This window comes from Streptomyces sp. iso_384, assembly GCF_056172905.1.
Genome location: NZ_JBWBTT010000001.1, coordinates 1,019,948 through 1,075,859, shown reverse-complemented (window position 1 = coordinate 1,075,859; position 55,912 = coordinate 1,019,948). Strand labels below are relative to the sequence as shown.

General features: G+C 70.8%; 50 protein-coding genes and 3 pseudogenes (2 of these 53 cut by a window edge). 21 read left to right on the top strand and 32 right to left on the bottom strand.

All coding sequences use genetic code 11. From position 1 onward, the window contains the following. Positions 1-702, top strand: the 3' portion of a protein-coding gene (locus tag AC0VY3_RS04890; RefSeq protein ID WP_103510697.1) for a coenzyme F420-0:L-glutamate ligase. The gene continues 612 nt to the left of window position 1, outside the view; the window shows 702 of its 1,314 coding nt (coding positions 613-1,314); its start codon lies off the left edge, out of view; the stop codon is at positions 700-702. A 294-nt stretch (positions 703-996) separates the two neighbouring features. Here AC0VY3_RS04890 and AC0VY3_RS04885 read toward each other — a convergent pair whose 3' ends face one another. The 3 genes from AC0VY3_RS04885 to AC0VY3_RS04875 all read right to left on the bottom strand — a co-directional run bounded on the left by AC0VY3_RS04885 (position 997) and on the right by AC0VY3_RS04875 (position 4,887). After that, positions 997-2,004, bottom strand: a complete 1,008-nt coding sequence (locus AC0VY3_RS04885; RefSeq protein WP_103510698.1) for a DNA-3-methyladenine glycosylase family protein — start codon at positions 2,002-2,004, stop codon at positions 997-999. A gap of 143 nt (positions 2,005-2,147) precedes the next feature. Further along, the gene (gene manB / locus AC0VY3_RS04880; protein ID WP_475549027.1) at positions 2,148-3,239 is read right to left on the bottom strand and encodes a mannose-1-phosphate guanylyltransferase; all 1,092 of its coding nucleotides are present in this window, start codon (positions 3,237-3,239) and stop codon (positions 2,148-2,150) included. Positions 3,240-3,318: 79 nt separating this feature from the next. Beyond that, positions 3,319-4,887, bottom strand: a complete 1,569-nt coding sequence (locus tag AC0VY3_RS04875; RefSeq protein ID WP_475549026.1) for a peptidoglycan recognition protein family protein — start codon at positions 4,885-4,887, stop codon at positions 3,319-3,321. Between the two features lie 138 nt (positions 4,888-5,025). On the opposite strand from AC0VY3_RS04875, the gene AC0VY3_RS04870 reads away from it, so the two are divergent. From AC0VY3_RS04870 to AC0VY3_RS04855, 4 genes are all read left to right on the top strand, one after another. After that, positions 5,026-5,778: a TIGR03089 family protein gene (locus AC0VY3_RS04870; protein WP_475549025.1), complete on the top strand. Its 753-nt coding sequence runs from the start codon at positions 5,026-5,028 to the stop codon at positions 5,776-5,778. Positions 5,779-5,955: 177 nt separating this feature from the next. Beyond that, positions 5,956-7,476, top strand: a complete 1,521-nt coding sequence (locus AC0VY3_RS04865) for an LCP family protein (protein ID WP_475549024.1) — start codon at positions 5,956-5,958, stop codon at positions 7,474-7,476. A 224-nt stretch (positions 7,477-7,700) separates the two neighbouring features. Beyond that, the gene (locus AC0VY3_RS04860; RefSeq protein WP_475549023.1) at positions 7,701-9,473 is read left to right on the top strand and encodes an LCP family protein; all 1,773 of its coding nucleotides are present in this window, start codon (positions 7,701-7,703) and stop codon (positions 9,471-9,473) included. 37 nt (positions 9,474-9,510) lie between these two features. After that, positions 9,511-11,232 (top strand): LCP family protein, encoded by a 1,722-nt coding sequence (locus AC0VY3_RS04855; protein WP_475549022.1) that lies wholly within the window; start codon positions 9,511-9,513, stop codon positions 11,230-11,232. 70 nt (positions 11,233-11,302) lie between these two features. Here the strand turns inward: AC0VY3_RS04855 and AC0VY3_RS04850 are convergent, their stop codons facing one another. Beyond that, positions 11,303-12,337 carry a glycosyltransferase family 2 protein gene (locus tag AC0VY3_RS04850; RefSeq protein WP_242742299.1) on the bottom strand — a complete coding sequence of 345 codons (1,035 nt, stop codon included), beginning with the start codon at positions 12,335-12,337 and terminating at the stop codon, positions 11,303-11,305. Positions 12,338-12,599: 262 nt separating this feature from the next. Here AC0VY3_RS04850 and AC0VY3_RS04845 point away from each other — a divergent pair, with 262 nt between their 5' ends. After that, a complete protein-coding gene (locus tag AC0VY3_RS04845; protein ID WP_475549021.1) occupies positions 12,600-14,108 on the top strand; it encodes an LCP family protein in 1,509 nt (502 codons plus the stop codon). Positions 14,109-14,197: 89 nt separating this feature from the next. On the opposite strand, the gene AC0VY3_RS04840 is transcribed toward AC0VY3_RS04845, so the two are convergent. Then, on the bottom strand, positions 14,198-14,767 hold the full coding sequence (locus AC0VY3_RS04840) for an acyl-CoA thioesterase (protein WP_030086035.1): 570 nt from the start codon (positions 14,765-14,767) through the stop codon (positions 14,198-14,200). A 117-nt stretch (positions 14,768-14,884) separates the two neighbouring features. Here AC0VY3_RS04840 and AC0VY3_RS04835 point away from each other — a divergent pair, with 117 nt between their 5' ends. Beyond that, positions 14,885-16,210 carry an LCP family protein gene (locus tag AC0VY3_RS04835; RefSeq protein WP_475549020.1) on the top strand — a complete coding sequence of 442 codons (1,326 nt, stop codon included), beginning with the start codon at positions 14,885-14,887 and terminating at the stop codon, positions 16,208-16,210. A gap of 153 nt (positions 16,211-16,363) precedes the next feature. Here the strand turns inward: AC0VY3_RS04835 and AC0VY3_RS04830 are convergent, their stop codons facing one another. Together AC0VY3_RS04830 and AC0VY3_RS04825 are read right to left on the bottom strand one after the other, a co-directional pair. Beyond that, positions 16,364-16,570: a DUF397 domain-containing protein gene (locus AC0VY3_RS04830; protein ID WP_181010974.1), complete on the bottom strand. Its 207-nt coding sequence runs from the start codon at positions 16,568-16,570 to the stop codon at positions 16,364-16,366. Next, on the bottom strand, positions 16,567-17,454 hold the full coding sequence (locus tag AC0VY3_RS04825) for a helix-turn-helix domain-containing protein (protein ID WP_475549019.1): 888 nt from the start codon (positions 17,452-17,454) through the stop codon (positions 16,567-16,569). The genes AC0VY3_RS04830 and AC0VY3_RS04825 overlap by 4 nt, the downstream gene beginning before the upstream one ends. A gap of 382 nt (positions 17,455-17,836) precedes the next feature. On the opposite strand from AC0VY3_RS04825, the gene AC0VY3_RS04820 reads away from it, so the two are divergent. Beyond that, entirely contained in the window at positions 17,837-18,856 is a 1,020-nt protein-coding gene (locus tag AC0VY3_RS04820; RefSeq protein ID WP_475549018.1) for a hypothetical protein, read from the top strand. 61 nt (positions 18,857-18,917) lie between these two features. Beyond that, positions 18,918-19,016: pseudogene (locus tag AC0VY3_RS04815) on the top strand (Uma2 family endonuclease); the annotation flags it as partial. A 52-nt stretch (positions 19,017-19,068) separates the two neighbouring features. Here the strand turns inward: AC0VY3_RS04815 and AC0VY3_RS04810 are convergent. From AC0VY3_RS04810 to AC0VY3_RS04790, 5 genes are all read right to left on the bottom strand, one after another. After that, positions 19,069-19,671 (bottom strand): hypothetical protein, encoded by a 603-nt coding sequence (locus AC0VY3_RS04810; RefSeq protein WP_475549017.1) that lies wholly within the window; start codon positions 19,669-19,671, stop codon positions 19,069-19,071. 7 nt (positions 19,672-19,678) lie between these two features. After that, positions 19,679-21,925: a DUF6571 family protein gene (locus AC0VY3_RS04805; RefSeq protein ID WP_475549016.1), complete on the bottom strand. Its 2,247-nt coding sequence runs from the start codon at positions 21,923-21,925 to the stop codon at positions 19,679-19,681. Positions 21,926-21,937: 12 nt separating this feature from the next. Then, positions 21,938-22,396 (bottom strand): hypothetical protein, encoded by a 459-nt coding sequence (locus AC0VY3_RS04800; RefSeq protein WP_475549015.1) that lies wholly within the window; start codon positions 22,394-22,396, stop codon positions 21,938-21,940. A 103-nt stretch (positions 22,397-22,499) separates the two neighbouring features. After that, a complete protein-coding gene (locus AC0VY3_RS04795; protein WP_475551640.1) occupies positions 22,500-23,345 on the bottom strand; it encodes a class I SAM-dependent methyltransferase in 846 nt (281 codons plus the stop codon). A gap of 41 nt (positions 23,346-23,386) precedes the next feature. After that, positions 23,387-23,857 carry a hypothetical protein gene (locus tag AC0VY3_RS04790; protein ID WP_103510713.1) on the bottom strand — a complete coding sequence of 157 codons (471 nt, stop codon included), beginning with the start codon at positions 23,855-23,857 and terminating at the stop codon, positions 23,387-23,389. Positions 23,858-24,008: 151 nt separating this feature from the next. Here AC0VY3_RS04790 and AC0VY3_RS04785 point away from each other — a divergent pair, with 151 nt between their 5' ends. After that, the gene (locus AC0VY3_RS04785; protein ID WP_103510714.1) at positions 24,009-24,581 is read left to right on the top strand and encodes a dihydrofolate reductase family protein; all 573 of its coding nucleotides are present in this window, start codon (positions 24,009-24,011) and stop codon (positions 24,579-24,581) included. Positions 24,582-24,594: 13 nt separating this feature from the next. On the opposite strand, the gene AC0VY3_RS04780 is transcribed toward AC0VY3_RS04785, so the two are convergent. Together AC0VY3_RS04780 and AC0VY3_RS04775 are read right to left on the bottom strand one after the other, a co-directional pair. Further along, on the bottom strand, positions 24,595-25,119 hold the full coding sequence (locus AC0VY3_RS04780) for an AAA family ATPase (RefSeq protein ID WP_103510715.1): 525 nt from the start codon (positions 25,117-25,119) through the stop codon (positions 24,595-24,597). Between the two features lie 79 nt (positions 25,120-25,198). After that, the gene (locus AC0VY3_RS04775) at positions 25,199-26,356 is read right to left on the bottom strand and encodes an acyl-CoA dehydrogenase (RefSeq protein ID WP_103510716.1); all 1,158 of its coding nucleotides are present in this window, start codon (positions 26,354-26,356) and stop codon (positions 25,199-25,201) included. A 207-nt stretch (positions 26,357-26,563) separates the two neighbouring features. Here AC0VY3_RS04775 and AC0VY3_RS04770 point away from each other — a divergent pair, with 207 nt between their 5' ends. Both AC0VY3_RS04770 and AC0VY3_RS04765 read left to right on the top strand, forming a co-directional pair. Then, on the top strand, positions 26,564-27,907 hold the full coding sequence (locus tag AC0VY3_RS04770) for a UDP-glucose dehydrogenase family protein (RefSeq protein ID WP_103510717.1): 1,344 nt from the start codon (positions 26,564-26,566) through the stop codon (positions 27,905-27,907). A 47-nt stretch (positions 27,908-27,954) separates the two neighbouring features. Continuing rightward, a complete protein-coding gene (locus tag AC0VY3_RS04765; protein WP_475549014.1) occupies positions 27,955-29,151 on the top strand; it encodes a GDSL-type esterase/lipase family protein in 1,197 nt (398 codons plus the stop codon). Here the strand turns inward: AC0VY3_RS04765 and AC0VY3_RS04760 are convergent, their stop codons facing one another. From AC0VY3_RS04760 to AC0VY3_RS04750, 3 genes are read right to left on the bottom strand one after another with little or no spacing between them, the layout of a single operon-like run. Next, a complete protein-coding gene (locus AC0VY3_RS04760; protein WP_103510719.1) occupies positions 29,152-30,336 on the bottom strand; it encodes a dipeptidase in 1,185 nt (394 codons plus the stop codon). Positions 30,337-30,346: 10 nt separating this feature from the next. Further along, positions 30,347-30,892, bottom strand: a complete 546-nt coding sequence (gene purE, locus AC0VY3_RS04755) for a 5-(carboxyamino)imidazole ribonucleotide mutase (RefSeq protein WP_103510720.1) — start codon at positions 30,890-30,892, stop codon at positions 30,347-30,349. Further along, complete coding sequence (locus AC0VY3_RS04750) at positions 30,889-32,028, bottom strand: 5-(carboxyamino)imidazole ribonucleotide synthase (protein ID WP_103510721.1); 1,140 nt, start codon at positions 32,026-32,028, stop codon at positions 30,889-30,891. The genes purE and AC0VY3_RS04750 overlap by 4 nt, the downstream gene beginning before the upstream one ends. A 178-nt stretch (positions 32,029-32,206) precedes the next feature. Between AC0VY3_RS04750 and AC0VY3_RS04745 the strand changes: the two genes are divergently transcribed. Further along, on the top strand, positions 32,207-32,728 hold the full coding sequence (locus tag AC0VY3_RS04745; protein WP_103510722.1) for a GtrA family protein: 522 nt from the start codon (positions 32,207-32,209) through the stop codon (positions 32,726-32,728). Between the two features lie 74 nt (positions 32,729-32,802). Here the strand turns inward: AC0VY3_RS04745 and AC0VY3_RS04740 are convergent, their stop codons facing one another. Both AC0VY3_RS04740 and AC0VY3_RS04735 read right to left on the bottom strand, forming a co-directional pair. After that, entirely contained in the window at positions 32,803-34,068 is a 1,266-nt protein-coding gene (locus AC0VY3_RS04740; protein ID WP_475549013.1) for an ATP-binding protein, read from the bottom strand. 58 nt (positions 34,069-34,126) lie between these two features. Next, a complete protein-coding gene (locus tag AC0VY3_RS04735) occupies positions 34,127-34,804 on the bottom strand; it encodes a response regulator transcription factor (RefSeq protein WP_012380631.1) in 678 nt (225 codons plus the stop codon). Positions 34,805-35,293: 489 nt separating this feature from the next. On the opposite strand from AC0VY3_RS04735, the gene AC0VY3_RS04730 reads away from it, so the two are divergent. Beyond that, complete coding sequence (locus AC0VY3_RS04730; protein WP_103510724.1) at positions 35,294-36,793, top strand: peptide MFS transporter; 1,500 nt, start codon at positions 35,294-35,296, stop codon at positions 36,791-36,793. A gap of 93 nt (positions 36,794-36,886) precedes the next feature. Here the strand turns inward: AC0VY3_RS04730 and AC0VY3_RS04725 are convergent, their stop codons facing one another. From AC0VY3_RS04725 to AC0VY3_RS04695, 7 genes are all read right to left on the bottom strand, one after another. Further along, complete coding sequence (locus AC0VY3_RS04725) at positions 36,887-37,252, bottom strand: hypothetical protein (protein ID WP_475549012.1); 366 nt, start codon at positions 37,250-37,252, stop codon at positions 36,887-36,889. A gap of 254 nt (positions 37,253-37,506) precedes the next feature. Beyond that, the gene (locus tag AC0VY3_RS04720; protein WP_475551639.1) at positions 37,507-38,889 is read right to left on the bottom strand and encodes a hypothetical protein; all 1,383 of its coding nucleotides are present in this window, start codon (positions 38,887-38,889) and stop codon (positions 37,507-37,509) included. Positions 38,890-38,903: 14 nt separating this feature from the next. Further along, a complete protein-coding gene (locus AC0VY3_RS04715) occupies positions 38,904-39,968 on the bottom strand; it encodes a hypothetical protein (RefSeq protein ID WP_242742316.1) in 1,065 nt (354 codons plus the stop codon). Continuing rightward, positions 39,965-40,924, bottom strand: coding sequence for a COG1470 family protein (locus AC0VY3_RS04710; RefSeq protein WP_475549011.1), 960 nt, complete (start codon positions 40,922-40,924; stop codon positions 39,965-39,967). Before AC0VY3_RS04710 ends, AC0VY3_RS04715 begins: the two co-directional genes overlap by 4 nt. A 105-nt stretch (positions 40,925-41,029) precedes the next feature. Beyond that, complete coding sequence (locus tag AC0VY3_RS04705; RefSeq protein ID WP_475549010.1) at positions 41,030-41,734, bottom strand: peptidase; 705 nt, start codon at positions 41,732-41,734, stop codon at positions 41,030-41,032. A gap of 220 nt (positions 41,735-41,954) precedes the next feature. Further along, positions 41,955-42,446 carry an ATP-binding protein gene (locus AC0VY3_RS04700; RefSeq protein ID WP_030086094.1) on the bottom strand — a complete coding sequence of 164 codons (492 nt, stop codon included), beginning with the start codon at positions 42,444-42,446 and terminating at the stop codon, positions 41,955-41,957. 202 nt (positions 42,447-42,648) lie between these two features. Next, entirely contained in the window at positions 42,649-43,017 is a 369-nt protein-coding gene (locus tag AC0VY3_RS04695; RefSeq protein WP_103510730.1) for an STAS domain-containing protein, read from the bottom strand. Positions 43,018-43,302: 285 nt separating this feature from the next. Between AC0VY3_RS04695 and AC0VY3_RS04690 the strand changes: the two genes are divergently transcribed. After that, complete coding sequence (locus AC0VY3_RS04690; protein ID WP_103510731.1) at positions 43,303-44,283, top strand: RNA polymerase sigma factor SigF; 981 nt, start codon at positions 43,303-43,305, stop codon at positions 44,281-44,283. Between the two features lie 138 nt (positions 44,284-44,421). Here AC0VY3_RS04690 and hutI read toward each other — a convergent pair whose 3' ends face one another. From hutI to hutU, 4 genes are all read right to left on the bottom strand, one after another. Continuing rightward, on the bottom strand, positions 44,422-45,594 hold the full coding sequence (hutI, locus tag AC0VY3_RS04685) for an imidazolonepropionase (RefSeq protein ID WP_103510732.1): 1,173 nt from the start codon (positions 45,592-45,594) through the stop codon (positions 44,422-44,424). 101 nt (positions 45,595-45,695) lie between these two features. After that, positions 45,696-47,063, bottom strand: coding sequence for a formimidoylglutamate deiminase (locus tag AC0VY3_RS04680; RefSeq protein ID WP_103510733.1), 1,368 nt, complete (start codon positions 47,061-47,063; stop codon positions 45,696-45,698). Further along, positions 47,054-48,346 carry an allantoate amidohydrolase gene (locus AC0VY3_RS04675; RefSeq protein WP_181010975.1) on the bottom strand — a complete coding sequence of 431 codons (1,293 nt, stop codon included), beginning with the start codon at positions 48,344-48,346 and terminating at the stop codon, positions 47,054-47,056. The genes AC0VY3_RS04680 and AC0VY3_RS04675 overlap by 10 nt, the downstream gene beginning before the upstream one ends. After that, entirely contained in the window at positions 48,346-50,004 is a 1,659-nt protein-coding gene (gene hutU / locus AC0VY3_RS04670) for a urocanate hydratase (RefSeq protein ID WP_475549009.1), read from the bottom strand. Before hutU ends, AC0VY3_RS04675 begins: the two co-directional genes overlap by 1 nt. 135 nt (positions 50,005-50,139) lie before the next feature. On the opposite strand from hutU, the pseudogene AC0VY3_RS04665 reads away from it, so the two are divergent. After that, positions 50,140-50,776, top strand: a pseudogene (locus tag AC0VY3_RS04665) (APC family permease); the annotation flags it as partial. A gap of 277 nt (positions 50,777-51,053) precedes the next feature. On the opposite strand, the gene AC0VY3_RS04660 reads toward AC0VY3_RS04665, so the two are convergent. Beyond that, the gene (locus tag AC0VY3_RS04660) at positions 51,054-52,262 is read right to left on the bottom strand and encodes an IS701 family transposase (protein ID WP_475549008.1); all 1,209 of its coding nucleotides are present in this window, start codon (positions 52,260-52,262) and stop codon (positions 51,054-51,056) included. A 59-nt stretch (positions 52,263-52,321) separates the two neighbouring features. Here AC0VY3_RS04660 and AC0VY3_RS04655 point away from each other — a divergent pair. The 5 genes and pseudogenes from AC0VY3_RS04655 to AC0VY3_RS04635 form a co-directional block, all read left to right on the top strand. Beyond that, positions 52,322-53,065 (top strand): annotated as a pseudogene (locus AC0VY3_RS04655) (APC family permease); the annotation flags it as partial. A gap of 158 nt (positions 53,066-53,223) precedes the next feature. Then, complete coding sequence (locus AC0VY3_RS04650; protein ID WP_103510904.1) at positions 53,224-53,637, top strand: hypothetical protein; 414 nt, start codon at positions 53,224-53,226, stop codon at positions 53,635-53,637. After that, positions 53,634-54,446, top strand: coding sequence for a helix-turn-helix domain-containing protein (locus tag AC0VY3_RS04645; protein ID WP_103510905.1), 813 nt, complete (start codon positions 53,634-53,636; stop codon positions 54,444-54,446). Before AC0VY3_RS04650 ends, AC0VY3_RS04645 begins: the two co-directional genes overlap by 4 nt. A gap of 38 nt (positions 54,447-54,484) precedes the next feature. Further along, positions 54,485-54,955 carry a roadblock/LC7 domain-containing protein gene (locus tag AC0VY3_RS04640; RefSeq protein WP_103510906.1) on the top strand — a complete coding sequence of 157 codons (471 nt, stop codon included), beginning with the start codon at positions 54,485-54,487 and terminating at the stop codon, positions 54,953-54,955. 171 nt (positions 54,956-55,126) lie between these two features. Further along, a complete protein-coding gene (locus AC0VY3_RS04635; RefSeq protein WP_103510907.1) occupies positions 55,127-55,501 on the top strand; it encodes a hypothetical protein in 375 nt (124 codons plus the stop codon). Positions 55,502-55,535: 34 nt separating this feature from the next. Here AC0VY3_RS04635 and AC0VY3_RS04630 read toward each other — a convergent pair whose 3' ends face one another. Continuing rightward, positions 55,536-55,912, bottom strand: the 3' portion of a protein-coding gene (locus tag AC0VY3_RS04630; RefSeq protein ID WP_103510908.1) for a hypothetical protein. 163 nt of this gene lie beyond the right edge of the window; 377 of the gene's 540 nt are visible here — the last part of the coding sequence; its start codon lies beyond the right edge, outside the window; the stop codon is at positions 55,536-55,538.

Here is a 55,912-nt window from a genome sequence, read left to right as displayed (position 1 = left end):
GCAGTGGTCCGGGGGCTGTCGCATGTGGTCGCCTCCGACGAAGAGCCCGGTGCTCGGGCGTTGGTGCGGAGTGCTGCCGATGACATGTTCCGGCTCGGGACCTCGGAGGCCGTGCGGGAAGCTGTGACGCTGCGGCGTACGGTGCGCGAGTTCAGCGATGAGCCGGTGGATCCGGGGGCCGTGCGGCGGGCCGTCGCCGCTGCCGTCACCGCTCCCGCGCCGCATCACACGACGCCGTGGCGGTTCGTGCTGCTGGAGTCCGCCGAGTCGCGGACCCGGTTGCTCGACGCGATGCGGGAGGCGTGGATCGAGGATCTGCGGCGCGACGGGAAGAGCGAGGAGTCGATCGCCAAGCGGGTGCGGCGCGGCGATGTGCTGCGCAACGCGCCGTATCTGGTGGTGCCGTGCCTGGTGATGGACGGCTCCCATACGTACGGAGACGAGCGCCGCGACACGGCGGAGCGCGAGATGTTCGTGGTCGCGGCCGGGGCGGGCGTGCAGAACTTCCTGGTGGCACTGGCCGGTGAGCGGCTGGGGTCGGCGTGGGTGTCCTCGACGATGTTCTGCCGGCCGGTGGTGCGGGAGGTGCTGTCGCTTCCTTCGTCGTGGGATCCGTTGGGGGCGGTGGCTGTGGGGCATGCGGTGGGGGTGGCTCGGGAGCGGGTTGGTCGGGAGGCGGAGGCGTTTCTCACCGTGCGGTGAGGTGGGGGGGCTCGGTGGGCGGCGGGGGTCGCTGCGCGGGGCCTTTCCCCTACCCGCCCCTTCCCGGAACCGGGGCGCTGCCCCGGGCCCCCTTTGTCCTCAAGCGCCGGACGGGCTTGGGTTCGGGGCGCTGCCCCGGGCCCCGCTCCTCAAGCGCCGGAGGGGCTTAAGAAGCCCGGCGGGGCTGAGAAAACCGGAGGGCTTAGGAAGCCCGGAGGGGCTAAGAAAGCCGGAGGCGTAGGGAAGTCGCCGGAGGGGCTGAAGAAGTTGCCGAAGGGGCCGAAAAGAGCAGGGCTACAGGCTTGCGATGTTGCCCGGGGTCATCCTTGGGGCTCTGCGCGGCGGGGTGTGGCCCGATAGCAGGATCAGGCGGGTTGCCCGGTGGCGTTGGCCCTTGTAGGGGGTCAGCAGGGTCAGCATCTCCTCGTCGTCCGCGGCGCGGTTGTCCGCCAGCGCGTGGCCCACGATGCCCGGGAGATGCAGGTCGCCCACCGTGACCGCGTCCGCCGCGCCGTTCGAGCGCTGGAGGGTCTCCGCCGAGGTCCAGGGGCCGATGCCGGGGATCAGCTGGAGGCGGGTCTGCGCCTCGGGCAGCGGCATCGTCGCAGCCTCCTCCAGGCGGCGGGCCACCCGTACCGCTCGCAGGATCGTCGACGAGCGCTTGGCGTCGACGTTCGCCTGGTGCCATTCCCACGACGGGATCATCGCCCAGCCGCGCGGGTCGGGCATGACGTGCAGGCCCAGGTCGGCCGTGGGGCCCGGGGCGGGGGTGCCGAAGCGGCGGACCAGGTGGCGCCAGGCGCGGTACGCCTCGTCCGTGGTGACCTTCTGCTCCAGGATCGACGGGATCAGCGATTCCATGACCAGGCCCGTACGCAGCAGGCGCAGGCCCGGGCGGCGGTGCCGGGTCACGGCCAGCAGGCGGTGCCGCGGGACGAACGCGTCCGGGTCGTCCTCCGCGCCCAGGAGCGCGGGCAGCCCGGCCAGCAGCCAGTCCGAGCCGGGGCCCCAGGCGGCCGCCGTGACCCGGTCGCCACGTGCCGCGATCCGGAGCGTGCCGGGGCCCTCGGGCGTGCGGGTGGCCCGCCAGAACGTGCCGTCCGCGGTCATCCGGAACGTGGGGTCGGCCGGGCCGCGGCGCAGCGGGCCGAGGACCAGACGGAGGTCCAGCGGGCCGGGCGGGGTCCACTCCCTGGTCAGCGGCGGTCCGTCCGGCGAGGGCGCGGCCGCCTTGCCCGACGGAGCGGCGGCCTGGTGGGGCAGCGCTGCTCGCGCGGTGCGGGGGGCGAATCGTCCTGCCACGGGGGCCTCGGGGTGTCTGGGTGACCGGAGTCTCTGGGGCCACTGGGTGTTCTGACGTGCTCGGTGTTTCTGGTGTTGATGGTGTGGCTGGGTGCCTGGTGTGGGACCTCTTGAGGGTACGACGGTAGGGGCGGGCCCCGCGGCTACTGGTCCGAGGAGAAGCGGACCGAGCCGTCCGGCAGGATCGCGTCGCACCAGATCCTTACCCCGTCGCGCAGTTCGTTGTCCGCGCCCACCTGCGCCCCGTCGCCGATCACCGCGCCCGCCAGCACCGTACGGTCGCCGATCCTGGCGCCCGCTCCGACCAGCGAGTCCGTGATGATCGCGCCCGCCTCGACGACCGCGCCGGCCAGGATCGTCGAGCCCTCTATTCTCGCGCCCGCGCCGATCACCGCGTCGGCGCCGACCACCGTACCGCCGGTGAGCTTGGCGTCCGGGGCCACGGACGCCGTCGGCAGGACCAGGCGGTCGCCGCAGCGGCCCGGGACCGCCGGGGACGGGGCGCGGCCGAGGACGAGGTCGGCGGAGCCGCGGACGAAGGCCCCCGGGGTGCCGAGGTCCAGCCAGTACGTGGAGTCGACCATGCCCTGGAGGTGGGCGCCGGAGGCGAGGAGCCCGGGGAAGGTCTCGCGTTCGACGGAGACCGGGCGGCCCGCCGGAATGGTGTCGATGACCGAGCGCCGGAAGATGTACGCCCCGGCGTTGATCTGGTCGGTGACGATCTCCTCCGGCGTCTGCGGCTTCTCCAGGAACGCCGTGACCCGGCCCGTCGCGTCGGTCGGTACGAGGCCGAAGGCGCGCGGGTCCTCGACCCGGGTCAGGTGGAGCGAGACATCCGCCCCTGAGTCGGTGTGCGAGGTGACCAGGGCCCGGATGTCGAGCCCGGTCAGGATGTCGCCGTTGAAGATCAGGACCGGCTCGTCCGGCCCCGAGACAAGCTTCGGCGCGACGTTGCGGATGGCTCCGCCGGTGCCGAGCGGTTCCTGCTCGGTGACGTACTCGATGTGCAGACCGAGCGAGGAACCGTCGCCGAAGTACGGTTCGAAGACCTCCGCCAGGTAGGACGTGGCGAGCACGATGTGCTCCACCCCGGCCGCCCTGGCCCGCGCCAGCTGGTGGGTGAGGAACGGGACCCCCGCCGCCGGGACCATCGGCTTCGGGGTGTGCACCGTGAGCGGGCGCAGCCGGGTGCCTTTGCCACCGACCAGGAGGATCGCTTCTTTTGCCTCTGTCACAGCACCGTCTCTGCTTCCTGCTGGGGCCTGGCCTGGATATGGCTGGCCAGTCTAAGCAGACCGGTCGGATATGCCCCGGTCAGCGGCCCTGCAGTTTGGCGGAGCTGGTCCGGGCCGTGCCGAGCTTCTTGTAGAGACGCGCTCCGGGACATTCGGTTGCGAAACCGTCCCGATGGCCCGAGATGACGTTCATCCTGACCTTCACGCCCGCCCTGTACTTGTTGCTGCCGCCGGAGGTGAGGGTCACTTTGCCCTTGGGGTTGGCGCCGAACAGGCCCAGCTTCCAGGCGGTGAGTCTGGAGACCGCGGTCACGGCGGCGGCGGGCGGGTTGGTGGAGGAGTAGGTGCCGAGCACCGCGATTCCCATGGTGTTGGTGTTGAAGCCCAGGGTGTGGGCCCCGAGAACCGCCTTCGCGACGCCTCCGGCCCGGCCCTCGTAGATGTTTCCGCACTTGTCGACGGCGAAGTTGTAGCCGAAGTCGCGCCAGCCGCTGCTCTTGACGTGGTAGCGGTAGATGGAGCGGAGCATCGAAGGGGCCTGCTTGCAGGTGTAGTTGTTGCCGGTCGCGCTGTGGTGCACGAAGGCCGCCTTGACGGACTTGGTGTACGCGAAGTTGCGCTCGCGGAGCCTCTCGTCGGCGCCCCAGCCCTTGCGGGTGATGATCTTCGGGCGCGGACCGATGTACGGCTTCGCCCCGGCGGCGACGATCGCCGCCTCCTCCTCCGTCTCCGCCTTGGTCAGCTCGGGGATGACGGAAGCGCCGAGCGGTGCGAGGTCCGCGTTGACGGCCGATGCGGCGGCGGATTCGGCGGTGAGCGCCTCCGGCACGGCCGTCGTCGTCGTGGGCGGGGCCGGGTTGACGGCGAACGTCGCCGGGGTGGCGGACCGGCCTACGGGGGCCGCGCGGGCGGGTTCCAGAGCCGGTTCCGGAGCTGTTCCGGGGGCTGTTTCGGTGGCCTCTTCCGCTGCGGGGTCCTCGCCGGGGTCGACGAGTTCGAGGCGCAGCCCCTCGGGCAGTGGTACGGCGGCGGCCCGGTGCTGCGGATCGGCCGCCTCCGGGCGTACGCGTACCTCCACGCCGTCCGAGTCGCCGACCCAGAGCGGGGCGGTCGCCCCGCGCACGGCGCCGGAGGCCCGCTCGGCGCTGCCGAGGTCGGCGGCATGCTCGGCGTTGTGGGTCTCCACGTCCTGCCAGTCCGACCAGCCCTCGCCGCCGGTCGCCCGGGTGCGGACCTGGACCGTGCCATGGAGCTCGGCATCGACGTCGTCCCAGACCACGCCCACCAGGGAGAACGGGCGGGCGTCACGCTGAGCCAGGCCCTGGCCGGCCGCCGCGCCCGCGACCCGGTCGGACGGGGCGGCGAGCGGCTCCAGGGGCAGGGACTGCGTCGAGCCCGCGAGCTCGGCCGCGCGGGTCTCGGTGGTGCGCGACGACGACAACAGCGGGGCGGTGTCGGCCGCTCGGGAGGATCCGGCTTCGGCCCGTACCGACGACGGCGGGCCGGAACCCGGCGATTCGGGGGACACGGAGGGCGGCCGGGCCGAGGCGGAGAGCGGGGCCGGGGCGGACAGGGCGGGGGCGGCGAGCGGCAGAGTGAGGGCCGCCGCGCAGGTGACGCCGACTGATGTGACCAATAGTGCACGCATACGCACGATCCTGGTCATACAGTCAGTACTCCGGCTACCCGGGCATCCGCGCAGCCTTGACGTACCGTCTGCCGAACCGGTGTACGTGACACCCGTTCAGCCCGCCCCTCGCAGTGCCCCCCGCGTACGCTTGCGCGGATGAGCTCCAGCGACCGCACCCCTGCCGACCTGCTGCGATCCGCCCTTGCCGCGGACCCGGCCCGCCCCCTGGTCACCTTCTACGACGACGCCACCGGAGAACGCGTCGAACTGTCGGTGGCCACCTTCGCCAATTGGGTGGCCAAGACCGCCAATCTGCTCCAGGGCGACCTCGCCGCTGAGCCCGGCGACCGGCTCGCCCTGCTGCTCCCCGCGCACTGGCAGTCCGCTGTCTGGCTGCTCGCCTGCTCCTCCGTCGGGGTCGTCGCCGATGTCCAGGGCGACCCGGCCGCCGCCGATCTCGTCGTGACCGGACCCGACACCCTGGAGCGGGCGCGGGCCTGCCGGGGTGAGCGGGTCGCGCTCGCCCTGCGTCCGCTGGGCGGCCGGTTCCCGCAGGCGCCGGAGGGGTTCTCGGACTACGCGGTGGAGGTGCCGGGCCAGGGCGACCGCTTCGCGCCCTTCGCCCCGGTGGACGCCGACGCTCCCGCGCTGGCCGTCGGCGGGGTGGAGCTGACGGGTGCGCAGCTCGTCGCCAAGGCCCGCGAGGACGCCGGCGCGCTCGGGCTCGTACCGGGATCCCGGCTGCTCACCGGGCGTACGTACGACACGTGGGACGGGCTGAGCGCCGGGCTCTTCGCGCCGCTGGCGGCCGGTGGGTCCGTGGTGCTGTGCCGCCATCTCGGACAGCTCGACGCGGACGGACTGGCCAAGCGGACCGAGAGCGAGCGGGTCACCGACACCGCGGTATGACAAGCGCTCCGAGGTCCACCCGTCCGGCCCACAGCGGGCCGAGTCCTCGGTGCGCGACGCCGGAGCGGGTAGATGATCGGGCGGTACAGACCACTCTCCTGGCCGTGCACAACCAAGCGCGAGTTTCAGCCGTCTACTCCTGCGACCGGCGGCTCCTCGCGCCGCCGAACGTGAAGGATGGACGCAGACGTGACCGACAGTGCTGGCCCGCCGTCCGACCCGGACCACCCGGCCGGGGACAAGCCGCAGGGCAGGTCGCAGGAACAGTCCGGTCCCGAGGGCCCCACCCCCGGGACCGGAGAAGCCGAAGCCGACGCCACAGAAGCCCCCGAAACCTCGGAGGCCCCCGAAGCCCCCGAAACCTCGGAGGCCTCCGCTCCGGAGAAGCCCGAGCAGGCCGAAAAGCCCGGGAAAGCCGAACAGGCCGAACAGGCCGAACAGGCCGAACAGGCCGAAAGCTCCGCCGACTCCGATAAGGACGAAGCAGGCAGCGACGGCGGCGACAGCGACAACGACGGCGTGCAGACCTGGGCCGATCAGCCCAAGGCCGGCATCGTCGCCGCGCGCAAGAGCCACTGGCTGCGCTGGACCGCCCTCGCCGCCTCGTTCCTCGTGCTGGTCGCCGCGGGGGCGGGCTGGTGGCTCTACAAGAAGCTCGACGGGAACATCACCACCGACACGAGCGCCGCCGCCGAGCTCAAGGCGTACGAGAAGGAACGGCCGACGCCGGTCGTCATGGACGCCCAGAACATCCTGCTCATCGGGTCGGACAGCCGGGCCGGGGACAACCGTGAGTACGGCCGGGACGACGGCGGCAGCCAGCGCTCCGACACCACGATCCTGCTGCACCTCGCGGCGGACCGGAAGAGCGCGACGGCCGTGTCCCTCCCCCGTGACCTGATGGCGGAGATCCCCAGCTGCCGCACCGCGGACGGCAAGGAGACGCGGGAGCAGTTCGCGCAGTTCAACTCGGCGTTCGAACTCGGCGGCACCGCCTGCACGATCCGCACCGTGGAGAAGATGACCGGCATCCGCATCGATCACCACATGGTCGTCGACTTCAACGGATTCAAGGACATGGTCGACGCCGTGGACGGGGTCGAGATCTGCCTCAAGCAGCCGATCAACGACAAGGACGCGCACCTGGAGCTTCCGGCCGGCCGGCAGACGCTGAACGGTGAGGAGGCGCTCGGCTACGTACGGGCGCGCAAGACCCTCGGCAACGGCAGCGACACCGAACGGATGGAGCGCCAGCAGCAGTTCCTGGGCGCGCTGGTGAACAAGATGCAGAGCAACGGAGTTCTGCTCAACCCGACCCGGCTCTACCCGGTGCTGGACGCGGCGACCAAGTCGCTGACCACCGACCCGGGGCTGGACTCGCTGCGCGACCTGTACGACCTGGTGCGCGGGATGCGCGACGTACCGACCGAGCAGGTGCAGTTCCTGACCGTGCCCCGGCAGCCGTACCGCAACAACATCAACCGGGACGAACTCGTCGAACCGGATGCGGGCGATCTGTTCAAGCAACTCCGCGAGGACCGGCCCGTCGCCGTGGTTCCGGCCGACGAACTGGAGGAAGCGCGGCAGGACCAGGAAAGGAAGCGGGACGGGAAGCCGGACGACGCCGGCTCGGAAAGTCCGACGCCGACACCCACCTATTCGGGTTCGAGTGCGGCGGACGACCTGTGCAAGCAGTAAAGCAATTGCCAAGACAGCGAACACAATCGACGTGTAATGGGAAGTATGCCCGGTTGTAAGGGGCGTGGAATGTGTCACGCACGTCGCTCGACGCGGATTCGGCCGGATAGTGTGACGCGATCCGGTGCTTCCGGCCGTCAGGTCGTGCACTGCTGGAGCGAAGGAACGAGCGCCCTACCGGGGGAGGGCGCCTCGCGTGGCACCGACGGAGGACGCAGGCAACCGTGGACGCGCACAGTCGTGGACGGGCGGACGATATCGACCCCGCCGACCAGTGGGTACTCAACCCGAACACCGGCAATTACGAACTGCGACTGGATCACTCCGCTGGGGAGTCGAGCAGCTCTTCGCGTACGGCCACGGCCGAGGGGACGGGCCGCCGCGGCAGCACCCGGACCGACGCGTCCCGTGAGGGTTCCGGTCGCCGGGGGGCGCGGGAGGTCGGTGCCGACGGGCCGCGCCGCGAGGTGCCGGGGCAGCGCAGCCGCCGCAGTTCCCAGGGCGGCGGGCGCGGCACGGAACCGCCCGCGTCCGGCCGCCGGAAGCGCAAGCCCAAGAAGTCGCGCAAGAAGAAGGCGCTGCTGTGGACGGGCGGCGTCACGGCGTTCGTCGTGGTGGGCGCCTCGCTGGGCGTGTACGTCCTGTACCAGAAGCTCAACGGCAACATCGACACCATCGACGTGGGCAACGCCGGCAGCAAGAACGTCCTCAGCGACGGCCCGATGAACATCCTGATCATCGGCACGGACAAACGCACGGGCAAGGGCAACGAGGGGTACGGCGACAAGGGCAGCGAAGGCCACGCCGACACCAACATCCTGTTCCACGTATCCGAGGACCGGACCAACGCGACGGCGATGAGCATCCCGCGCGACCTGGTGACCGATATCCCCGAGTGCGAGACGAAGCAGTCGGACGGCACCTCCACGACCATCCCCGGCACCCCGAACGAGCGCTTCAACACCAGCCTCGGCCAGAACGGCCGCAACCCCGGCTGCACCATGAAGACGGTCGAGAACATCACCGGCCTCAAGCCCGACCACTTCATGATGGTCGACTTCAACGCGGTCAAGGAGCTGACCACCGCGGTCGGCGGTGTCAAGGTCTGCATGGCGAAGCCGATCGACGACCCGAAGTCGCATCTGCAGCTGCCCCAGGGCGAGTCGACGGTGCAGGGCGAGAAGGCGCTGGCCCTGCTGCGCACCCGCGACAGCTTCGGCAACAGGAGCGACCTCGACCGGATCAAGGTGCAGCAGCAGTTCCTCGGCTCCATGATCCGCGAGATGAAGTCGAGCGACACCCTGACCAACCCGAAGAAGCTGTACAAGCTGGCCGACGCGGCCACCAACGCGCTGACCGTCGACACGGGCATCGGTGACGCGAAGAAGCTGATGACGCTGGCCCAGGAGATCGGCAAGGTCGACACGAAGAACATCAGCTTCCTCACGATGCCGGTCGTCGACAATCCGGCCGAGCCGAAGCCCGTCACCGTGGTCGTGGACCCGGTCAAGGGTGAGCAGCTGTTCGCGATGATGCGCTCCGACACCTCGCTGACCGAGGTGAAGCAGAAGGAGAAGGCCGCCAAGGGCAAGCAGGCGGCCCTGCTCAAGGGCCCGAAGGCCGATCCCGCCGACGTACGCGTGGACGTCCTCAACGGCGGTGAGATCGCCGGTGCGGCCGGCGCGACCGTCACCTGGCTCCAGAACGAGCAGGGGGTGCTGAAGTCCACGAACAAGGCGAACGCACCCGAGAAGATCAAGAAGACGACGCTGGAGTACGCGCCCAACCAGGCCGATCAGGCCCGGGCGCTCGCCGCGATGATGGGGCTGCCTGCCACGGCCATGAAGCAGGGCACCGCCGACGCCGAGGGGCTTGAGGCGATGGTGCTCACGCTGGGGGCGGACTTCAAGGGCGCGGGCCAGCTCATCACCGGGCCGGCGAAGGCTCCGGAAGGCGTCGAGCAGGCAAGCGCCGACAAGGCGGTATGCGCCAAGTGACACCGGGTCACCGCGCCGCAGCGGAAATCTGAACAGCATGGGGGGTCCGGTGGGACGGAGCAGCACGCCCGGGGAGAGGACGCGATCACGCGTCCGCCGCGCCGATCAACACGGCTGGGACGAGAGCCTGTACGAGGGCGACGGGCCGGGCGACGGCAGCGGTGACGGGCCGGACGGCGGCGGCAGGCCGGGGGGCGGCGGCCATCGGGCCACGAAGGGCCGGCGCGGCAACGGGGGCGGTGCCCAGGGGCGCAGCAGCCGCCGGGCGCCCAAGAGCGGCAAACGGCGCGTGCTCCGCTGGAGCGCTTCGGTCCTCGCCGTGCTCATACTCGCCACCGGCGGCGCCGGTTACGTCTACTACGAGTACCTCAACAGCAACATCAAGAAGGAGGATCTGACCCTCGGCGACAAACAGATGGCCGATCACAAGGCCAACGCCGCCGGCCAGACCCCGCTCAACATCCTGCTCATCGGCTCCGACGCCCGCGACTCCAAGGCCAACCAGAAACTGGGCGGCGCGAAGGAGACCTTCGGGGCCCCGCCGCTCGCCGACGTACAGATGCTGCTCCACCTCTCCGCGGACCGCAGCAATCTCTCCGTCATCAGCATGCCGCGCGACACCATGCTGAAGATGCCCAAGTGCACGGCCCCGGACGGCAAGGTCTTCCCGGCCAGCACCGGTGACGTACAGACCAACGCGAGCCTGGGGCGCGGTGGTCCGGGGTGCACGGTGGCCACCTGGTACGAGCTGACCGGCATCCGCATCGACCACTTCATGATGATCGACTTCGCCGGTGTGGTGTCCATGGCCGACGCGATCGGCGGCGTGCCCGTCTGTGTCGACGCCAACATCCACTCCCGCAGCCGGGACGGCAAGGGCTCCGGGCTGAAGCTGGAGAAGGGCACCACGTCCATCCAGGGCGAGCAGGCCCTCCAGTGGCTGCGCACCCGGTACGGCTTCGAGGACAACACCGACCTGGGGCGGGCCAAGGCCCAGCACCAGTACATGAACTCGATGGTGCGTCAGCTGCGCAAGGGCACCAAGCTCAGCGACCCGGCGAAGCTGATGAACCTCGCCGAGGCGGCCACGAAGGCGCTGACGGTCGACAAGGGCCTCGACACGGTCAAGAAGCTCTACGACCTGGCCGAGGAGTTCAAGAAGGTTCCGACGAAGCGCATCACGATGTCGACGATGCCGAACGTGTACGGCACCGGCGTCAACAACGGCCGGGTGTACCCGAAGGCGGGCGACGCCGAGCAGCTGTTCCGGATGGTCCGCGACGACGTCCCGCTGGACGGCAAGGCCTCCAAGCGGAAGAAGCCGGAGGAGCCCAAGGACCCGTCCGCGCCGGTCGGCGAGATCGCCGTCTCCGTACGGAACGGGACCGCCACCGACGCGCTCGGACCGGCCTCGGGGCGTGCCGGTGACGTGGCGGACCAGCTGAAGAACGCGGGCTTCGGCAGGACCACCGTCGACTCGGACAACGTCACGGGGGCCGCGCGGACCGGGATCCTGTATCCGAGCGCGGATCTGGAGGGCGACGCACAGGCGGTCGCCAAGGCGCTGGGCGTTCCGCTGTCGCAGGTGAAGAGGTCCACCGACGTCTCGGGGATCTCGCTCGCGGTGGGCGCGGACTGGCGTGAGGACGGGGCCTATCCGGTGTCCAAGGGCACGGAGAAGACCCCGGAGTCGGCGGGCGCGCTCAACGGCGAGGAGGAGGGGGCCTGCATGAAGGTCAACCCGAACTACACCTGGTGATGCCGTAGCGGCACGCACACGCGAGGAGGGCCCCGACGCCGAGCGTCGGGGCCCTTCGTGCGTCGTCGTCTCAGACGGTCTCGCTGCTGCTGCTGCCGGTCATCGCCGGGCGGCGGCTCGCGATGACCCGCTTGGCCAGGGACCGGGGGCTGGTGAGGAAGCCGAAGCCCCAGCACATGTGCATCGTCGCCAGGGCCACCGGGATCTGCGCACGGGCCTTCAGCGAGAGGCCCTTGCCCGCGGGCAGCGATCCGGCGACGATCGCGGCGACGTAGCCGCCCGGGACGACCAGCGCCCACGGGGTGACCGCCGCGCCCAGGACCAGGCCCGCCGCGATGGCGACGACGGCGGTCGGCGGGGCCAGATAGCGGAGGTTGATCGAGCCGGCGTGGTAGCGGGCGACGACGTGGCGCCAGCGGCCGTAGTCCTTGTACTGCTTGGCGAGCGCCTTCACCGTGGGGCGCGGGCGGTACTGCACCTTCAGCTCGGGCGAGAACCAGATCAGCCCGCCGGCCTCGCGGATGCGGAAGTTCAGCTCCCAGTCCTGGGCGCGGATGAACTCGACGTTGTAGCCCTCGGCCCGCTCCAGCGCCTCGCGGCGGAAGACGCCGAGGTAGACGGTCTCGGCCGGGCCCGCCTGACCGCCGGTGTGGAAGGCCGCGTTGCCGACGCCGATCTTCGAGGTCATCGCGGCGGCGACGGCCTCCTCCCAGGCGTTCTCGCCCTCGGCGTGCATGATGCCGCCGACGTTCTGCGCGCCGGTCTCCTCCAGGAGGCGGACGGCGGTCGCGATGTAGTTCGGCGAGAGCATGCCGTGGCCGTCGACCCGTACGACGACGGGGTGGCGGGAGGCCTTGATCGCCGCGTTGAGGGCGGCGGGGGTGCGGCCGGTGGGGTTGGGCACGGTGTGGACGCGGGGGTCCTCGGCGACCAGCTCGGCGGCGATCTCGTCCGTCCGGTCGGCGGAGGGGCCGAGCGCGATCACGACCTCCATCTCACCGGCGTACTCCTGCTCCAGGATGTGCCGGACCGAGTTCCTGAGATGGCGTTCCTCGTTGAGCACCGGCATGATCACGGAGACGGCGGGGTACTGCGCGGCAGACATGTGGTCCTCAGGGGGTCCTCGGGGGCGCCAGGGGTTCCGCGCCCAGGAGGCGGGCCCCCAGGAGGCGGCTCGGCTTTCGGCCGCCACGTTACCGCGAATGGGGGATACCGGTGCGCGCCGCCGGGTCGTGGGCCGGGGCGGAGATCGTATGGGCCTACCGTGCGATTGGTCCCTTGACCTGTCCCCGTAGCACCTGTCTCCTCGCACCTGTCCCCCGCGCACCGCAGAGGTGTCTCCCTTGCACCCCGGAGGTGTCTCCCCCGTGCCCACACCGCAACGACCGCAGCGCCCGCCCCGGCCCCGCCCCGCCACTCCCCCGCGACGCCGTGCGCCCCAGGGCACCCGGCCGGTCCGCAGGCGCAAGCAGGACGAGCGGCCGCGCTGGGGCATGCGGGTGGCCACCGGTCTGTCGGTGCTGGTGCTGGGCGCGGGTGGGATCGGTCATGCCGTGGTCAGCAGCCTGGAGGGCGGGATCGGGCGGGTCGATCCGTTCAAGGACATGAAGAACCGCCCGCAGGGGGGCCACGGCACGAATCTGCTGCTCGTGGGCACCGACGGGCGGGACACGATCACCAAGGCCGAGAAGAAGAAGTACAAGCTCGGCGGCGCGCCCTGCCACTGCACCGACACGATCATGCTGGTCCATCTGTCGGCCGACCGGCAGCGGGCGAGCGTGGTCAGCCTGCCCCGGGACAGTTACGCGGAGATGCCCGCCCACACCGACCGCACCACGGGCAAGCACCACGAGAGCCACCCGGTGAAGCTGAACGCCGCGTACGCGGAGGGCGGGCCCACGCTGACCGTGCGGACGGTCGAGAACATGACCGGGGTCAAGGTCGACCACTATCTGGAGGTCGACTTCACCAGCTTCATGAAGACGGTGGACGCGGTGGGCGGGGTGAAGATCTGCACGGCCCGGCCGATGAAGGACTCGTACACCGGCCTGGACCTGCCCGCGGGCACCCATGAGCTGGACGGCGGGCAGGCGCTGCAGTACGTGCGATCGCGCCATGTGGACGTGGCCGCCGACCTGGGCCGGATGGAGCGCCAGCAGAAGTTCATGGCGGCGCTGATCAAGCAGGCGACGAGCAGCGGGGTGCTGCTGAACCCGGTGAAGTTCCAGCAGGTCTCCGCCTCGGCGCTGGGCTCGGTCCGGGCCGACGAGGGCTTCGGTACGGAGCAGATGCTGGCGCTCGCCAAGGCGATGAAGGACTTCGGCCCGGCCTCGTCGGAGTTCGCCTCCGTGCCCATCGGCAACCCCAGCTTCCCGGTCAAGGGCATCGGCTCCACCGTGCAGTGGGACGCGAAGAAGTCGAAGAAGCTGTTCCAGGCGCTGCGCGAGGACAAGCCGCTGGCCCCGGCGAAGCCGAAGCCGGCGGCCGGCCCGAAGCAGCCTCCGGCCACGCTCGTGGACGTGGCGCCGAAGGACATCCGGGTGCAGGTCTACAACGGGACCCCGAAGGACGGCCTGGGCCGGACCGTGGACGAGGCGCTGCGGGCCACCGGGTTCACCACCGGCGAGGCGCCGCTCAACGGGGAGCTGCGGGATCTGAAGCGGACGCTCGTGGAGTACGACCCGCGCTGGGACCGCTCGGCGAAGTCCCTGGCCACCGCCCTGCCCGGGAGCGAGCTGAAGGCGGTGAAGGGCCAGGGACCGCTGATGAAGGTGACGGTGGGCGCGGACTTCACCAAGGTGCAGCGGGTGAAGGCGGAGACCCGGCAGACGGGCGAGTTCTCGACGGTGACGGGCGACGAGGTGGTGTGCCCGTAGGGCCGGTTGCCGGGCCCGTCATCTGAGCCCGGCAACCGGCCCTACGCGGTCTCAGTCGTCGATGCCGTCGTCTGAGCCAGGCCGCGGTCTCAGTCGTCGATGCCGTCGGCGGCGCGCTTCTCGCGCAGTTCCTTGATCGCGCGGCGGCGGGCGAGCCGGTGGGTACGCCGGATCTGCGCCTCCTGGTAACGCCGGTTGTCGCGCTCGGTCTCGGGGATCACCGGCGGTACGCGGCGCGGCTTGCCGTCCCCGTCGACGGCGGCGAAGACGAGATAGGCGCTGCCGACCTGCTGGGCGGGGGTCGACTCGTTCCAGCGTTCGGCCATCACCCGGACGCCGACCTCCATGGAGGAGCGGCCGGTCCAGTTGACCTGGGCCTTCACATGGACGAGGTCACCGACGCGGACCGGCTCCAGGAAGACCATCTCGTCCATCGAGGCGGTCACGGCGGGCCCGCCGGAGTGCCGGCCGGCCACCGCGCCCGCGGCGTCGTCGACCAGTTTCATGATCACGCCACCGTGGACCGTGCCGAGGAGGTTGGTGTCGCTGCCGGTCATGATGTGGCTGAGGGTGGTCCGGGACGCAGCGGTCGGCTTGCCCGGAATCTCACCCTCCGGGCGGTTGGCCTGATCTGTTACGCCAGTGGCCTGATCTGTCATACCGTCCACCTTATGCGGGGGTCGCGGTCCCGCAGAATGCATCAGGTTCGCAACAGCCCTGGTGCGATTTCCCTTACACCCTGTAATAGCCGTGGGCCGGGACGGCACACTGTTCGGATGAACGATTGGCCCGATCGACGGAGCGGCGACCGCAGCGAGCGCTACGGGCAGGGCAGTGCCAGCCCCCAGCCCGAGAGCGCGCGGGCGATGCCGCACATCCAGCGCCGCCCGGCCACGCCGCGAAGGCCGCAGACCCCGCCGCAGAGGCCGCAGGTGCCGCCGCAGAGCCAGGGGTACGACGACCGCTACCAGGACGGCGGCTACGGCAACAGCCCCGACCCGGGGTACGACAGCGGCTACAACACGGGCCAGGTCTACGGCTCGGGCAGCGGCGGCTCCGACGGCCGGGGCGGCGGTGGCCGTCGCGGCGGCGGTGACGGAGGTTACGTCCAGGGCCGCCCGGCACCGGACTGGCGCCGTCGGATCAAGCTCGGCGCGCTGACCCTGGTGGTCGTGGTGCTCGCGGTCTCGATCTCGACGTACTTCTGGGCCGACTCCAAGCTGAAGCGCGAGGTCGACCTCGCCAAGGTCATCGAGCGGCCGGAGTCCGGCGACGGCACGAACTACCTGATCGTCGGGTCCGACAGCCGCGAGGGCATGTCGGACGAGGAGAAGAAGCGGCTGCGCACCGGCTCCGCCGAGGGCAAGCGCACCGACTCGATGATGATCCTGCACGACGGCTCCAGCGGCCCGACGCTGATCTCGCTGCCGCGCGACTCCAACGTCGAGATCCCGACCTTCAAGGGCTCGGAGTCCGGGAAGACGTTCCAGGGCACCGGCCGGCAGGTGAAGCTGAACGCCGCCTACGCCGAGGACGGACCCGAACTCCTGGTCCGTACGGTCGAGTTCAACACCGGCCTGCGCATCGACCACTACGTCGAGATCGGCTTCGGCGGCTTCGCGAAGATCGTGGACGCGATCGGCGGGGTCGAGCTGGACATCCCGAAGGCGTTCAAGGACAAGAAGTCGGGTGCCGACTTCAAGGCGGGCAAGCAGACGCTGAACGGCGAGCAGTCCCTCGCCTTCGTCCGCACCCGCTACGCGTTCGCGGGCAGCGACCTGGACCGTACGAAGAACCAGCAGAAGTTCCTCGCGGCGCTGGCGAGCCAGACGGCGACCCCGTCCACGATCATCAACCCGTTCAAGCTGTACCCGACGATGGGCGCGGGCCTGGACACGCTGATCGTGGACAAGGACATGTCGCTCTGGTCGCTGGCCAACATGTTCTTCGCGATGAAGGGCGTCACGGGCGGCGACGGTACGTCGATGAACATGCCGATCTCGGGCAGCACCGGCTCCAACCTGGTCTGGGACAAGGCCAAGGTGAAGCAGCTGGTGGAGCAGCTCAACAACGACGAGAAGGTCACGGTCAAGGGCAACTGACGCCGAGGCGTGGCTGGTTGATGCGGTACGGGCCGAGGGCCCGCCGGGCGATGTCCGCCCGGCGGGCCCTCGTCGCTGTCAACCGTGAGTGGTGCTGTCGGCCGCAGGAACCATGGCCGTCGCAGGTGCCGCCGGGCGCCGGTCTCCGCCGTCTCAGCTGCCGGAGGCGTACGGAAGAAAGTCGGACCAGGCAGCGGGGGTGAAACCGAGCGGCGGTTGGGCGAGGTCCTTGGAGTCGCGGACGTGCACGCTGCCAGGGGCGGCAGCAACCTCGACGCAGGCGGGCCCGTCGTTGCTGCTGTAGCTGCTCTTGAACCACTCCAGAGCGGAGGTGTCACCGCTCGGGGTCATGCGCGTCATGTCTCTCCCAGCACTTTCTCGATGAAGGCCGTCGATTCCCGTGGGCTGAGACCCTGAGCCCGGACGAGACCGAGCCGTTGCTCCAGGATCCGGATCTCTTTGGGATCGGAGGTCAGGCGGCTGAACAATTGGCTCTCCCATTGTCCCACCGCAGTTCCGTCCTTGAACTTGAGGAGCTGAAGCTGACCGCCCATCCCGGCGTGGTCTTCCCGGTCGGTCGGCATCACCTGGATCTCGACGTTCCGTAACTGGCCGATCTCCAGCATGTGTTCGAGCTGACGCCGCAGGACGGCACGGCCACCGAGCGGCCGCCGGATCGTCACCTCCTCCTGGACGAAGGTGAGCATGGTCAACGGCTTCCGCAGGAAGATCTCCTGGCGTGCCATGCGTGCCGCAACGTACCGTTCGATCTCCTCGGGCCCGAAGGCCGGCCGCCGCATCTCGTAGAGCGTGCGGGCGTACTCGGCGGTCTGAAGCAGCCCGTTGATGTTGTGGTTGTCGTACGCGCCGAGCTCGACCGCTTCCCGCTCCAGCTTCGCGAGGTCCTTCACCTTCTTCGGGTACCGGGCCTCCGCCACGTCCTGCTTCATCGCGGAGATCTTGCCGCGCGCCCCCACGGCCACGTCCGTCGCGTCCAGGAACTCCGGCTTGGGGATGCGCCGTCCGCCCTCGACCTTGAAGACGAGGTTCTCGCTGTACCCGATCATCGCGCCCAGTTCGGCGGCGCGCAGACCGGCGGCCTCCCGCCAGAGTTTGATCTGCCGCCCCACGGTGGCGATCACCGCGCTGGAATCGTCAGCCGGATCGATGTCGAGATCGAGATCGGGCTCGGGCTCGGGCTCGGGCTCGGGTACGGGTACGGGTACGCCTTCGTCAGCAGCCATGGTGGGCAGCGTAGGGACAGCCGGAAGGGCCGAGAGCCGGATGCCTGAAAATCCACCCGAATTCGCTGCTCACACCGGGTCGTGGCGCCTCACGACCCGGTGGTGGCCCACCGGATCGTGGCCGACCGCGACGCGGTGAGGCACGACATCAACTACTTAAAGAACCAGGAGAAATAACCCAACCCCACCCCACCTGATCCCGGCGGTCAGCTGCGGGAAAGGCCGGTCACTCACACGGGTGAGATTCACGAACTGAGCTGGATTGTGGCCGGGTTGGCAGGCATATGCTCACGCTGACCCGACACCAAGACATGAGACGGCCCCCGCCGGGACGGCAATCCCGAGCGAGGACCTGACCACCAGGGAAGAGAACAGCTTCCCGATGGATACCCAGCACGATAACGCGCCGCCACATGCCCTGGCCGGAATTCCCGGGCCCGTCCCGCCTTCCGGCGTCATTCACGTCGTGATCCCGCACACGAGCCGGTTCACCGTCGTCGGCAACCACCTCGCCCAGCACGCCGAGTTGTCGCTCACCGCGATCGGGGTCGGCGTCCACATCCAGTCGCTGCCCGCCGGGTCGAAGGTCGGCATCAAGGCGCTCGCGGCCCGTTTCCCCGAGGGCGAGGTGAAGATCGCCTGCGCCCTGCGTGAGCTGGAGGCCCACGGCTACCTGCGCCGGACCCGCGTGAGGCTGGCGAAGGGCCGGGTGGCCACCCGCACGGTGTTCTGCAACCACCCGGGGGCGGTGGGGCGGGGCGGGGTGGGGCCCGTGGTGGGCCCTGCGGTGCGTAACACCGCGCCCGCGCCCGCTCTCGTACGGGAACACATCCGCGTACCGGAGCCGGAGCCCACGGCCGTACCGGAGCTCACCCCTGTACCGGAGCCCACCGCCGTACCGAAGGCCGTCCCCGTGCCGGAGCCCCGCCCCGTACCGGAAGCACCGCACGCCCCGGTCCGCTTACCGGCGCGAACCGCGCCCAAGCAGCCGCGTCGGCCGCTCCCCCACCCCCGGGCGCTCACCCCGGAGCTGCGGCAGGCCGCCTCCGCGCTCCTCGCCGATCTGCGGCGTCACACGGAGGAGCTGGTGCTCTCGGAGCAGGACGTCGAGGAGCTGGTGCCCGGGGTGGCCGCCTGGCTCGAACGGGCCGCGACCACCGACGCGATCCGGCGCGCCCTGACCGCCGATCTCCCGAAGCCGCTGAAGCACCCGGCGAGGCTTCTCAGGCACCGCCTGACAGCCCTCCTGCCGCCCCCGCTCCCCGGCACCCACGACCTGGCGCCACCGCGCCGTGCGCCGGTCACCCCGTTCCAGACCTGCGACGGCTGCGAACGGGCCTTCCGCTCCCACCACCCGGGCCACTGCCGCGACTGCCGGGCCCAGTACGGGGAGGCGGCCTAATATGAAGGGGACGACCCTGGCCCCCGGGCACCGACGACGAGGAGCGGGCACGATGGCCGGAGGGCCGCGCTACTCGACCCGTAAGGACTTCCAGTACGGCGAGGATGTCACGACCGCCGAATGGACGATCTCGACCGACGGTCTGCCGCGTACCGCCTGACGCCCGCCGCGCACAGGGCGGCGGGCGGCCCGGCCGGCCGGCCGGGCGACGGTCAATCCGCGCAGTCGTACCGCTTGGTGAGCCTGGTGGCCACTTCCCGCATCACGGTCACGTTGTTGCGCGTCGCGGTGTCCGCGTCGACAGGCCGCTTCCTTTCCAGCCTGGCCAAGCGCTCCTCATCCTGCGAGGGCACGTCGAGCGACACCTCGATGTACGGAGCGGTCGAGCCCATACGAGCGGCGCAGCCAGCGGGCAACGTGACCTCAGCTTCGTCGGGAAGCGCCCAGCCGGCGAAGCCGGGACCGAGAGAGACGGAGCCCTTCTTGTTGTACGGGCCGCTCTGCGTATCCGCGATGACCAGTTTGTAGACCCCGCGAGGGTTGTCGTTGTCGTCGTACGGGTTGGCGCGCAGCACTCGGCACCCTCTGAACACCGCGTAGTCGGTGGTGCTGCCCCTGCTCTCCCACTCGTCCGTGCTGACCTCGCCCCCCTGGCCGTCGTCGATCAGCTCCGCAGTCTCCCGGCTGAGCGCACCATGACACAGGCTCTGAGGCAGCGGCGGCTTCTCCACGTTGTCGGGCCAGACACTCGCCGTCACCACCGCCACCCCGGCAACGCCGAGCGTGATGGTCAACGGCAACCACTTCTTGTCCATCGCTTACCTACCTCGTCAACCTTTCGGCCTCGTCCAGGCCGCTCAGATACCACTCCTTGGCCCCAGCCTGAAGATGGTTCTCGAACTCGCCAGGGCTCGCGTCCAGCTCCGCTTTCGTCAGCCCGCGTTTCAGCGCCACCCCGCGCAACATGCCGTTCATCTGTTCCAGGCCGTCTTCGTAATGCTTAATCCTGTTCCTACGGGTCTCGGCGTCGACCTTGGCATTCTCATCGTTCAAGTTTTCACTCAAGCCCCAGTCCACCGAGCGCTGAATCGCGTCGCCGCCCATCGGGATGGGGGTCAGAAGCCCCCCGACGATGTGGTAATTGAGCATCTTCTTGTAGGCGTTGGCATCCTTCTCCGCCTGGCCCAGGTCGAAGATGACATCGTCGCGCACGCCATCGAGGTGACCGAGCACATTCGCGGACTCCTGAACCCAGGCACGCAATTTATGATCTTCCTTGCGGAAAGACTCCGCCGGGAAGCCTTCGAGCCTTTCACCGATGACCATGGTCTGCGAGGCATGAATAATCTTGTAGGCGTTGGGGTCTTCTACTGTGGCGCGGATGATCCGGGTGAGGTCGCCCCTGTCGATCTCCAGCTTGTTGAAGTCGGTGGCGTCGTCCATCTCCCTGCCGAGGATCTGGTGTACGTCGGAGCCGTAGTCGGCGATCATGTCGGCCATCGGCAGGCGCATGGTGACGGGGATGGCGCTCTGGTTGTGCTCGAGCGCCTTCGTGTACTCGCCCATCACCCGCTCGAAGATCGCGGTCTCGGCGGCATCGTGGTGCGCCGGTACCGGGTGCAGATCCGAACCCGGCGCGCGGCCGGTGGCGGCGGATTCGAGCGCGAGTCCGAGCTCGGCCCGGGCCGAGGTGTACTGCTTCTCTTCCGGCATCTTGCTCTCGACTTCGCCGCCGGGCCACTTCCGGTCTTCCAGGAAGTACTTGAGGTTGTCGGTGGTGTTCGGGTCGAAGTAGTGGGTTGAGGCGGACGGGTTGCGGCTCATGGCGTTCAGCAGGCCCTTCATCGGGTCCTCCTGCGTGCCCTGCCAGTTCTTCATGACGCCGTCGTAGGCGTCGTCGTTGTTCGTCTCCCACTCACGGATGGTGTCGCCGACCTCGGTCAGGAAGGCCTCGCTGTAGACCGGGTCTCCCTCGTCCTTCTTCCAGGGCGAGGACTTCTCCTTGGGGTCCTTGTTCGGGTCGTACACCGCGTCGTTGCCGGCGTCGGCGGCCATCAGGTCCGTGAGGTTCTTCAGGGTCGCGGCACCGCCCCCGATGGCCCCGGGGTGCTGACGGGGCAGGCCGTTGCCGTCGCGCGCCGTGGTGATGAGCTTGTCGGTCCAGGCCGAGGTGACACCACCCGGGGAACCGATCGAGGAGTCAGGTCCCGTGGCAGTGGCAAGGGAGCCGGACAGTGCCTTGTAGAGACGGGCGTCGGCGCTGGAGAGCTGGCCGTCACGTCCGCCTGACTCCAGACTGCTGGCCAGCAGCAGGACGGCTTCCTGCTGGTCGCGGCCCCGGTAGCTGAGGTTCGTCATCAGCTGCTCGGCGAAGGCCGGCGAGTTCTTGCCCTTCTCGGCATAGGCGAGGAGCCGCTCGCGCTCGTCGTCGTCGAGGTGTTCCCAGCGCGCGTAGAGCTTGGCAGCCTCGCGACCGTTCTCCGCCTGCTGCTTCTCCTCGGCGCGCATCTTCTTGGCTTCGGCGATGCCATTGAGGTCGGTGCTGCCGAAGTCGTTGGGGTGATTACGTATCAGCGCGCGCAGACCCCAGGCGCACAGCTCGTCGGCTTCATTGGCGCGCTTCAGAATGCCTTCGAGCTTTTCCCGCAGCGCCTCGAACTGGGCCTCGGTGGCGACGGGTTCGGTGCTGTCCTTGGAGCGGCGGTCGGGGTGCACCCGATGACTGAGAACGCCGTTGGAGTAGATAGTGATGCCCGGCGGGGGGTTCTCGTACGCATGCTTGAGGTCGTCCTGGGCCGATTTGAAGAGGCCGTGGGCGTCCTTGAGGAGATCACGTACGGACTCCGCTTCGGTGACGGCGTCACTGAACTCGTTGGCGGTCTTGGTGACGAACTCCTTGGTGACGGTGGCATTGTTCCCCGCCCAACTGGACTTGTCTGCCTTGGACTTCATTGCCTTGGCGTCGTCCTGGAGAGGGGATTTCAACTTGCCGATCATCTCGGACCACTGGGTCACCGCCGTGGCGAGCGGGGCGAGCCGGGCGGTGAGGAGCTGCTCAAAGGTGGGCACGGTGGCGACTCCTTACCGGAAGTACTTGCTGATCTGAGAGGCGGGAACGGCCCCGTCCGACCCTGGGACAGGGGGCCCGGTAATGCGTAGTTGCGCCTCGATCAACTCGTCGTCGGCCTTGCTCGACTTCTTCGTGTAATCAAGGTGATTGGAGATATGAGCGCATGCCTGCAGGAGGGTCTTCACCTGCTTCTCCCAGGTCCCGATCACTTCCGTGAACGCCGCGCCGGAGTCGAACCCGTCACCCTTGAGGCTCGTACCAGCGGTCTCGCTCGCCGCCTTCGCGTGCTTACCGGTCGGTTCGAAACCGTTGAACAGGTTGAATGCGGCGTGACCGATGTCCCCCAGCTGGTCGTCCGGGACCTCGTAGTCGGCCGCCCCCTTCGGCCCGGAGCCGCCGGTGCCGCCGACCTGATTCAGCCTCGTCGCAGCGGCGACCTTCAGCTCGCCCCACTCCTGTTCGAACGACATGATCCACACCCCGTGTACTGCCTAGAGAGTCGTCTCGCGCGCATTACCGTACCTGTACGATCAAACGATTCTCCACCAGTAGGTCTCCGGCTTTCCTCTTCACCTACGCTCTCCCGCGCGCCAGCAGCGCAACGTGCGGCAGCGCCAGAAGGCCGTCCGTCGTAAGGAATTCAACGCACAGCCCGTCGTACGCGCGCCGGGCCTCAGCCATCCCTTCCGCGCCCCGGCTGTTGAGAACCTGGCCGATCGCGCCGATCCCCCGCTCCGCCCCCGCCCACCAGATGTCCGTGTCGCAGCGGTGCGCCCAGGCCACCTCGTCGCACTCCGCCCCCAGGAGTCCGGCCGCGTCGAGCAGGGCCGCGAGCCCCTCCCGTGTACGGGGGAAGTCGTCCTCGGGAGCGAGCGCGGGGAGCCAGTCGGGGCGCGTGAGGCCGGCCGCCTGGGTCGCGCGGCCGATCAGGGTCTGGCCGGGAGCTCCGGGCGAACGCCAGATGGTGACCGCTACCCGGCCGCCGGGGCGGGTGACCCGGCGCAGTTCGGCCAGCGCTTCGCGGGGGCGGCCCACGTGGTTGAGGACGAAGTTGCCGACGACCGCGTCGAACGTATCCTCCTCGTACGGCAGTTCCGGGAGGTGCGCGACACGTACGTCGGCGGTCGGCGCGGCCCGGCGGGTCGCCTCCGCCATGCCGGGTTCGGCATCGGCAGCGTCCACGGACGCCCCGCGCGCGACTGCCTCGGCGCTGACGGTCCCGCTGCCGCAGCCCACATCGAGGACGCGGCTGCCGGGCCCGACCTCGGCGGCGTCGAGGAGGGCCGCCACCGGGTGGGCGCAGAGCCGGGCGTAGGTGCGGGCGTACGGCTCGGCCTTGCCGGACCAGATACGTCGCTCGGCGTGGTCGAAGGGGGTGGGCGCGGGGGCCATGTCGGTCACGTCCGTCGCGTCGGTCATGGCGGGTTCGTCCGTCGCGTCGATGACGTCCGTCGCGTCCGTCATGGCGCGATCCCCTTCGGTTCGAGTTCGGCGAAGTCCTCGTGGAGGGCGTCGAGATGGCGGCCGGTCGGTACGCCGGCCGTGTTCAGCTCCGCGAGCCGCCAGCCGGGCAACTGCTCCTCGACGTCGGCGGGGAGCGACCCGTCCGCCGGGTCCGCCAGGGCGTACAGCACCCCGAACGCGGTCTCCCTCGCGACCTCGCGGGCCAGCGCGCCGAGGTCCTCGGGGGTGAGCCCGGCCGTGAGGGCCCGGTCGACGGCGTCGGCCGCCGCCCCGTCCGTCCGGTAGGCGTCCACCCACTGCCGGGCGGCCGTGCCCCAGGCGTCGACGTCCTGCCAGACCGTCCGCAGGAGGCGGTAGCGGGCGAGCTGCGGCAGCCCCTCCTCCGCCTCCGACTCGGCCCAGTCCCGGGCGTCGGCATCCGCCCCCAGGGCGCTGAAGAGGGCGGTCAGCCTGTCGAGTTCGGTCATGGGGAGGGAGGCTACCGGCCGTGGTCCGGACGGATGGGCCCGGCTGGACCGATGAGTTTCGGTGGGGTGCGCGGTCAGTACATCCGTAAGAGTGGGTGCCCCACGGGCCGCCCGCCACGAGATGCCCGTACGAGATACTCGGGAGACCCTGATGCGCACCCTGATCAGCACCGCCTTCGTTTCGCTCGACGGAGTCATGGAGGCCCCGGGCGGCGAGCCCGGCTACCGGAACTCGGGGTGGACGTTCAAGGACATCGAGTTCCTGCCGGAGGCGTACGAGCTCAAGGGCCGGGAACAGGACGAGGCCGCGGCCCTGCTGCTGGGCCGGGCCAGCTACGAGGCGTTCAGCCCGGTGTGGCCTGGCATGGAGGAGTTCACCGGGTACAAGGCGATGCCGAAGTACGTCGTCTCCACCAAGCTGGCCGACGCCGACCTGGTGTCCGACTGGGGCGAGACCACGATCCTGCGGTCGCTCGACGAGGTCGCCGCCCTCAAGGAGACCGAGGGCGGCCCGATCATCGTCCACGGCAGCACCGAGCTGAACCGGAACCTCGCCGACGCCGACCTCATCGACCGGTACCACCTGCTGGTCTTCCCGGTCCTGCTCGGCGCGGGCAAGCGGCTGTTCAGCGCGACGGACAAGGACCAGCAGAAGCTGAAGCTGGTCGAGCACGAGGCGTACGCGAACGGCATCCAGAAGAACGTGTTCGACGTCGTCCGCTGACGCGTCGGGCCGGTCAGCCGGCGCGTACCCCTCGCAGGACGGTCTGCGCCACCTCGGCGGGCGGGACACCGGTGGTGTCGACCACCTGAGCCTCCCGGCGGAGCCAGGGAAGCGCCTGCTCGTAGTCGGTGAGGTGGTCCAGGCGCCACTGCTTGGCACCGGCGCTCTCGGGCTTGGTGTCCGACTCGATGCGTTCGACGAGGGTGTCCCGGCCGGTGTGGAGCAGGTAGTGGTGCACGGGGATGCCGGCCCGGGTCAGGCCGTCGTGGATCTCCCGCCAGTACGCCTCGACCAGCACGGTCTGCGTGACCACCAGCGTGCCGCCCACGTGGTCGAGCACCTGCCGCGCGGTCTCCACGACCAGGCCCCGCCAGGGCGGGAAGTCCTGGAAGTCCTTCTCCGGGACGCCGAGGACGTGCCGGAGCATCCAGCCGACCGTTTCGGTGTCGAAGAGCCGGGAGTCCGGCAGGAGCGAGGTCATCTCCTTCGCGGTGGTGGTCTTGCCCGCGCCGAAGGTTCCGTTCAGCCAGATGATCATCGGTCCACCCTAGGCGCATGCGAACGGCCCCCGGCAGTGTCACCGGGGGCCGTAGTAAGCAGCGTTGCGCGGAAGGCCGTTACGGCAGGTTGCGCGCCATCACGATGCGCTGGACCTGGTTGGTGCCCTCGTAGATCTGGGTGATCTTGGCGTCACGCATCATGCGCTCGACGGGGTAGTCCCGCGTGTAGCCGTAGCCGCCGAGCAGCTGGACGGCGTCCGTGGTGACCTCCATCGCGACGTCCGAGGCGAAGCACTTGGCGGCCGCACCCTGGAAGGTCAGGTCCGCATCACCGCGCTCCGACTTGGCGGCGGCCGCGTACGTGAGCTGGCGGGCGGCCTCGATCTTCATCGCCATGTCGGCGAGCATGAACTGGATGCCCTGGAAGTCCGCGATCGGCTTGCCGAACTGCTTGCGCTCCTGGACGTAGCCCTTGGCGTAGTCCAGTGCGCCCTGGGCGATGCCGAGGGCCTGGGCCGCGATGGTGATGCGGGTGTGGTCCAGGGTCTTCATCGCCGTGGCGAAGCCGGTGCCCTCCTCGCCGATCATGCGGTCGGCGGGGATCCGGACGTTGTCGAGGTAGACCTCGCGGGTCGGGGAGCCCTTGATGCCGAGCTTCTTCTCCGGAGCGCCGAAGGAGACGCCCTCGTCGGACTTCTCGACGACGAACGCGGAGATGCCCTTGGAGCGCTTGGTCGGGTCGGTGACCGCCATGACGGTGTAGTACTCGGAGACGCCCGCGTTGGTGATCCAGCGCTTCACGCCGTTGAGGACCCAGAAGTCGCCGTCGCGCACGGCCTTCGTCTTCATGCCCGCCGCGTCGGAGCCGGCGTCCGGCTCGGAGAGGGCGTACGAGAACATCGCGTCGCCCTTGGCGAGCGGGCCCAGGTACTTGGCCTTCAGCTCCTCGGAGCCGGAGAGGATCACCGGGAGCGAGCCGAGCTTGTTGACGGCCGGGATCAGGGAGGAGGAGGCGCAGACGCGGGCCACCTCCTCGATCACGATGACCGTGGCGAGCGCGTCGGCGCCGGCGCCGCCGTACTCCTCCGGGACGTGGACGGCCTGCAGGTCCGAGGCGACCAGGGCGTCCAGCGCCTCCTGCGGGAAGCGGCTCTCCTCGTCGACCGCGGCGGCGAAGGGGGCGATCTTCGACTCGGCGAGCGCGCGGATGGTCTCGCGGAGCATGTCGTGCTCCTCGGCCGGACGGTACAGGTCGAAATCGGTCGAACCCGCCAAGACGCTCACTCCCCAGATGCTAACTACCGTTAAGTAACTCAATTTTAGTGCGCCGACCGTCCGACGGCATACGTGCCGCGTACGTGAGCTTGCCGACAGGGGTGGGGCACGAGGGAGGTACCGGGCATATCGAGCGGTGAATTCCGGCCTCCGGGTCCCCGACTATGCTCGGTCCGCACGTCCGTCCGCATCTTCCAGGAGCACTCCATGGCCCTCAGGATCACTGTGATCGGCACCGGCTACCTCGGCGCCACCCATGCCGCGGCCATGGCCGAGCTGGGCTTCGAGGTCCTGGGGCTCGACATCGTGCCGGAGAAGGTCCAGCTGCTGTCCGGCGGGCGCGTGCCGATGTACGAGCCGGGGCTCGAAGAGATGCTCCAGCGGCATGTCGCGGGCATCGAGGGGTCCACCGGGCGGCTGCGCTTCACCACCTCCTGGGAGGAGGTCGGCGCGTTCGGCGATGTGCACTTCGTCTGTGTGAACACTCCGCAGAAGCACGGCGAGTACGCCTGTGACATGAGCTATGTGGACAGCGCCTTCGAGTCGCTGGCCCCGCATCTGACCCGGCCCGTCCTGGTCGTCGGCAAGTCGACCGTCCCGGTGGGCTCCGCCGCCCGGCTCGCGGACCGGCTCGCCGAGCTGGCTCCGGTGGGCGCCGGCGCCGAGCTGGCCTGGAACCCGGAGTTCCTCCGCGAGGGCTTCGCGGTGAAGGACACGTTGCACCCGGACCGGATCGTGGTCGGCGTGCGCAGCGAGACCGCCGAGAAGCTGCTGCGCGAGGTGTACGCCGGGCCGGTGGCCGAGGGCTCGCCGTTCGTGGTCACCGACTTCCCGACCGCCGAGCTGGTGAAGACCTCCGCCAACTCCTTCCTGGCCACCAAGATCTCCTTCATCAACGCGATGGCCGAGGTCTGCGAGGCCGCCGACGGGGACGTCGTGAAGCTCGCGGAGGCCATCGGGCACGACGAGCGCATCGGGAAGAAGTTCCTGCGGGCCGGGATCGGCTTCGGCGGCGGCTGCCTGCCCAAGGACATCCGCGCCTTCATGGCGCGCGCCGGAGAGCTGGGGGCTGACCAGGCGCTCACCTTCCTCCGCGAGGTCGACTCCATCAACATGCGCCGCCGCGGCCACATGGTGGAGCTGGCCCGGGAGGCGGTGGGCGGCGACGCGTTCCTCGGCAAGCGGGTGGCGGTGCTGGGCGCCGCGTTCAAGCCCGACTCCGACGACGTACGCGACTCCCCCGCGCTCAACGTCGCCGGGCAGATCCACCTCCAGGGCGGCCAGGTGACCGTGTTCGACCCGAAGGGGATGGACAACGCCCGGCGGCTGTTCCCGACCCTCGGTTACGCGGACTCCGCGCTGGAGGCCGTGCGCGGCGCGGATGTGGTGCTGCACCTGACGGAGTGGCGCGAGTTCCGCGAGCTGGACCCGGCCGAGCTGGGCGAGGTGGCCGCCCGCCGGATCATCCTGGACGGGCGCAACGCCCTGGACAGTGCCGTGTGGCGCGAGGCCGGGTGGACGTACCGGGCGATGGGCCGCCCGAAGGCCTAGACGGTCCCTGTGGCTTCGCCCCCGCCTCCGGCGGACAGGCTGAGCCCATGGACGACACGTGCGACCGGATCATCACCCCGCTCACCGGCGACCTCCTGCGCGGTGCGCTCGACCTGGAGCGCACCGCGCGCGGCGGCCTGCTCCCGCACCGGCTGCCCGCCGCCGCACGGGCCCGGTTCGGCGGTGACGAGGAGGTGGCCCGGGCGGAGTCCCAGCCCTCCGGTGTGCGGGTGGTGTTCCGCACTCGGGCCACCGTCGTCGAGCTGGGTCTCCTGCGCACGGTCGTCGGCTACCGGAGCGTCCAGCCCGCCCCGGACGGCGCGTACGACCTGCACATCGACGGGGAGCCGGCCGGGCGGGCCACGGCGAGCGGCGGCGATGTCGTGCTCGTCGACCTGGCGGACGGTTCGCGGAAGACGTTCCCCGGGCGGATCGGCGGCGTCCGGTTCGACGGGCTGCCCGGGCGGGAGAAGGACGTCGAGGTCTGGCTGCCGTACACCGAGACCGTCGAGCTGATCGACCTGCGCACCGACGCCCCCGTCACGGCCGTGGCGCCGAGCGGGCGGCGGGTGTGGCTGCACCACGGCAGTTCGATCAGCCACGGTTCGGCGGCCGCCAGCTCGGCCACCGCCTGGCCCGCTCTGGCCGCCGCCGCGGCGGACGTGGAGCTGGTCAATCTGTCGCTGGCCGGCAACGCCCTGCTCGACCCGTTCACCGCGCGCGCCCTGCGGGACACCCCCGCCGATCTGATCAGCGTCAAGATCGGCATCAACCTCGTCAACCACGATGCGATGGGGCAGAGCGACTTCGGCCCGGCCGTGCACCGGTTCCTCGACACCATCCGCGACGGGCATCCGACCACGCCGCTGCTCGTCGTCTCCCCCGTTCTCTGCCCGGCGCAGGAGGACACCCCGGGGCCCGCCGCCCCGGACGTCTCCGACGGGCGGGTGCGGTTCACGGCGCTGGGAGACCCGGCCGACGCGGCTCGCGGCAAGCTGACGCTGCGCGTCGTACGCGAGGAGCTGGCCCGGATCGTGGCGGAGCGGGCGGCCGACGACCCACGGCTGTCCTACCTGAACGGCCTGACCCTGTACGGCGAGGCCGACCACGCCGAGCTGCCGCTGCCGGACCGGCTGCACCCGGACGCCGCCGCCCACCGCCGCATGGGCGAGCGCTTCGCGGCGCTCGCCTTCGGTCCGGGCGGACCGTTCGCGGCGGTGGGCGGCGGACGGAGCGGCGGGTAGCTAGCCGTCCAGCTCGGCGATCGTCGCGTGGGACGGGCCGCGCCCGCTCTGCTCGGCGCGGGCCACCGCCTCCGCGTCGCGCAGGACGCGTACGGAGTTCTGCCAGGTCAGCTTGGCGAGGTCGCCCTCGGACCAGTTGCGCCGCAGCAGCTCGGCGATCAGGTTCGGGTAGCCGGAGACGTCCTCCAGGCCGCGCGGGGTGAACGCCGTGCCGTCGTAGTCGCCGCCGATGCCGATGTGGTCGACGCCCGCGACCTCGCGCATGTGGTCGAGGTGGTCCGCGATGGTCGAGACGGTGGCCTCGGGGCGCGGGTGGGCCGCCTCGAAGTCCTCGTGGATGCGCATCGCGACCGGGGTGGTGTCGAGGTGGTGCAGGCCGTGCTCGCGCATGTTGCGGTCGGCGGCCAGGGTCCAGGCGACCGCCTCGGGCAGCACGAACTTCGGGACGAAGGTCGCCATCGCGACGCCACCGTTGGCCGGGAGGGCGGCCAGCACGTCGTCGGGGATGTTGCGCGGGTGGTCGCAGACGGCGCGGGCCGAGGAGTGCGAGAAGATCACCGGCGCGGTGCTGGTGGCGAGCGCGTCGCGCATGACGCCGTCGGCGACGTGGCTGAGGTCGACCAGCATGCCGACGCGGTTCATCTCGCGGACGACCTCGTGGCCGAAGGCGGAGAGCCCGCCGAGGCGCGGCAGGTCCGTGGCGCTGTCGGCCCAGTCGATGTTGTCGTTGTGGGTGAGCGTCATGTAGCGGACACCCAGGTCGTACAGCGCACGCAGGGTGCCCAGCGAGTTGTTGATGGAGTGGCCGCCCTCGGCGCCCATCAGCGAGGCGATCCGGCCCTCGGCGCGGGCCTTCTCCAGGTCGTCGGCGGTGAGCGCCCGGCGCAGGTACGTCGGGTAGCGGGCGATCAGCTCGCCGACCACGTCGATCTGCTCCAGGGTGGCGCTGACGGCCGCGTCGCCGGTCAGGTCGGTGCGGACGTACACCGACCAGAACTGGCCGCCGACCCCGCCGGCCCGCAGCCGGTTCAGGTCGGTGTGGAGCAGACCGCGCTGGTCGGCGGCGATGTCCCGGGCGTCGAGGTCGTAGCCGACCTGTTCGCGCAGGGCCCAGGGCAGGTCGTTGTGGCCGTCGACGACGGGGTGGGCGGCGAGGAGCTCGCGGGCGCGCTGCACGTAATCCATCTGCCGGCCCCTACTTTCCGAAGCCGAAGGAGTCGGAGCCCTGGACCTTGGAGCGCAGCCGCTTGCCCTTCTCGGTGGCCTGGGCGTTCAGCTCCTGCAGGAACTCCCGCATCCGCTCCTGGAGCGCGGGGTCGCTCGCGGCGAGGATCCGGGCGGCCAGCAGGCCCGCGTTGCGCGCGCCGCCGACGGAGACGGTGGCGACCGGGACTCCGGCGGGCATCTGGACGATGGAGAGCAGGCTGTCCATGCCGTCCAGGTACTTCAGCGGCACCGGGACGCCGATGACCGGCAGCGGGGTGACGGAGGCCAGCATGCCGGGCAGATGGGCGGCTCCGCCCGCGCCCGCGACGATCGCCTTCAGGCCGCGGCCCGCCGCTTCCTCGCCGTACGCGATCATCTCGCGCGGCATGCGGTGGGCGGAGACGACGTCGACCTCGTACGGGATCTCGAACTCGTCGAGCGCCTTGGCCGCCGCCTCCATGACGGGCCAGTCGGAGTCCGAGCCCATGACGATGCCGACGAGCGGGGCGGGGGATCCGGTGCCGGGGGAAGTCATTCGGTGATCGTTCCTCGCAGGTAGTCGGCCGCGTGCCGGGCGCGCTCCCGCACGTCCGCCAGATCGTCGCCGTAGGTGTTGACGTGGCCGACCTTGCGGCCGGGCTTCACGTCCTTGCCGTACATGTGGATCTTGAGCTGCGGGTCGCGGGCCATGCAGTGCAGATACGCCTGGTACATGTCCGGGTAGTCGCCACCCAGGACGTTGCACATGACCGTCCAGGGGGCGCGCGGCCGCGGGTCGCCGAGCGGGAGGTCGAGGACCGCCCGTACGTGGTTGGCGAACTGCGAGGTGATCGCGCCGTCCTGGGTCCAGTGGCCCGAGTTGTGCGGGCGCATCGCCAGCTCGTTGACCAGAATGCGGCCGTCCCGGGTCTCGAACAGCTCCACCGCGAGGTGTCCGACGACGTCCAGCTCGGCGGCGATCCGGAGCGCGAGCTGCTGGGCCTCACCGGCCAGGGCCTCGTCCAGCTCCGGGGCCGGGGCGATCACGGTGTCGCAGACTCCGTCGACCTGGATGGACTCGACGACCGGGTAGGCGACGGCCTGGCCGTGCGGCGAGCGGACGATGTTCGCCGCGAGCTCCCGTACGAAGTCGACCTTCTCCTCCGCGAGGACCGGAACGCCGGCGCGGAACGGATCGGCGGCGTCCGCCTCGGAGCGGACCACCCACACGCCCTTGCCGTCGTAGCCGCCGCGCACGGTCTTGAGGATGACGGGGAAGCCCCCGGCCTCCTCGGCGAACGCGGCGGCGTCCGCCGGGTCGCTCACGATGCGGTTACGGGGGCAGGGGGCGCCGATCTCCAGGAGCTTGGCACGCATCACCCCCTTGTCCTGGGCGTGCACCAGGGCATCGGGGCCGGGGCGCACGGGGATGCCGTCCGCCTCCAGGGCCCGCAGGTGCTCGGTGGGCACGTGCTCGTGGTCGAAGGTGATCACGTCGCAGCCGCGCGCGAAGGCGCGGAGCGTGTCCAGGTCGCGATAGTCGCCGATGACGACCTCGCTGACCACCTGGGCCGCCGAGTCCTGGGGCGTGTCACTGAGGAGCTTGAATTTCAGGCCGAGGGGGATACCCGCCTCGTGGGTCATGCGGGCGAGCTGACCGCCGCCGACCATGCCGACTACCGGGAACGTCACGTCTCCAGGGTATCCGGCGCGCCGGTGGTTCCCGGACGGCCGTACGGATGGCCGCACGCCCACCGCCCCTGCGGACTCACGGGCGTCACACGGGCGGGCTGGTTAGCATGGCGGAGTTGACGTGGTTACGTCGACACGTCATCCAGACGCCTTCCGACGGACGGGACCAGCGATCACCATGAGCGAACCGGGCGCACTGCGGACCCGGCTTGAGCTGCTGGCCCGGGAGGTCGCCAAGTTCGGCGCGGTCGGCGCTTTCGGCCTGCTGGTCAACATCGCGGTCTTCAACCTGCTGCGGCACACCACGGACCTCCAGGTGGTCCGGGCGAGCGTGCTGGCGACCTTCGTCGCGATCCTCTTCAACTACGTGGGCTTCCGCTACTGGACCTACCGGGACCGCGACAAGACCGGCCGGACCCGTGAACTGGCGCTCTTCCTGCTGTTCAGTGCGGCGGGCGCGGTGATCGAGACGGGCGTGCTGTATCTGGCGACGTACGGCTTCGGCTGGAACACCCCGGTCCAGAGCAATGTCTTCAAGATCGTCGGCATCGGGATCGCCACCCTGTTCCGCTTCTGGTCCTACCGGACCTGGGTCTTCAAGACCCTGCCCGCCAAGGAGGCCGTGCTGGGCGCGGAACGGTTTCTGGAGCAGCGCAGGCCGACGGAGGAACGGGTAGCGCCCGATCCCGTACGGAACTGACCTGTCCCGTACGGAACCGGCCCACGGCCCCGCTCGTTGTTCAGCGCACCGAGCGCTTCGTTCAACGCACGCGTTCAGCGCACCGGGCGCTCGGGGTCCGCGCGGTCGACCGGGACCCGGCTGAGGAAGAGCGCGAAGACCGCCGGGTGCTGCTGGAGCAGCTCCAGCCGTCCGCCGTCCGCCTCCGCGAGATCGCGGGCGACGGCCAGGCCGATGCCGGTGGAGTTGCGGCCGCTGATGGTCCGCTCGAAGATCCGCGCCCCCAGTTCGGCGGGGACGCCGGGGCCCTCGTCGGTGACCTCGATGACCGCCTGGTTGCCGGTGACCCGGGTGCGCAGGGCGACGGTGCCGCCGCCGTGCATCAGGGAGTTCTCGATCAGCGCCGCCAGGACCTGGGCGACCGCTCCCGGGGTGCCGACGGCCCGCAGCCCGTGCTTGCCGGAGCAGACCAGCGCCCGCCCGGCGCTGCGGTAGGCGGGGCGCCACTCCTCGATCTGCTGCTTGACGATCTCGTCGAGGTCGAAGACGACGGCGGAGCCGGTGCGCGGGTCGCGGGAGTTCGTCAGGAGCCGCTCGACGACGTCGGTGAGGCGCTCGACCTGCGTGAGGGCGATGTTCGCCTCCTCCTTCACCGTGTCGGGGTCGTCGGTGACGGAGATCTCCTCGATCCGCATGGAGAGCGCGGTCAGCGGTGTCCGCAGCTGGTGCGAGGCGTCCGCGGCCAGCCGGCGTTCGGCGGTCAGCATCCGGGCGATCCGCTCGGCCGAGGAGTCCAGGACGTCGGCGACCCGGTCCAGCTCGGGCACCCCGTACCGCTTGTGGCGCGGGCGGGGGTCACCGGAGCCGAGGCGTTCGGCGGTCTCGGCGAGGTCGGTGAGCGGGGAGGCCAGCCGGTTGGCCTGGCGTACGGCGAGGAGCACGGCCGAGACGATCGCCAGCAGCGCCACCGCGCCGATGATCAGGAGCGTGCGCCCGACCTCGCGGGTGACGGAGGAGCGGGACTCCTCGACGGTGACCTTCTCGCCCCGCTCGCCGGTCTCGGTGGCGCGCAGGACCCTGCCGGAGGGGCGTTCACCGACGGCGATGGGCTCGCGGCCGGGGATCTCGATCAGCGCGAACCGGGCGGGGTCGATCTGCTCGGCGAGCACGCCGGAGTTGATCGTCTCTTCGCCCAGCAGCCGGCTCTCGACCACGCTGATCAGCCGCAGCGCCTCGGACTCGACGCTCTCCTGGGCGCTGGCGCTGATGGTGCGGGTCTCCACGATCACCAGCGAGACGCCGAAGACGGCGATGACGACGAGCACCACGGCGAGCGTGGAGTTGATCAGCCGACGGCGCATGTCCGCCGCCTCATGGGGCCGTCGGGGCGGTTCTCAGAGCGCATGGGAGCTTCGTACGTCAGCTCTTCTCGAACCGGAAGCCGACGCCCCGGACGGTGGCGATGTAGCGCGGATTGGCGGCGTCGTCGCCGAGCTTCTTGCGCAGCCAGGAGATATGCATGTCGAGGGTCTTGGTGGAGGACCACCACGTGGTGTCCCAGACCTCGCGCATCAGCTGGTCGCGGGTGACGACCCGGCCGGCGTCCCGGACCAGGACCCGCAACAGGTCGAACTCCTTGGCGGTGAGCTGGAGTTCCTCCTCGCCCATCCAGGCCCGGTGCGACTCGACGTCGATCCTGACGCCGTGGGTGGCGGGCTGCGCGACGGGCTCGGACGCACCGCGCCGCAGCAGGGCGCGGACCCGGGCGAGCAGCTCGGCGAGCCGGAACGGCTTGGTGACGTAGTCGTCGGCGCCCGCGTCGAGGCCGACGACCGTGTCGACCTCGTCGGCGCGGGCCGTCAGTACCAGGATCGGGATGGTGTGACCGCCGGCCCGGAGCCTGCGGGCGACTTCGAGACCGTCCATCCCGGGCAGCCCCAGGTCGAGGACGACCAGGTCGATGCCGCCCTGGAGTCCGGCGTCGAGCGCGGTCGGACCGTCCTGGCGGACCTCGACCTCGTAACCCTCCCGACGCAGTGCGCGGGCCAGTGGCTCCGAGATGGATGCGTCGTCCTCGGCGAGCAGTACACGGGTCATGGACTGATGGTAGTCCGGACGGAGGTCCGGAAGTGAGGCCCACGACGCCACCTGCGGGTCAGCGCCACAAAGAGGCCGAAGACCTTTGAATATGGGAGCGTGGTTCCACTAGGGCCTGTGATCCATCTCTCAAGTCCTTTCATATCCCGCTGTGTCGTGTCGTATGGTGTCCCGACGCCTGTTGCACTACTCAAGGACCTTTGGGCAGCCATGAGCGCCAAGGGTCCCTTTTGTGTGCGGGGTCGGTTCCCGCCGGCCCGCTGCGAGTGAATGACCTGTGAGCCGGGCCCGGAACGCGAGGACGTGTGACGGGCGTGGATCCCGACGCGGTTCTTCCCCGCTCCGCCGCCGTATCTCCGCCAGGAGCCCGGCCGCGCGGAGCACGTCCCCTCAGGCGTGGGGATGGGGTACGTCGCGCCGGTGCCGGCTGCCCCCCACCGGGCGCGTACCGCTCACGAGGCGACGCGTCCCGACCAGCAAGGATCGACCATGGCGTCCAGCCTGACGAAGGATTCGCCCAGTTCCGGCGAACAGACCTTCTTCGGCCACCCCCGCGGTATGGCCACCCTGTTCATGACGGAGATGTGGGAACGCTTCTCCTGGTACGGGATGCGCGCCATCCTCACCCTGTACTTGGTGGCCGCTGTGCTCGACGGCCCCCTTGAGGGCCGGGAGGCGCTCGCCGCCTCCATCTACGGTGTCTACAACGCCGTCGTCTACATGGCCGCGATGCCCGGCGGCTGGGTCGCCGACCGCCTCTGGGGCGCCCGCAAGGCCGTTCTCGTCGGCGGCATCATCATCGCGCTGGGCCACTTCACCCTGGCGCTGCCGAGTGACATCGCGTTCTTCGTCGGTCTCGCGCTCATCGCGGCCGGTACGGGTCTGCTGAAGCCGAACATCTCGGCGATGGTGGGCGGCCTCTACGAGGGCCAGACCAGCGCCCGCCGCGACGCCGGTTTCACGCTCTTCTACATGGCGATCAACATCGGTGGCCTCGCCGCCCCGCTGCTGGTCGGCTACCTCGGCGAGAACGTCAACTGGCACCTCGGCTTCGGTGTCGCCGGTGTCGGCATGACCTTCGCGGTCATCCAGTACGCGCTGGGCTCCCGGCACCTCGGCGACGTCGGCAAGCTGCCCGCCAAGCCCATCTCCCCCGAGGAGCGGCGGAAGACGCTGCGCAAGGTGGGCCTGTGGGCCGGCATCGCGGTCGCCGCGCTGCTGATCGACCTGGCGCTGGGCACGTACGACATCGAGCACATCGTCAACGTCCTGGCCGTGCTGGGCGTCGTCGTGCCGGTCGTCTACTTCATCACGATCTTCCGGGACCCGGCGCTGACCAAGGAGGACCGGCCGAAGATCAAGGCGTACGTGTGGTTCTTCATCACCGCCGTGCTCTTCTGGATGATCTACGACCAGTCCGGTTCGCTGCTGACGATCTTCGCGGACAACAAGACGGACCGCTTCATCGGCGGCTGGGAGTTCCCGGCCTCCTGGCTGCAGTCGGTCAACCCGGCCATGGTCATCATCCTGGCCCCGATCTTCGCCGCGCTCTGGGTCAGGCTGGCCACGCGCAACCGTGAGCCCAGCACCCCGATGAAGTTCGCGCTGGCGATGCTCCTCATCGGTGGCTCCTTCGGCATCATGGGCCTGGCGGGCGCGGCCGCGGCGAACAGCGAGACCGGCAAGGTCACCGTGTTCTGGCTGCTCGCCGTCTACCTGGCGCAGACCATGGGTGAGATGTGCCTCTCCCCGGTCGGACTGTCGCTGTCCACGAAGCTGGCGCCGAAGATGTTCGTCGGCCAGATCATGGGTCTGTGGTTCCTGGCCACGTCGACGGGCAACGCCCTGAACGGCTGGACCACGAAGCTCAACGCTCCGCTGGGCGACGCCGCGTACTACACGCTGCAGGCGATCGTGGCGGTCGCGGCGGGCATCGCCTTCATGGTGGCGGGTCGCAAGATCCGCGCTCTGATGGGCAATGTGAAGTAGCTCCTCGCCGAGGAACGTCAGGCAGCGGGTCCGCACGAACTTCTCGTGCGGACCCGCTGCCGTTCGTCGTCCGCCTCCGCTTGTCGGTACCGGCTACTTCTTGGTCTCGACCTTGACGCTGCGCAGGAAGCTGCTGAACCCGCACTTCACCGAGGACTTCTCGCCGGGCTTCTTCCAGTCGCCGAACAGCGTCCACGGGATGGTGTGCTCGGCGCCCCGGCCGCGTACGACGTCGCAGACGAGCACGGCGCGGTGCTTCTTGACGACCTTCCCCTTGGACGACTTCTTGCAGGAGGACGTCGAGACCGGACGTCCCATCGAGAGGCTGGGCGTGGCCTTGCAGGTGTACTTCGCACCGGCCGCGGCGGCGGGCGCGGCGGTCGCAAGCGACAGTCCGGACGTCATCAGCAGGCCGGCGAGCACGCCCGTCGCAGCCTTCTTCCCCCAGGTCACCTTCATGATGTTCCTTTTCTCAACCGGTGCGGGACGGGCAGGTGGTCAAGCCTGCCGGGGAGCGCCGCACCCAGACGATTCCCTTCGCTCCTGCGAAGAGATGCGTGAGAAGCCTAGATTTTTCGATCTTGTACGAGCAAGGCGGGGCAGGTGGTTTGAGCTAGTTCAGAGCACGAGCGATCGGTGCGGGCCCGGAGCATGCCGGGGCGCCGCCGGAAGGGTCTCCTCCGTCCGGCGGCGTCCCGGCCCGTGATCCCGGCTCAGCGCGTACCGCGCAGCCTCCGCCACGGGGTGAACGTGAACACCGCGCCGCCCAGCAGGATCGCCGTACCGGCGACCAGGCCGAGTGCCCGCAGCGCACCGTCACCCTCGGCCCCGGTGGCGGCCAGCCCGCCGCCGGAGTCCGTGCCGCCGCCGGACGCCGCCGCTCCGCCGGAGTCCGCCGCGCCACCGCTCCCGCCGGACGCGCCGCCCGGCTGGGCGGAGGTGTCCAGTTCCAGGGAGACCGCCACGTCGTCGGGCGGGGTGCAGGTGGTGGTCGTACCGGCGGCCATCACCGTCAGGACACCGGGGCTGAGCGTGGACTTTCCGCTCGCGCCGGGCTTGTACGTACCGGTGAGATCGGGGATCTCGATCGGGGCCCCGGTCTTGATGACCTCCTTGTTCAGCGGCCCCTCGACCTTGACCGTGCCCTGGTCCGCCCCGCCGAGCTTGACGTCCATGGACGGTTTGACCTGGTTGGCGGGAATGTCGATCGGGCTGTCCATCACGGACTTGCTGAACTTCACCGTCAGGTCGTACGCCCCGCCGTTCTTCTTGGCGTCGATCCTGACCGGCGAAGTGGCGTTCTTGTCCCCGATCGGCGTCTTGCACGCGTAGGCGACGGACACCTCCTTGCCGGGGAAGTCGGTCTCGCCGCCCCCGCCGCCGGTGCTCCCGCCGGAGTCACCGCCTCCGGAGGTGGTGCCGCCCGCGTCCGTGCCTCCGTCCGCGCCGCCCGTCGTCGTACCGCCGGTGTCCGTACCTCCGGTCGTGGTGCCGCCGGTCGTGCCGCCGCTGTCCGTGCCGCCGCTGTCCGTGCCTCCGGAGGTCGTGCCTCCGGTGGTGCCGCCGCCGCCCTCGGTGACCTTGATCGTGGCGCCGGGCCGGACCTCTTCCTTCGGCGCGCACTTGGTGTCCGTGGAGATCGGCTTGGACACGTTGATGTTGTACGCGCCCGGCGTCAGCGTGATCTCTCCGGCGGCCTCCAGCTTCAGCGTGCCCTTCATGTCGGGCAGCACCATGGGGCTGTTCTTGGGTATGGGCGGATTCTGCCGCGGGCCCTCCAGCTTCAGTTCGCCGCTCGCCGCACCGCCCAGGGTGATGGTCCCGGTCGGCTTGACCGTGTCCGCCGACAGGTCCAGCACGTCCGGGTTCTTGGACGCGGCCTCGACCGTCTTCCAGACGACCTCGATCTCGTCGCCCACCTTCGCCTCGGCCGGGGCGGTCAGCTCCACCTTCGTGGTGCCCTGCACCGCGGGCAGTCCCGAGATCGGCGGCGGAATACATTCCGTCGCGTAACTGACCTCGGCGGCCTGGGCCGGACTCGCGGCCATCAGGATGCCCGCGCCGCCGAGCATCAGCGCGACTCCGGCCGCGCTCATCCTCCGTTGCGTGCTCACGCTTGTCCCTTCGTCGTGGGTCGGGGTCGGTTCTCCAGCGGTGCGGAATCCGGGGTGAACCACGGCAGCACGGCCGTGGTCTCGGTGGTGTCCGTGGCGGCGGGAGCGGTGGGTGCCGTGGCCGGCCTCCGCGTACGGTGCGCGCCGGCGGGGCGGGGCCGGACCTTGTCCACGACCGCCATGCCGATACGGAAGACGGCCGCCGGGACGACCAGGCAGAGCAGGGCCCAGAAGAGCGTGACGCCCCAGGGCCGGCCGACCCCCCACGGCTGCTCGGCCAGCACCTTCTTCCCGTACCGCAGGGAGACCTGGTAGTCGCCGTGCGCGCCCGCCGACAGTTCGACCGGCAGCTCGATCTGCGCCTTGCCGCCGGGCGCGACCGTGCCGCGCCACTGGCGTTCCTCCCACTGCGGGGCGTAGACGCCGTGCGCGGTGCCGATCTCGAAGACGGGATCCTCGACGGGGGCGGACCCGAGATTGCCTACGGTGAAGACGAGTTGGCGCGCGGGCGGGGCTCCGAACCAGGTGAGCAGGGAGCTGTCGCCCTCCAGCCGGGTGGCGGCCAGCACCGCTAGCTTCCCGTCGCCGCTCTGCCGCGGCAGCTCTGCCGTGGGGTGGCCCGCCACGGTGAACACCGCGTCGGCCAGCGTCTGTTCGCCCGTCACGGTGGCGATGTGCACCACGCAGGGGCACGGCTTCGGCGGTTCGGTGACCGGCAGCTTCTTGCTGAAGGCGCCCTTCTTGTCGGTCGTGACGGCGCGGCCGTCGGCGTTGGCGCAGGAGTTGGTGCCGCCGATCACGCCCCGCTCCGGGGTGGACTGCCCGCAGATCAGCAGCATCAGCAACGCCTCGGCGCGCCAGCCGCTGCCGCTGACGGTGATCTCGCCGCCCTTGCCCGCCTCCTTCTTGGAGAGGCTGACGGTGGGGTCGCCCTCGGCCGCCCGGGCGCCCGGCGCCGTCAGGACGACCAGGGCGGGCAGAAGCGCCAGGAGGGCGGCCAGGAGCAGCAGGACGGGCGGCGCGGTGCGCCGGAGGACTCGGGGGCCGGGCTGCTGCGTCACTTTTCCGCTCCCGCCTTCGCCAAGGGCCTCGTATCTGTTTCTGTTTCTGTTTCTGCTTTCGTCTCTGTTTCTGTCTCCGTGTCCGGCGGCTCCGGGTCGCTTCGCCCGGTGCGGCGCCGCCGTCGGTACGCGCCGAAGCCGAGCACCGCCAGGACACCGAGGACCAGCAGTCCTCCGCCGACGGCCGGAAGCACCGGGAGGTACGTCGCCGAGGCCTCCGCCTCGTCCCGGGCGCCTCCCGGCGCGGTGACCCGCAGCCGTACGGTGACCGCGTCCAGGGCCGGGGGGTCGGGCCAGGGCTCGGTCAGCTCCACCCGCCGGCCGGGGGCCAGCTCCAGTGGAAGGGGCCGTTCCGGGCGGTCCAGCAGGGTGCCGAACAGCCCGTCGGCGCGCACCGCCAGCCGGGGCGTCAGCATCGCGTTGCCCCGGTTGACCAGGGCGTACCGAATGGTCCCGCCGGATATCCCGATGTCCTCGACGGTGAGCGCCGCCAGCGTCGGGCCGCCGATCCGGACCCGGACCGGTACCCGGACCTCCTCGCCCCCGTCGACCGCCACGACCTCCCCGGAGGCGTCGCCGGGCACCGCGTCGGGCGGCACCGTGAGGGCGAGCGGCACCTCGGCGCGGGTCCGGGCCGGGACGGTGACCGTGTCCGCGGCGAACCGGATCCAGGCCCCGGCCCGGCCGTCGCCCCGTAGCCGTACGGTCAGCGGGGCACGGCCCGAGTTGGTCACCGCCAGCCGGTCCTGGAGGACCGTGCCGGGGGTGCCCTCCAGATAGACGTACGGCCTGGCGTCCCGGTCGCTGCCGCCGGCGGGCCGGGCCGTCCAGTCCGCCGGACCGGCGTCAGCGGCGGCGACGGCTGCCGGGGGCGAGGTGAGCGCGCACAGCAGCGCGGCGAGCACCGCCGTGGGGACGAGCAGCGCCCGGCGGAGGCGCGGGGTGGATGGCGACATGGGCGGCTCCTCTGCCTTCCGGCGGCGATGGCGCTGCCGTACGCGTGCGCTCCGTACGGGCCCTCCGTACAGGCCGTGCGCCGCATACCGGCCGTACGGCCGTGATCAGCCTGCGGAGCGCTGTCCTCGCCGGGTCAGCCAGAGCACTCCGGCCGCCCCGGTCAGCAGCACGGTCCCGCCGAGCGTGCCGAGCGCCGCCGCCGAGTCCAGCGGGCCGGTGCGGGGCAGCTCGCCGCCTCCGGTCGAACCGCCCGTGGAGCCACCGGTGGCACCTCCTGTGGAGCCGCCGCCCGATGAGCCGCCCGCCCCCTGGACGTCGAGTTCGAGGGAGGGGCCGGGGCTGTTCTTGGGCGTACAGGTGGTGGTCGTACCGAGCGCCTTGATGGTGAGGACCCCGGCGGTGAAGGTGACCTTGCCGCTCTTCTTCGGGGTGTACGTTCCCGACAGGTCACTGATCTTGATGGGGGTGTTGGCCGGAATCGCCTCGGCGTTCGCCGGGCCGGAGACCTGGACCTTCCCCTCCTCCGCGCCGCCCAGTTCGATCACGGCGCTCGGGTTCATGGCGCCCTTGCCCAGCTCGACCGGGCTGGAGGAGACGCCTTTCTGGAAGGACATGGTGAGCTTGTAGCCGTCGCCGCTCCTGACGCCCTTGATGTCGATGGGCGAGACCGCCCCTTTGGGCCCGATGGGCGTCACACACTGGTAGTTGACGTCCACGACCTCCGCGTACGCGGCTGGCGCGCCCGCCACCACGATCGAGCCCGCCAGCGCAGCCGCCAGCGCGAGAGTGGTCCGCTTCTGGTTCGACACCTCGTGTTCCCCTCATGCCGGACGCCGCCGCGCGACACGGTCCGTACGGGCGCGCGTTACTGACGGCACATCAGATTTGGCGCTCAAGGTACGCCCGGGGCCTGATGGAGGGAAGACAAAGAGCGCGCCGATCCGGCGCGCTCTCTTTCGGTACGGACATGCGGTACGCCCGAGGCGTACGGGTGAGGAGTCCGGGTGGGGCGTGAGCGGGAGGGCGCCCCTAGGCGGGGGCCGCGAGCTCCGCCCAGACGGTCTTGCCCGGGGCGTCCGGCGTGCGCAGGACGCCCCAGTCGAGGCAGAGGCGCTGCACGATGAACATGCCGTGCCCGCCGGGCCGGCCGGCGCGGTGCGGCGTACGGGGTGCGGGCTGCCCGGCCCCCCGGTCGACGACCTCCACCCGCAGCACCTTGGCGGTGCGGCCGATCCGGAGCTCCTCGGGGCCCTCCGCGTGCAGGCAGGCGTTGGTCACCAGCTCGGAGACGACCAGCAGGACGTCCTCGGCGGCGGCCCGGCGGTCCGCGCTGGACGCCGGAAGCCAGCCCCAGTCGTGCAGCGCCTGCCGGGCGAAGTCACGGGCCGTCGGAACAATGCCGCTGGCCTGCCCGAGTGAGAGCGTGCGCCACTGCCGCTCGGCCGGGACGGGCGAGGCTGCGCCCGCTTCGTCCGGCTCGCGACCGAGGTCGCCCGGCGGATGCTGCCGGGTGGTGCTCATCAGCGCTTCACCTCACCGATTCGCCATGTCGCCATGTCGCCGTTGAACAGATAGTGATCAGTTACCGAGTGTGCCGGAGCCCTCGCGGGGCGCCGCCGAGGTGTCTCCTGCCCTGCCGTTTCGCAACAACACCCACTTGGGACACACGATCGCGTGACACAGCCGACATCGGGGGCGTCCGCGGCCGCGCGCTCGTGCCGGGTCAGCCGGCCAGGGCCTCTTCGAGCGTGGCGTGGACGGTGAAGACCGCCTCCGCGCCGGTGATCTCGAACACCCTCGCCACGACGGGCAGCATTCCGGCCAGATGAACCCCTCCTCCGGCCGCCTCCGCCTTGAGGCGGGCGCCGAGCAGCACGTTCAGCCCGGTGGAATCGCAGAAATCCAGGCGGGAGCAGTCCACCACCAGGCGCGACCGCCCCTGCTCGACCGCACTCTCCAGGGGCTCGCGCAGCAGATCGGCGGTGTGGTGATCGAGCTCACCCACCGGCGTCACGACCTCGCTGCGCCCCTCGGTCCGGGCCTCGACCTGAAGCCGACCCCGGTTCGCACTGCCGACCGTCCCGCGGTCCATGCCTGTCCCTCTTCGCCGTTCGTCATTGTGCGCGTCACTGCCTGTGCGGCTGTATGCGTAGCTGCCGCCGACGTGCGTAAAACAGTACGCGTTCCGTTCGTCCCGCGGTAGTCGGAGAACTCAACAAACCGGACATATAGCAGTAATTGGCGCTTGTCACTGCTGGCCAGGACCGGGTATGGGTAGAGGGACACCCGAAACACGACCGGCTTTGGAGGCGCCGCTTCACCGCAGGAACACGTAGGGGCATCGGCAGCCATATGCCGAGAACGATGGAGGAGAACCATGTCACCCCGGCTCGACGAAGCGCGTACCCACAACGCGTCGTCGGCATGTCCTCAGGGACCGACCAATTCCGACTCCCCCGCCGCGAGCGCCGTTCCCGGCCCGCGCACCAGCACCACCGGCACCACCAGTTCCACCGGCACCACCTCAGACTTCTCCGGCGCGGTCGGCGAGGGACTCGAAGGACTTCCCGAGATCCCGCCCTACGCCGAAGTGGGCGCTCTGGACGCCAGGGCCCTGTCGAAGACGCTCTTCGAGCGGCTGGAGTCCCTCGAAGAGGGCACCCACGAGTACAGCTACGTACGCAACACCCTCGTCGAGCTCAACCTCGCGCTCGTCAAGTTCGCCGCCTCCCGGTTCCGCTCCCGCAGCGAGCCGATGGAGGACATCGTCCAGGTCGGCACCATCGGCCTGATCAAGGCGATCGACCGGTTCGAGCTGAGCCGCGGTGTGGAGTTCCCCACGTTCGCGATGCCGACGATCGTCGGTGAGATCAAGCGCTTCTTCCGTGACACCAGCTGGTCCGTGCGCGTGCCACGCCGGCTCCAGGAGCTGCGGCTCGACCTGGCTAAGGCGGGCGACGAGCTCTCCCAGCAGCTGGACCGCGCGCCCACCGTGGCGGAGCTGTCCGAGCGCCTCGGCATCACGCCGGACGAGGTCGTCGAGGGCATGTCCGCGAGCAACGCGTACACCGCGAGCTCGCTGGACGCCAAGCCCGAGGAGGACGACACCGAGGGCGCCCTCGCGGACCGCATCGGTTACGAGGACCACGGCCTCGAAGGCATCGAGTACGTCGAGTCGCTGAAGCCGCTGATCGCCGCGCTGCCCGCACGGGACCGGATGATCCTCTCGCTCCGCTTCGTCAGCAACATGACGCAGTCGGAGATCGGCGAGGAGCTGAACATCTCGCAGATGCACGTGTCCCGGCTGCTGTCCCGGACGCTGACCAAGCTCCGTAAGGGTCTGACCCTGGAGGAATGACCCCGGCCGGCCCGCCACCCCTCCCCGGGGCACCACGGGCCGTCGAGCACCGCGGAAGGACCCGTCCCGGACACCGGGAGCGGGTCCTTCCGCGTGTGCGGTGCGGCGGTGTTCCGGGGACGCCGTCCGGACCGCCCGTCACACCACCCGCTGTCCGCTCCGCCAGACCGCGCTGACCAGCGGGACGCCCGGGCGGTAGGCGAGGTGGACGTGGCTCGGGGCGTCGAGGAGGACCAGGTCGGCGCGGGCGCCGGGGATGATGCGGCCGATGTCGGTACGGCGCAGGGCGGCGGCCCCGCCGGCGGTGGCCGACCAGATCGCCTCGTCCGGGGTCATCCCCATGTCGCGGACGGCCAGCGCGATGCAGAACGGCACCGACGAGGTGAACGACGAGCCGGGGTTGCAGTCCGTGGAGAGCGCGACGGTGGCCCCGGCGTCGAGGAGGCGGCGGGCGTCGGGCCAGGTGGCGCGGGTGGAGAACTCCGCGCCCGGGAGCAGCGTGGCGACCGTGTTGCCCTGGCCGAGCGCGTCGACGTCCGCGTCGGTGAGGTGGGTGCAGTGGTCGGCCGATGCGGCGTCGAGCTCGACGGCGAGCTGGACACCGGGGCCGTAACTGAGCTGGTTGGCGTGGATACGGGGGTGCAGCCCCTTGGCACGGCCCGCCGTGAGGATGGCGCGGGCCTGGTCCCCGTCGAAGGCGCCCTGCTCGCAGAACACGTCGATCCAGCGGGCGTGCGGGGCGCAGGCCTCCAGCATCGGGCCGGTGACCAGATCGACGTATCCGGCGGGGTCGTCGGCGTAGTCGGGGGACACGATGTGGGCGCCGAGGTAGGTGACCTCGTCGGTGTGGCGGCCCGCGATGCGCAGGGCGCGGGCCTCGTCCTCGACGGTGAGGCCGTAGCCGGACTTGGTCTCGAAGGTGGTGGTGCCCTGGCGCAGCGCCTCGGCGAGGTAGCGGGCGACGTTGGCGGAGAGCTCCTCGTCGGAAGCGGCCCGGGTGGCGGCGACGGTGGTGCGGATGCCGCCCGCGCGGTAGGGCTGCCCGGACATCCGGGCGTTGAACTCCTGGGTGCGGTCGCCCGCGAAGACCAGGTGGGAGTGGGAGTCGACGAAGCCCGGGATCACCGCGCGGCCCGCCGCGTCGAGGACGTTGTCAGTGGCGGGTGCTTTGCTGGATTCACCGGTCCAGGCGATGCGGTCGCCGTCGATGACGACGGCCGCGTCCTGGATCAGGCCCAGGGGGGTCCCGTTGCCGAGGGAGGGGTCATTGGTGACCAGGCTGGCGATGTGGGTGACGGCGGTGGTCGTCATCTGGAGAGTGTTCTCCTTGCGTTCCGGGAGGGCCGGATCGGCGGGGTGGATCCGGTCCGCGGGGTCCGGGGTCGGTGGTGCGGGGCGGTCACGTCCGGCGCTCAGCCGTGCAGGGCGGCGATGGCTGTCGCCAGCGCCTGTGGCACGTCCTCGATCCGGGTGTGACGACCGTCCCGGACGATGTGCCGCCCTGCCACGACCGTGTGCCGCACATCAGCGGCGGAGGCGGCGAATACGGCGGTCTCCGCTGCCAGTCGGGGCACCGGTCCGGCCGTTCTGACCGAGTCCAGGGCGACCGTCGTCAGGTCGGCGGGGGCGCCCGGTTCCAGGATGCCCGCGTCGGGGCGGCCGAGTGCGGCGTGCCCGTCGGCGGAGGCGGCCCGGAGCAGGGCGGCCGCCGTCCAGTGGCCCCGGACATGGGTGCGCAGCCGCTCGTTGAGCTCCATCGCGCGCGCCTCTTCGAAGAGGTCGATCACGGCGTGGCTGTCGCTGCCCAGCGAGAGCGGCGAGCCCGCCTTCTGGAGGGCGGCGGCGGGGCCGATGCCGTCGGCCAGGTCGCGTTCGGTGGTGGGGCACATGCAGGTGCCGGTGGCCGAGGAGCCGAGCAGTTCGATGTCCGCCTCGGTCAGATGCGTGTTGTGGATGCCGGTGGTGCGCGGGCCGAGCACTCCGTGGTCGGCCAGCAGCCGGGTGGGGGTGCGGCCGTGGGCGGCCCGGCAGGCGTCGTTCTCCGCCGTCTGCTCGGAGAGGTGGACGTGCAGGGGCGCGTCCCGTTCCTCGGCCCACCGTGCCACGGTGGCCAGTTGGTCCGCCGGGACCGCGCGGACGGAGTGGACGGCCGCGCCGATCAGGGTGTGGTCGTCGCCCTTGAGGAGGGCGGCGCGCTCCGCCCAGGCCTCGGCGGTGGTGTCGGAGAAGCGCAACTGGTGCCGGTTGGGCTTCTCGCCGAATCCGGCGGCGAGATAGGCGGTGTCCAGCAGGGTGATCCGGATGCCGGCCTCGGCGGCGGCCGCGATCAGCGCCTCGCCCATGGCGTTCGGGTTGGCGTAGGGGGTGCCGCCGGGGGCGTGGTGCAGATAGTGGAATTCGCCGACGGAGGTGATGCCGGCCAGGGCCATCTCGGCGTACGTGGCGCGGGCCAGGTCGAAGTAGGTGTCCGGGGTGAGCCGGGAGGCCGTCCGGTACATCAGCTCGCGCCAGGTCCAGAAGGTGCCCGAGCCGACCTGGACGGTGGCGCGCAGGGCCCGGTGGAAGGCGTGGGAGTGGGTGTTGGCGAGGCCGGGGAGGGTCAGGCCGCGCAGCACGGTCGCGCCGTGCGGCGGTGCCTCGACGCCGGTCCTGATCCCGGCGATGCGGCCGCCCGCGACGTCCAGGGTGACGCCCGGCTCGACGTGGGTGCCGAGCCAGGCGTGGTCCATCCAGTACGTCGCGGTGACGGGTGCGCCCGTCGTCCGGTGTGTCAGCTGCACGCGAGACCTTCCAGTACGTCGGCGAGTGCCTCCACCCCGGCCGTGCAGTCGTCCTCGGCGGCGTGCTCGGCGGGTGAGTGCGAGATGCCGGTGGGGTTGCGTACGAAGAGCATGGCGGTGGGCACCGAGGCGGACAAAATACCCGCATCGTGGCCGGCGCCGGTGCCGAGGACGGGCACGGGCCGCCCCGTGTCGCCGGTCCCCGCGAGGATCCTGCCGAGCTCGTCGCGCAGGGCGTGCTCGAACTCCACGACGGGCGTGAACGATTCGCGCACGACGTCGAGGTCGATCCCGGCCCGCTCGGCGTACTGGCGGGCGGCGCGCTCGATGCCGGTGACGACGGCGTCCAGGGTGTCCTGGTCGGCGGCGCGGGAGTCGAGCCAGCCGCGGACGAGGGAGGGGATGGCGTTGACGCCGTTGGGCTCGACCGCGATCTTGCCGAAGGTGGCGAGCGCGCCGGTCAGTTCGGCCTCGCGGCGGGCGGCGAGGACGGTCTCGGCGTACGTGAGCATCGGGTCGCGGCGGTCGGCGAGGCGGGTGGTGCCCGCGTGGTTGGCCTCGCCCCGGAAGTCGAACCGCCAGCGGCCGTGCGGCCAGATGGCGGAGGCGATGCCGACGGGGTCGCCGGTCAGGTCGAGGGCGCGGCCCTGCTCGACGTGGAGTTCGACGAACGCGCCGATCCGGGCGAGCCGTTCCGGGTCGGGGCCGATGGCCCCGGGGTCGTATCCGGCCTTCTCCATGGCGGCGGGCAGCGTGATGCCGTCCCCGTCGCGCAGCCGGTGGGCGTCGGCGGCGGCGAGCTGTCCGGCGGCGAGCCGGGACCCGACGCAGGCGAGGCCGAAGCGGGCACCTTCCTCGTCACCGAAGTTGGTGATGGCCAGCGGTCGGGTGAACTCCACTCCCCTGCGGTGGAGTTCGTCGAGCGCGGCGAAGGAGGAGACCACGCCGAGCGGGCCGTCGAAGGCGCCGCCGTCCGGGACGGAGTCCAGGTGCGAGCCGGTGACGACGGCGTCCCCGGCCAGGGGGTCGCCGAGCCAGGCCCACTGGTTGCCGTTGCGGTCGGTCTCCTGGGTGAGCCCGCGCGCCTCGGCCTGCGCGCGGAACCAGGCCCGGCAGTCGAGGTCCGCTTCCGACCAGGCGTAACGCCGGTAGCCACCGCTGTCGGCGTGCCGTCCGACGGGAGCCAGCTGCCGCCACATCGAGAGGAAGGAGTCACCCGCGCGCCACTGCTCCCGGGCACCGGAAGAGGTGGCGGGCTCGCCCCCGGACAGGCCGGACGGCATCAGTTGCCCTCCGTCATGGGGACGCGTACGCCCTGGTCGGCGGCGACGGTCTCGGCGATGTCGTAGCCGGCGTCCACGTGGCGGATGACGCCCATGCCGGGGTCGTTCGTCAGCACGCGGCGGATCTTCTCGCCCGCGAGCTTCGTGCCGTCCGCGACGGAGACCTGTCCGGCGTGGATGGAGCGGCCCATGCCGACGCCGCCGCCGTGGTGGAGGGAGACCCAGGAGGCGCCGGAGGCGACGTTGACCATGGCGTTGAGCAGGGGCCAGTCGGCGATGGCGTCGGAGCCGTCGAGCATGGCCTCGGTCTCGCGGTACGGGGAGGCGACGGAGCCGCAGTCGAGGTGGTCGCGGCCGATGGCCAGCGGGGCGGCGAGTTCACCGCTGGCGACCATGTCGTTGAAGCGCTCGCCGGCCTTGTCGCGCTCGCCGTAGCCGAGCCAGCAGATGCGCGCGGGCAGGCCCTGGAAGTGGACGCGTTCGCCGGCCATCTTGATCCAGCGGTGCAGGGAATCGTTCTCCGGGAAGAGCTCCAGCATCGCCTTGTCGGTCTTGTGGATGTCGGAGGCATCGCCGGACAGCGCGGCCCAGCGGAAGGGACCCTTGCCCTCGCAGAAGAGGGGGCGGATGTAGGCGGGGACGAAGCCGGGGAAGTCGAAGGCGCGGTCGTAACCGGCGAGCTGGGCCTCGCCGCGGATGGAGTTGCCGTAGTCGAAGACCTCGGCGCCGGCGTCCATGAAGCCGACCATGGCCTCGACGTGGCGGGCCATCGACTCGCGGGCGCGCTGGGTGAAGTCGGCGGGCTTCTCGGCGGCGAGGGTGGCCATGTCGTCGAAGTCGACGCCGAGCGGCAGATAGGCCAGCGGGTCGTGGGCGCTGGTCTGGTCGGTGACGATGTCGATCGGCGCGCTCTCGGCGAGCATCCGGGGCAGCAGCTCGGCCGCGTTGCCGAGGAGGCCGATGGAGAGCGGGCGGCGGGCGTCGCGGGCCTCGACGGCGAGCTGGAGGGCGTGCTCCAGGTTGTCGGCCTTCACATCCAGGTAGCGGTGCTCGATGCGGCGCTCGATGGCGCGCGGGTCGACGTCGATACAGATGACGACGCCGTCGTTCATGGTGACGGCGAGCGGCTGGGCGCCGCCCATGCCGCCGAGCCCGGCGGTCAGGGTGATCGTCCCGGCCAGCGTGCCGCCGAACTTCTTCGCGGCGACGGCGGCGAAGGTCTCGTAGGTGCCCTGGAGGATGCCCTGGGTGCCGATGTAGATCCAGGACCCGGCGGTCATCTGGCCGTACATGGTGAGTCCGAGCGCCTCCAGGCGGCGGAACTCCTCCCAGTTGGCCCAGTCGCCGACCAGGTTGGAGTTGGCGATGAGCACGCGCGGCGCCCACTCGTGGGTCTGCATGACGCCGACCGGCCGCCCGGACTGGACGAGCATCGTCTCGTCCTGCTTGAGCGTCCGGAGGGTGCGGACCATCGCGTCGAAGGAACGCCAGTCGCGGGCCGCCTTGCCGGTGCCGCCGTAGACGACGAGCTTGTCGGGGTGCTCGGCGACCTCGGGGTCGAGGTTGTTCTGCAGCATCCGCAGGGCGGCTTCCTGCTGCCATCCCAGGGCGGTCAGTGCGCTGCCGCGCGGTGCCCGAACGGGGCGGGGTCCTGACATGGCGGTGCCTCCTCGCGACGGTGAAAATCTATTCACATCCTGATGCTCTGAATAGTCGTAGTCAACAGGTGCGGTCCGTGCCGCGTCGGGGGAAGGCCTGTTCCCTACCACCCGGCGGCCGCCCCGGAGGCAGCGATGAGTACACCCGGCGCACCCACGACCGGCGATCCCCGGAGGCTCGCCGCCGCTCAAGCGCGCGCTCGGCCCCAGGCTGCTGATCCTTTTCGTCGTCGGCGACATCCTGGGCACCGGCGTCTACGCCACCACCGGGGACGTGGCGGGCAAGGTCGGCGGCGCGCTCTGGCTGCCGTTCGCGATCGGCTTCGTCGTCGCGCTGCTGACGGCGGCCTCGTACGTGGAACTCGTGGGGAAGTACCCGAAGGCGGCCGGGGCGGCGCTCTACACCCAGAAGGCGTTCAAGATCCCGTTCCTGACCTTCGTCGTCGCCTTCATGGTGATGTGCTCGGGCCTCTCCTCGGCGAGCGCGGCGGCGCGGGCGTTCAGCGGCGACTATCTGGGCGAGTTCACCGACGCGGTACCGCCGACCCTCATCGCGATCCTGTTCGTCCTCGCTCTGGCCGCGATCAATCTGCGCGGGGTCGCCGAGTCGGTGAAGGCGAACGTGGTCCTGACGCTGGTGGAGGTCGGCGGCCTCGCGGTGATCCTCGCGATCGGCGCGTACGCAGTGCTCGGCGGCGAGGGCGAGCCCTCGCGGCTGACCCAGATCGAGACCGGCGGCACCGGGTACGCCCTGATCACCGGGGTGCTAGGGCCTTTCGTTTGGATCAGGCCGGATCAGGGAGCGGGGGCCGGTGCGTGCAGCTGCAAGGCGGAGGAGGGAGTCACTGCGGAGCATTGGCGACTGACGACAACGCCGCAGATGTGCGTGCCGGCCCCCGCGAGCCCGGCATGATCCAAACGAAAGGCCCTAGTAGGGCTTTGTTAGGTGGTGTCGTAGGGCTGCCATGGGGTGGGTTGTCGGCAGGTGGGGCAGGTTCCGGTCCAGGTGGCCAGTAGGTGTTGGAGGAGGGCCAGGGCCTGGTAGAGGGTCAGGCCCTGGCAGGGGCTTTTGGGGCGGAGCGCTGTTCGGTCAGGAAGAGGTGGGCGGCGGTGACGAGGGTGACGTGGCGGTGCCAGCCGGTGAACGATCGTCCCTCGAAGTGGTCGAGGCCGAGTGTGGTCTTCAGCTCTCGGTAGTCGTGCTCGATGCGCCACCGTAGTTTCGCGAGGCGGACCAGGTCCCGGGCCGGGATGTCGGCCGGCAGGTTGGAGATCCAGTACTTGACCGGCTCGTCCTGGCCTTCGGGCCACTGGGCTATCAGCCACCGCAGGCCGATGACGCCGTCGGGGGCGGGTTTGGGGCGGCGGCCGGCGAGGCGGACGCGCAGGAACACGAAGCGGGCGGACATGGCGGCCTTGGATCCTTTGCGCCAGGTGACCGTGACGGCTCGTGCCCGTCCGGCGGCCAGGACGTGTTCGCGCAGGCTGACCGGCCGGGTGCGGTAGCGGGGCAGCGGGCGTGGCCCGAGCCCGGTGTAAGGCGGTGTGCGGGGTTCGGCTGTCTCGGCGTGGGCGGTCATCTCGCCCTTGACCTGCAGGGCATAGGCCAGGCCGCGGTCCTCCAGGCCGTGGCGGAAGTCGGCGTTCGCTCCGTAGCCGGTGTCCGCGACCAGCACCGCCGGCCGCAGTCCGACCGTGGCCAGTTCATCCAGCATGTCCAGCGCGAGCTGCCACTTCGGCCGGTGACGCGCACCGTCAGGGATCCGGCAGCGGGCCCGGCGCCCGGCAGCCTCGGCCTCGTCCCAGCCGCGGGGAAGAAACAGCCGCCAGGACAGCGGGCACGACGCGGTGTCGGACGCGGCGTGGACACTGACCCCGATCTGGCAGTTCCCGACCTTGCCCAGGGTGCCGGAGTACTGGCGGGCCACCCCGGGCGAGGACGTTCCGTCCTTCGGGAATCCGGTGTCGTCCACGACCCACACCTGAGGCCTCGCCACCGCCACCGCCCGGCGGGCCAACCTGGTGCGGACGGTGTCCACCGGCCAGGTCGACGAGGTCATGAACTGCTGCAACTGCTGATGGTCCACACCCAGGCGTCCGGCCATCGGCTGCATCGACTTCCGACGCCCGTCCAGGAGCAAACCCCGCAGATAGAGGCTGCCCTTCACCCGCTGGTCAGCACGCGACAAAGGCGCGAAGACCTCCCCGGCAAACTCCTCCAACCGGCCCCTGCACGAAACGAGTTCATCCACCCTCATACCAGCAGGAAACCACCAGAGCGACCGCTTGCCCAGAGACGTAACAAAGCCCTACTAGACTAGGCGCCACCGCGCTGGGCTTCTTCGCGTTCGTCGGCTTCGAGGACTCGGTGAACATGGCCGAGGAGACCAAGAACCCCGCCCGCGACTTCCCCCGTGCGATCTTCATCGGGGTGGGCATCACCGGAACCATCTACGTCCTGGTCGCCCTGGTCTCCTCGCTCCTGGTCGACTCCCGCACCCTAGCGGGCTCCAGCGGACCGCTGCTGGAGGTGGTGAAGGCCGGCGGCGTCGATTTCCCGCCGAAACTCTTCGCGCTGATCGCCCTGTTCGCCGTCACCAACTCGGCGCTGATCAACATCATGATGGCCTCGCGGCTCTGCTACGGCATGGCCAACGAGCGCATCCTGCCGCCCGCGATGGGCAGGGTGCTGGCGGGCCGGCGCACCCCCTGGGTCGGGATCGTCTTCGTCTCCGTCCTGGCGATCGGCCTGGTCTCCACCGGCGAGATCGAGGGGCTCGGCGACACCACCTCGTTCCTGCTGCTCTGCGTCTTCGCCGTGGTCAACATCGCCGTGCTGGTCCTGCGCAAGGACCGGGTGGACCACCGCCACTTCCGTACGCCCACGGCGCTTCCGGTGCTCGGCGCGCTCACCTCGCTGATCCTGGCGAGCCCGCTCGCCGACCGGGGCTCCGACGTGTACGTACGCGCCGGGGTCCTGCTGCTGATCGGCATCGGGCTGTGGGCGCTCAACAAGGCGGTGATGACGGCCCGCGAGAAGTCGGCCGCCCCGGACGCCTGACGGACCGCCACCCGCCGCCCCCACCACCGCATTCCGGCCGACCCTTTACACCCTCGGACGCATGTACCAAAGGAAAATGCCAGAACCTCCACCAGCCGTGAGCACGTTGCGTAGCCTCTGCGTTACAGCCGTACGCCACGTCGGGAGGGGAGATCCGCGTGCCCGGAATCGACGAGTGCCTGCTCGAAGTCATGAGGCTGCCCGGCGCCCGGGGCGCCTCGGTGGTCGACTGGACGAGCGGTCTCGCCCTCGGCACCATCGGGGAGTCCCCCAACGGCGACCACGAGGCGACCGCCGCCGAGACGGCGGAGGTCGCCCGTATGACCGCCGAACAGCCCGCCTTCGCCCACCTCACCGCGGAAGCGGAGGGCGGACGGCCGGCGGCCGCGCCGAACACTCCCGTCGAGGACGTCATCGTCACCACCCACGACGGTTACCACATGCTCCGGTTCGTCGAGACGGCGTTCGACAGCAGCGTCTTCCTCCATCTGTGGCTGGACCGCTCCGAGGGTAATCTCGCGCTCGCCCGGCTGCGGCTGGGCGAGCTGGCCGAGCGGCTGGTGCTGGCATGAGCGCGATAGCCGCCGACCCCGACGCCCCCGCCGCCGACCGGCTCACGGTGCTCTCCCCGATGCTCCGGCGGCTCGCCGACGAACGGGCCACCGGCGCCCTGATGCGCGACCGCGGCACCCTCTACCTCGCCGACGGCCAGGTGGTCCACGCCGAGAGCCCCGCCACCCCCGGCATCGACGTCCTGCTCACCACCGGCGGAACCCTGCGGCACGAGGGCTGGTGGGACGCCGTGGCGCAGGCCGGGGCGGGCCGCCGGGTCGGCCGCTATCTCGTCGACAGCGGCCATGTGCCGGGCGGAGCACTGGAGTTGTGCCATCTGGGCGCGCTGTACGACGCCGCGTTCTTCGCACTCGCGCCGACCGGGACGCCCGCCCGCTTCCGTTACGGGGTGGCGCACTGGATCGGTCCGGTGCGGCCCGTCCCGGTGGCCGCCGTGGAGCGCGAGACGCTGCGCAGACGGGAGTTCCTGGACCGGATCTGGCCCGATGCGGCCTGCGACGGCGCCCCACTGCTGCGGAGTGCGGCACATCCGTCCGACGCCCCGGTCCCGGCCCGGCAGCGCCGGATCCTGGAGCTGGCCGACGGAGTCCGTACGGCCTCGGACATCGCGCTGGCGCTGGGCCGTTCGGCGTTCCACATCCTGGTCGACCTGCGACGGCTGGCGGCGGCCGGCCTGGTGGAGGCGGTCCGCGCCCAGCCCCTGCCGGCCGCCTCTTCCGCTTCCGGCCGGATCACGCTCCCCGAGGTGACGGCCGACCCCGATATCGCCCTGCTGCGCCGGCTCCGAGACGCATTGGAGGCCCTGTGATACGCGCGCTCAGACAGCGTGCCGGGAGGAGACAGCTGATGGTGCCCGAGGCCGAAGTGCGTGAAGTCCTCGACGAGCTCCAGCGGTTACGGGCCCGGGTCCCGCTGCTCTCCGGGGCGCTGGCCGCCTCCACCGACGGTCTGGTCCTGGCCCACGACACCCCGGGCGTCGAGGCGGAGGGCGTCGCCGCCCTCACCGCCGCCGCCCTCGGCGTCTCCATCCGGATGACCGACGCCACCGGCCGGGGCGGCTTCCGCGAACTGCTGGTCCGCGGCGGCGACGGCTACATCGCCACCTACGCCGCGGGCTCCTCCGCCGTCCTGACCCTGCTGGCCGAGGACCGTATCAACGTCGGCCGGCTCCATCTGGAGGGCCGCCGCGCGGGCGCCCGGATCGGCGAACTCGTCGACGCCGCGCTGGAACGCGTCGAGCGCCCCGCCGCCGCCCGCGCCGCACCCCCGCGCCCCGCCACCGCACCCGGCCGCGCCCTGCCGCAACGCCCCACGTAACGCACCTTCGCGCAGCGGTCGCCCGATTCCCCCCACCCGTACCGCCACAACCACCGGGACTCAGCCATCACGCAGAAGCCCGCGCACCAGCCCGCACGGAAGCCGGCCGAGCGGCCGGCACTGAAACGGACCCGGTCACCGCGACCGGCCAGGGAAAGGAAACGAGCCTCCATGGCGAACACCGAAGCGTCACTGAAGGAAGCGATGAGCTCGATCGAGGGCACCACGGGTGTCGCCCTCGTCGACTACACGAGCGGGATGGCCCTGGGCACGCTCGGCGGCGGCAAGGACTTCAACCTGGAGGTCGCCGCCGCGGGCAACACCGATGTGGTCCGCGCCAAGCTCCGCACCATGGAGCACCTGGGCATCAAGGACGAGATCGAGGACATCCTGATCACCCTCGGCACCCAGTACCACCTGATCCGGCTGCTCAAGACCCGTGGCAGCAACGGTCTGTTCCTCTACCTGGTGCTGGACGCGAGCCGGGCGAACCTGGCGATGGCCCGCCACCAGCTGAAGAAGATCGAGGCGGACCTGGAGATCTGACCCGTCCGGGTCCCTCCCACTCCCGCTCAGGTCCTCACCGGCGGCGACGCCGCGCCCCGCCCGGCGCGGCGTCCCCCGCCTCCGGGCCCGTCGTCCGATACGCCTTCACCCGCTTGCCGACCGGGCTCCCGTGTCCGGTCCAGTCGGTGCGCACCCAGTACAGGACGTCCTCGCGGCGCTCGCGCTGCCCGATCCGTACGGCCTTGGCCCAGAGCCCGGCCCCCGCACCGGCGAGCAGCAGCCCGCCGGCCCCGGGCAGCGCGAACGAGGACGCCACCGCGACGACGAACGCTCCCAGCAGCCACCACCTGCGCCCGCGCCGCCACACCCGTACGGTCACGGCCCGGTCCTGGAGGAAGTCGTTCCGCCCGGCGCGCGAGGCGCTCCGGGCCAGCTCCGCGTACCGCTTGC

Coding starts and splice junctions, on each gene's coding strand:
- AC0VY3_RS04875 (WP_475549026.1), bottom strand. CDS start 4,887: ATGCGTGCACTATTGGTCACATCAGTCGGCGTCACCTGCGCGGCGGCC.
- AC0VY3_RS04870 (WP_475549025.1), top strand. CDS start 5,026: ATGAGCTCCAGCGACCGCACCCCTGCCGACCTGCTGCGATCCGCCCTT.
- AC0VY3_RS04865 (WP_475549024.1), top strand. CDS start 5,956: ATGGACGCAGACGTGACCGACAGTGCTGGCCCGCCGTCCGACCCGGAC.
- AC0VY3_RS04855 (WP_475549022.1), top strand. CDS start 9,511: ATGGGGGGTCCGGTGGGACGGAGCAGCACGCCCGGGGAGAGGACGCGA.
- AC0VY3_RS04850 (WP_242742299.1), bottom strand. CDS start 12,337: ATGTCTGCCGCGCAGTACCCCGCCGTCTCCGTGATCATGCCGGTGCTC.
- AC0VY3_RS04840 (WP_030086035.1), bottom strand. CDS start 14,767: ATGACAGATCAGGCCACTGGCGTAACAGATCAGGCCAACCGCCCGGAG.
- AC0VY3_RS04835 (WP_475549020.1), top strand. CDS start 14,885: ATGAACGATTGGCCCGATCGACGGAGCGGCGACCGCAGCGAGCGCTAC.
- AC0VY3_RS04830 (WP_181010974.1), bottom strand. CDS start 16,570: ATGACGCGCATGACCCCGAGCGGTGACACCTCCGCTCTGGAGTGGTTC.
- AC0VY3_RS04825 (WP_475549019.1), bottom strand. CDS start 17,454: ATGGCTGCTGACGAAGGCGTACCCGTACCCGTACCCGAGCCCGAGCCC.
- AC0VY3_RS04820 (WP_475549018.1), top strand. CDS start 17,837: ATGGATACCCAGCACGATAACGCGCCGCCACATGCCCTGGCCGGAATT.
- AC0VY3_RS04810 (WP_475549017.1), bottom strand. CDS start 19,671: ATGGACAAGAAGTGGTTGCCGTTGACCATCACGCTCGGCGTTGCCGGG.
- AC0VY3_RS04800 (WP_475549015.1), bottom strand. CDS start 22,396: ATGTCGTTCGAACAGGAGTGGGGCGAGCTGAAGGTCGCCGCTGCGACG.
- AC0VY3_RS04795 (WP_475551640.1), bottom strand. CDS start 23,345: ATGACCGACGCGACGGACGTGACCGACATGGCCCCCGCGCCCACCCCC.
- AC0VY3_RS04790 (WP_103510713.1), bottom strand. CDS start 23,857: ATGACCGAACTCGACAGGCTGACCGCCCTCTTCAGCGCCCTGGGGGCG.
- AC0VY3_RS04785 (WP_103510714.1), top strand. CDS start 24,009: ATGCGCACCCTGATCAGCACCGCCTTCGTTTCGCTCGACGGAGTCATG.
- AC0VY3_RS04780 (WP_103510715.1), bottom strand. CDS start 25,119: ATGATCATCTGGCTGAACGGAACCTTCGGCGCGGGCAAGACCACCACC.
- AC0VY3_RS04770 (WP_103510717.1), top strand. CDS start 26,564: ATGGCCCTCAGGATCACTGTGATCGGCACCGGCTACCTCGGCGCCACC.
- AC0VY3_RS04765 (WP_475549014.1), top strand. CDS start 27,955: ATGGACGACACGTGCGACCGGATCATCACCCCGCTCACCGGCGACCTC.
- AC0VY3_RS04760 (WP_103510719.1), bottom strand. CDS start 30,336: ATGGATTACGTGCAGCGCGCCCGCGAGCTCCTCGCCGCCCACCCCGTC.
- purE (WP_103510720.1), bottom strand. CDS start 30,892: ATGACTTCCCCCGGCACCGGATCCCCCGCCCCGCTCGTCGGCATCGTC.
- AC0VY3_RS04745 (WP_103510722.1), top strand. CDS start 32,207: ATGAGCGAACCGGGCGCACTGCGGACCCGGCTTGAGCTGCTGGCCCGG.
- AC0VY3_RS04740 (WP_475549013.1), bottom strand. CDS start 34,068: ATGCGCCGTCGGCTGATCAACTCCACGCTCGCCGTGGTGCTCGTCGTC.
- AC0VY3_RS04735 (WP_012380631.1), bottom strand. CDS start 34,804: ATGACCCGTGTACTGCTCGCCGAGGACGACGCATCCATCTCGGAGCCA.
- AC0VY3_RS04730 (WP_103510724.1), top strand. CDS start 35,294: ATGGCGTCCAGCCTGACGAAGGATTCGCCCAGTTCCGGCGAACAGACC.
- AC0VY3_RS04725 (WP_475549012.1), bottom strand. CDS start 37,252: ATGAAGGTGACCTGGGGGAAGAAGGCTGCGACGGGCGTGCTCGCCGGC.
- AC0VY3_RS04720 (WP_475551639.1), bottom strand. CDS start 38,889: ATGAGCGCGGCCGGAGTCGCGCTGATGCTCGGCGGCGCGGGCATCCTG.
- AC0VY3_RS04710 (WP_475549011.1), bottom strand. CDS start 40,924: ATGTCGCCATCCACCCCGCGCCTCCGCCGGGCGCTGCTCGTCCCCACG.
- AC0VY3_RS04700 (WP_030086094.1), bottom strand. CDS start 42,446: ATGAGCACCACCCGGCAGCATCCGCCGGGCGACCTCGGTCGCGAGCCG.
- AC0VY3_RS04695 (WP_103510730.1), bottom strand. CDS start 43,017: ATGGACCGCGGGACGGTCGGCAGTGCGAACCGGGGTCGGCTTCAGGTC.
- AC0VY3_RS04690 (WP_103510731.1), top strand. CDS start 43,303: ATGTCACCCCGGCTCGACGAAGCGCGTACCCACAACGCGTCGTCGGCA.
- hutI (WP_103510732.1), bottom strand. CDS start 45,594: ATGACGACCACCGCCGTCACCCACATCGCCAGCCTGGTCACCAATGAC.
- AC0VY3_RS04675 (WP_181010975.1), bottom strand. CDS start 48,346: ATGCCGTCCGGCCTGTCCGGGGGCGAGCCCGCCACCTCTTCCGGTGCC.
- hutU (WP_475549009.1), bottom strand. CDS start 50,004: ATGTCAGGACCCCGCCCCGTTCGGGCACCGCGCGGCAGCGCACTGACC.
- AC0VY3_RS04660 (WP_475549008.1), bottom strand. CDS start 52,262: ATGAGGGTGGATGAACTCGTTTCGTGCAGGGGCCGGTTGGAGGAGTTT.
- AC0VY3_RS04645 (WP_103510905.1), top strand. CDS start 53,634: ATGAGCGCGATAGCCGCCGACCCCGACGCCCCCGCCGCCGACCGGCTC.
- AC0VY3_RS04640 (WP_103510906.1), top strand. CDS start 54,485: ATGGTGCCCGAGGCCGAAGTGCGTGAAGTCCTCGACGAGCTCCAGCGG.
- AC0VY3_RS04635 (WP_103510907.1), top strand. CDS start 55,127: ATGGCGAACACCGAAGCGTCACTGAAGGAAGCGATGAGCTCGATCGAG.